The organism is Amycolatopsis sp. TNS106 (assembly GCF_019330265.1).
Lineage (GTDB): Bacteria > Actinomycetota > Actinomycetes > Mycobacteriales > Pseudonocardiaceae > Amycolatopsis > Amycolatopsis lurida.
This window is the reverse complement of record NZ_CP024972.1, coordinates 7,296,259-7,352,825: the sequence shown is the minus strand read 5'-3', so window position 1 is coordinate 7,352,825 and position 56,567 is coordinate 7,296,259. Positions and strand designations below refer to the sequence as shown.

Genomic DNA, 56,567 nt, shown 5'->3' with positions numbered 1-56,567 from the left:
AACCGGTGAGCTGCTGATCCGCGGGGTCGGCCTGATGCACGGCTACCACGACGATCCCGAAGCGACCAGGCGCGCGTTCGACGGCGGCTGGTTCCACACCGGCGACCTGGCCACAATGGACGCCGAGGGGCGCGTGTACTACGTGGGCCGCACCAAGGACATGATCCGCCGCAGCGGCGAGAACATCTCCGCGGACGAGGTCGAACGGGCGCTGCAGCTGCATCCGGCGGTCAAGCTCGCCGCCGTCGTCGCGGTGCCGGACGACATCCGCGGCGAGGAGGTCAAGGCGTACATCGTCCTCGACGAGAACGAGGGGCACCAGTGCGAACCGGCCGAACTGGCGGAGTTCTGCTCGGCGAAACTGGCCTACTTCAAGGTTCCCCGGTTCTGGTCCATCGCGGCGGAACTGCCGATGACACCGTCGGAACGGGTCGCGAAGGGCGAGCTGAAGAAGGCGGGCGACCTCCGCGCCGGTGCCTGGGACAGGACCACCGGAACATGGCTCTGAACATGGACCCTCGGCGGGAAAAAGAACCTCGGGTCGTGAGCACCCGGGAGAGAGTCCGCCAGGCGGCGGTGAAACTGTTCGCCGCCAAGGGGTTCCACGGCACCGGCATCCGGGATCTGGCGCAGGAGGCCGAGCTGTCGTCCGCCAGCCTGTACCACTACATGGGCACCAAAGAGGATCTGCTGGTCGCCATCATGAACGAGTCGCTGCGGCGCCTGCTCGACGCGGCAGAGCGGGCGACCGCCGGGCTCACCGATCCCGTGTCGCGGCTCGGCTCCCTGGTGGCGCTGCACGTGCTCGCGCACGCCATCCAGCCGGATGACACCCGCGTGGTGGACAACGAGGTCCACGCGCTCACCCCCGGCGCCAGGGCCGAAGTGGTGGGGTTGCGCGACGCCTACGAAAGGCTGTGGGCGGATGCCATCGAGGACGGTGTCGCGGCGGGTGTCTTCCACACCGACCAGCCGTCGGTCACCCGGCTCGCACTGGTGGAGATGTGCAGCGGGGTCGCGCGCTGGTATTCGCCGTCGGGACCGCTCACCCTGGATCAGCTGGCCGCCCATTACGCGGAACTGGCGCTGCGGGCGCTCGCCTGCGAAGGCCGGCTGGACGTCAGGGCATTGCAAAACTGCCGTGAAGTGGTCTCGGGAGTGTGGCGAGTGCCCGTTTAGCGGCGACTCATACCCCTTACGCCTTGCTCAGACGGCTTCTCTGGGGGACGCTCGAAGGGTGACTGAGCAAACGATCCAACTCGAACTGGACGACTCGGGTCTCTCGCCGGCGTTGCCGGTGCCTTCGAACCCCCGTGATCAGGTGCAGGACGTCCCCTACCGCCCGGTGGGCTTCCGCGACGACGACCTGCCCACGGCGCTCGAACGGTGCGCGACATGGCTACGCCAGGCTCAGGAGTGGCTCGGGGAACCGGTCGATGTGCTGGCCGTCCATCTCGACTACGACGACCGCAAGGGTTCGCCGTACTACGACGTGAAACTTCTCTGCAACGAGGAGGACCTCGCCGGGGTCCCGATCGCGATGCGGAACCAGAAGGACGAGGACGAGGACTAGAGAGACCGACGCGATGAAGGGGCCTTTCCTCGCGAATCTTGCGAGGAAAGGCCCCTTCATCGCAGATGCGGGCAGTGCCGGCGAGCGTCGGTCAGCGTCAGCCCAAGGTGCCGCCGACCTTGACGTGCCCCTTGAGCAGGTTGCGCGCGATGGTCCGGCGCTGGATCTCGTCGGTGCCCTCGTAGATCCGCAGCAGCCGCAGTTCGCGGTACCACCGCTCGACCGGCAGTTCCCGCGTGTAGCCCATCCCGCCGTGGATCTGCAGGACGCGGTCGACGATCTCGTTCGCCTTCACGCCGCCGTACAGCTTCGCCATCGACTGCGCGTGCCGCGAGTCCAGCTTCTGGTCGACCTGCCAGGCGGCGTGCAGCACCAGCCAGCGCAGCGCCTCCAGCTCGGTGCCGGAATCCGCGATCATCCACTGGATGGCCTGGCGCTCGGCGATCTTCTGCCCGAACGTCTCCCGCGTGTTCGCGTGCTCGATGGCCATGGAGATCAGCCGCTCGCAGGAGCCGATCGCGCGGGCGGGCAGCAGGTAGCGGCCGGCGCCGATCCACTGCATGGCCAGATCGAAACCGTGGCCGAGCTCGCCGAGGATCTGCGTCTCCGGCACGCGGACGTCCTCGAAGACCAGTGACGCCGGACCCCATTCGCCCATGGTGTCGATGTACTCGGACTTCCATCCGGCGTCGCGGTCGACGAGGAAGCACGTGACGCCGCCGTTCGCGCCCTTCTCGGGGTCGGTGATCGCGAAGACCATCACGAAGTCGGCCTCGTTACCGCCGGTGATGAAGGTCTTCTCGCCATTGATCACCCAGTCGGTGCCGTCCTTGCGGGCGGAGGTCCGGATGGCCTTGGCGTCCGAACCCGCGCCGGGTTCGGTGATCGCGAAACACGACTTGCGTTCGCCCGAGATCGTCGGGAGCAGGTAGCGCTCCTTCTGCTCGTCGTTGGCGTAGTACAGGATGTTGTCCGCGGCGCCGCCGAAGCGGAACGGCACGAAGGTGCGGCCGAGTTCGGCCTCCAGCAGCGCGGTCATCACCGCGGACAGGCCCATGCCGCCGTACTCCTCGGGCGTCTGCACCCCCCAGAAGCCGGATTCCTTGGCCTTCAGCTGCAGTTCGCGCAGCTCGTCGGCGGTCAGGCCGGGCTGACCGGCGCGTTCGCGGCGCAGCACCTCCTGCTCACGCGGCATGAGGTCGCGCTGGACGAACGTGCGGACCCAGTCGCGCACCTCGCGTTCCTCGACGCTCAGAGAGAAATCCATGGTCAGCCCGCTCCTGTTCGACAGTGCCCTAGCGCTGACTAAGCGCTCGCTTAGTCCAGGGTACCGCTTCGGTTGTCGTTCGCCGAGGAGTTGTCATAAGTTTTCGCAATCCGTCCCCACCTCGTCGAAGGGCACCCATGAGCACGGCAGCACCCGCGGCGAAGCGGGATCGCACCCATTACCTCTACCTCGCCGTCATCGCGGCGGTGGCGCTCGGCATCGCGGTCGGCATCCTGTTCCCCGAGGTCGGCAAGGAGTTGAAGCCGCTCGGGACCGGGTTCGTGAACCTGATCAAGATGATGATCTCGCCGATCATCTTCTGCACGATCGCGCTCGGCGTCGGCTCGGTCGCGAAGGCCGCGAAGGTCGGCCGGGTCGGCGGGCTCGCGCTCGGCTACTTCCTGATCATGTCGACGGTCGCGCTCGTCATCGGCCTGGTCGTCGGCAACATCCTCCAGCCCGGCACCGGGCTGCACCTGACGCCCGAGATCGCCGAAAAGGGACAGGACCAGATCGCCAAGAGCGAGGGCACCGTCGATTTCCTGCTCGGGATCATCCCGAAGACGCTGGTCTCGGCGTTCACCGAGGGCGAGGTGCTGCAGACGCTGCTGGTCGCGCTGCTCGCCGGGTTCGCGCTGCAGAAACTGGGCACGAAAGGCGAGCCGATCCGCCGCGGCATCGAGCACATCCAGCGGCTCGTGTTCCGCATCCTGGCGATGATCATGTGGGCGGCCCCGGTCGGCGCGTTCGGCGCGATCGCCGCCGTCGTCGGCGAGACCGGCTGGAAGGCGCTGCAGAGCCTCGCGGTGATCATGCTCGGCTTCTACATCACCTGCGCGTTGTTCGTGTTCGTGGTGCTCGGGCTGATCCTCGGCCTGCTCGCCAGGGTCAACATCTTCAAGCTGCTGAAGTACCTCGGCCGTGAGTTCCTGCTGATCCTGTCGACGTCGTCGTCGGAGTCGGCGCTGCCGCGGCTGATCGCGAAGATGGAGCACGCGGGCGTCTCCAAACCGGTCGTCGGCATCACCGTGCCGACCGGGTACTCGTTCAACCTCGACGGCACCGCCATCTACCTGACGATGGCGTCCATCTTCATCGCGGACGCGCTCGACAAACCGCTGACCATCGGCGAGCAGATCTCCTTGCTGGTGTTCATGATCATCGCGTCGAAGGGCGCGGCCGGGGTCACCGGCGCGGGGCTCGCGACGCTGGCGGGCGGGCTGTCCTCGCACCGGCCGGAACTGGTGGACGGCGTCGGGTTCATCGTCGGCATCGACCGGTTCATGTCCGAGGCCCGCGCGCTGACGAACTTCGCGGGCAACGCCGTCGCGACCGTGCTGATCGGCACTTGGACCAACGAGATCGACCGCGAGCAGCTGGACCGGACCCTGAACGGCCGATCACCGTTCGACGAGGCGACGCTGCTCGACGAAAACGCGAGTGATGCCAGTGCCGGATCGGGTATGAAGGACACGTGATCGAATGTGCGGTCCGCTGGTCCCCGCCCCTGCCCGCCGAACCCCGGTTCCTGGCTCTGCTCGACGAGCTGGAGCAGGGCCGATTCGGAAACTACCGCCAGGACATCGACAAACGCCGGTTCCTGACCGGCCGGGTCCTGGCGAAGACGGTCGCCGCCGAGCGGCTCGGCATGGCCGTCGAGGACGTGAGCTTCGACGCGACCTGTGACGACTGCGGCAAACCGCACGGACGGCCCAGGGTCCCCGGCGCGCCGCTGATGCTGTCGATCTCGCATTCCGGCGACCTCATCGGCGTCGCGGCCACCGCGGGGACGCCGGTCGGCCTCGATGTCGAGACGGCCACCAGGCGGGCCGAGGACTCGCTCATGGAGTACGCGCTGACCCCCGCGGAGCTGGCCGCGATCTCGGGGCTCCCCGACGACGAGCGCACGACGGCGTTCTTCACCTACTGGACGCGCAAGGAAGCCGTCATGAAAGCGACCGGGAAGGGCCTCAAGATCCCGCTGCAGAGCATCACGTTCTCCGGCCACGACGAGCAGGCACGGCTGGTGCGGTCGAGCCACCAGGCCCTCGACCCGGACCGGACCCGGCTCGCCGACCTGAAGGCGACCGAGGGTTACCGGGCCGCCGTCGCACTGCTGACCTCGGACGACATCGCGGTCACCGAAACCTTCGCGACCCTCTGACCCTCGCAATTCGTCACCTACTTGCGTGGGCGCTTACCGGCGCCGGGCACCGATCGGGCGCAAGTAGGTGACGAATTGCGGGGGTTCTAGATTTCCAGGCCCATGGCGGCCAGCAGGGTACGGAACTTCGCCGAGGTCTCGTCGAGTTCGGTCCGGGGGTCGGAGGCGGGCACGATGCCGCCGCCGGCGTACAGCCGCATGGAGGTGTCGGCGATCTCCGCGCACCGGATCCCGACGGCCCATTCGCCGTCCCCGGCCGCGTCGACCCAGCCGACGGCGCCCGCGTAGTACTCGCGGTCGAACGGCTCCAGCTCCTGGACCAGGGAGCGCGCGGCCTCGGTCGGCGTGCCGCACACGGCGGGGGTCGGATGCAGGGCGGCGGCGAGGTCCAGCGCGGTGACGTCCTGGTCGATCAGCTCCCCGGTGACGGTGGTCGAGAGATGCCAGATCGCCGGGGTCGAGACGAGTTCCGGTCCGCGGACGTCGAGCGTGCGGCAGAACGGCCGCAGGATCTCGACGACGGATTCCACCACGACGGCGTGTTCGACGTGGTCCTTTTCGGACGCCAGCAGGGCCTCACCGTTCGCCTTGTCGATCGCCGGGTCCGCGGACCGGGGCATCGACCCGGCATGCGGGCGGGACACGACGGCGCCGCCGGTGCGGGAGAGCAGGAGTTCGGGAGTGGCGCCGACCAGGGTGCGCCCGCCGGGCAGCTGCGCGGCGTAGGTGGTGTGCCGGGGGTTCCCGTTCGCCAGGTTCCGGACCACCTCGGCGACCGGGACGGCGTCGTCGAAGTCGAGATCGAGCGCGCGGGCCAGGACGACCTTGCGCAGGTCACGTTCGCTCAGTGCGGAGACGGCGGCGCGAACGGCGGCCAGATGCGCCTCCGGCTCGGGCACGGGAGTGACCTTGACCGGCCGCGGAAGCGCGGTGCGCGGCGGGACGGCCGCGTGTTCGGAAGACGCGCGATGGAGCGCACGGGGCAGGACCAGATGCCCCGGCATCGAGGTGGTGTCGAAGGGCAGCACACCGACCGCGATCGACGCACCCGAGTCGGTGAACAGCCCGGGAAGCGCCCCGGACAGCCGCGACGGCTCGGCCTCGGTCGCGGTGGCCACGACCCCGCTCGCGAGGAGCGCGTGCCGTGCCGTGGCCAGGAGGAAGTCGCCCCGCTCGTAGCGGGCGGCCAGGTCTGCCGGGGTCGCCGGTGCGGTACTGGTCGTCACCCCACCAGCGTCCCAGGCTCCGGCTGAGACCAGGGGAAAGTGTTGCCCGGGCAACAGCCTCTCAGGCAACACCTTCCCCCGGACAGCCCGTGACCTGGGCGGAAGCGTTACTTCAGCGCCTCGAGAAGGGCTTCACGCTGCCGCTCGCCCAGGCCGGCGGCACGCCGGTCCGGGTCGATCCCGGCCTGCTCCAGCAGGGCGGCGACCTTGACCGCGCCCAGGCCGGGCACGGCCTTCAGCAGCTGCGTGACCTTCGTCTTGCCGATGGTCTTGTTCTCCTTGGCCTGCTTGAGCACCTTGTCGATGCTCTCCTTGCCGGACTTGATCGACGCAAGCAGCTCGGAGCGCGCTTTGCGAGCCTCAGCCGCCTTGGCGAGGGCATCGGCGCGCTGCTCCGGAGTCAACGTGGGCAGAGCCAACGTAGTAGTCCTTTCATCTCAGGTCTCCGCTTTCGCGGCCGACGGCCTTTAAACCATGCTTGCAAGAGCAAGCGCTGGCCAGCCGTCTCTGTACCACGGCTCCAGTAAACGCCACCCGTTCCTCGGCCGTGAAACCGACACGCACTTATTACCCCTCGACCACGCCGCGGGCAACCCGCCCCAGCCTGCGGAAACACGCCGTTCGAGCGGCGATTCGTTCGCGTTCATCACCCTTATGAGCGATGCCATCACTTCGCACAGTCGGCCATTTTTCGTTTCATGGCAGGAAAAATACGAATTATTGATGATCTTGATCCGAACCGGCGAACACCCGTTAGCGCGACACTGTGACCGAACGGTTGCCTGCGATGTTACTGACCGGTTCACCCCTCCCGGATTAGAGTCGGCGCAACCCCAGTTCACCGGAGAACGAGCACCACGGGAGTACGCGATGTTGAGCACGATGCAGGACGGACAGCTGTCACTGGGCAGGCTGCTCCGCCACGGCACCACGGTGCACTCCGAAAGCGAAGTCATCACCTGGACCGGTTCAGAAGCCCGCCGGGAGACTTACGGCGAACTCGGCAAGCACGCCGCCCGCCTGGCCAACGCGCTCCGGAGCCTCGGCATCACCGGTGACCAGCGCGTCGGCACCTTCATGTGGAACAACGCGGAGCACATGGCCGCGTACCTCGCCATCCCGGCCATGGGCGCGGTGCTGCACACGCTGAACATCCGGCTGTTCCCGGAGCAGCTCGTCTTCGTCGCCAACCACGCCGAGGACCAGGTCGTCATCGTCGACGGCACCCTGATCCCGCTGCTGGCCAAGCAGCTGCCCGAGCTGAAGACCGTGCGTCACGTCATCGTGGCCAACGGCGACGCTTCCGCCCTGACGGCCCCGGACGGCGTCCAGGTGCACTCCTACGCCGAACTGCTGTCGGGCCAGCCGGACACCTTCGACTGGCCCGACGTGGACGAGCGCTCGGCCGCCGCGATGTGTTACACCTCGGGCACCACGGGTGACCCGAAGGGTGTCGCGTACTCCCACCGGTCGATCTGGCTGCACTCCATGCAGGTCACGATGTCCGACAGCATGCGGCTGGCCCAGCACGACAAGGCCCTCGCGATCGTCCCGATGTTCCACGCGATGGCGTGGGGGATGCCGTACGCGGCGATGATGGTCGGCGCCTCGCTGCTCATGCCGGACCGCTTCCTCCAGCCCGCGCCCATCGCCCAGATGCTCGAGGCCGAGAAGCCGACCTTCGCCGGCGCCGTCCCGACGATCTGGCAGGGCCTGCTCTCCCACCTCGACGCGAACCCGCAGGACATCTCGCATCTGCGCGAGGTCGTGGTCGGCGGATCGGCGGCGCCGCCGTCGCTGATGCACGCGTTCGAAGACCGCTACGGCGTGCCTATCCTGCACGCCTGGGGCATGACCGAGACGTCGCCGCTGGGCAGCGTCGCGCGGCCGCCCGCCTCCGCGACCGGCGAGAAGGCCTGGGAGTACCGCTACACCCAGGGCCGGTTCCCCGCGTCCGTCAGCGCCAGGCTGATCGGCGACAACGGCGAGGAACTGCCGTGGGACAACGAAAGCGTCGGCGAGCTCGAGGTGCAGGGCCCGTGGATCGCGGCGTCGTACTACAGCGGCACGACCGGTGACGAGCCCGACCCGGAGAAGTTCCACGACGGCTGGCTGCGCACCGGCGACGTCGGCAAGATCAGCCCGGACGGTTATCTCACGCTGACCGACCGCGCGAAGGACGTCATCAAGTCCGGTGGCGAATGGATCTCCTCGGTCGATCTGGAGAACCAGGTGATGGCGCATCCCGCGGTGGCCGAGGCGGCCGTGGTCGGCATCCCCGACGAGAAGTGGGACGAGCGCCCGCTGGTCGCCGTGGTGCTCAAGGAGGGCCAGAAGGTCACGGCCGAGGAGCTGCGCGAGTTCTTGTCCGACAAGGTCGCGAAGTGGCAGCTTCCGGAGAACTGGACCTTTGTGGACGAAGTCCCGAAGACCAGTGTCGGCAAGTTCGACAAGAAGCGGCTGCGGGCGTTCCACTCCGAAGGCAAACTCGACATCAGTCAGCTCTAACGGGTTAATCTCCCGCGCGCCTGCCCTTCCGTGAAGGCCATCTTGAGGGACGCTGTTCCCCGAAGATGGCCTTCACTGCGTTCGGCGAAGGGTTTTGTTGGTGCGTAAGACAAACAGGCGAACGTTCCTGGCGCTGGCGGGGACGACCCTGCTTTCCGCCTGCGGATCCAACACCGTCCAAACGGGAAACCCGCCGCCCTCGACGGCCTACTCCGCCGGGGTGACCAGGCCGAAACCGAAACCGGTGGACCTCGCGCAGTGGTACCACCCGTATCCCGAGGCCGGTGTCCAGGAAGCCGTCACGCGGTACGCGGCCGCGTACCAGAAATCCAAGGTCGCGGTGCAGTGGAATCCCGACGACTACGAGACGAAACTGAACGCCGCGCTGCAGGCGGGCCCGGTGCCCGACGTCTTCGAAGGCCAGGTCACCGTCGATCGCGTCCGGCAGAACCTCCTCGTCCCGCTGGACGACGTGATCGGGCCCGTGCGCGGGGATTTCAACCCTTCGGTACTCGCGGCGCAGACGGTCGACGGCAAGACCTACGGCATCCCACAGGCGCTGGACACCCAGGTCCTGTTCTACCGCAAGAGTTTCCTGCAGGAAGCGGGAGTCCAGCCGCCGCAGACACTGGACGAACTCGTGGACGCGGCGAAGAAACTGTCCAAGGACGGCGTCAAAGGACTGTTCGCCGGCAACGACGCGGGCGCGGCGGCGCTCGCCGGGCCGCTGCTGTGGTCGGCGGGGCTCGACTACGTCAAGGACGGCAAATCCGTCGGCTTCGACGATCCGCGTGCCGCCACGGTGTTCGCGAAACTCCACGAGCTCAACGGCTCGCTGCTGCTGGGCGCTTCGACGGACTGGGCGGATCCGCTCCCGTTCATCGACGGGCTCACCGCCATGCAGTGGACCTGGCTGTGGAATCTGCCGAAGATCCAGGACACGCTGAAGGACGACTTCGGTGTCCTGGCGTTCCCGAGGTTCGACGCGGCGGGCGCGCCGTCCGTCCCGGTCAGCGGGTTGAGCGCGATGGTGCATTCCAAGAGCCTGAACCCCAACGCCGCCAAGGACTTCGTCAAATGGCTGTGGCTGGAGCGGGTCGACTTCCAGCAGGAGTTCGCCACCAGATTCGGTTTCCACCTGCCCGCACGGCTGAGCGTGCTCGACAAGGTCACTGCGGCGGCCGACGCCGCGAAGCTGGTCAAGGAGAACGGCCGCGCCGCCGGTCCATTGTGGACACCGACGGCGAACACGGCGCTCGTCGACGCGCTGGGCCGGATCGTCCGCGACGGCGCCGACCCGGTCGCCGAGACCAAGGCCGCCGTCGAGGCCGTCAAAGCCGAACTGGGTCGCCTGGCCGCGTGACGCGCCGCGCGCGTACGTAAGCGACGATCAACACGATCGACAGGATCACCGCGCCGCCGTCGGTGACCAGGGACGGGAGCACACCCGGCCAGCCATGTTCGGTGATCGCCGCCCGGTGCACTTCGAACGGCACGACATACACGCCGAACGCCTGTCCGACGTTGACCGCGAGCACCGGCCAGAACAGCCATGGCCAGCGGAACCACACCAGCAGGCCGAGCGCGTTTCCGACGATGAAGACGTTGCCAACCAGCCTCAGCGCGCCGAGATACGCGGGTGCGTCGCCGGTGTCCACCCCCTTGAGCCGCATGCTCGACTCGATCAGATCCACATCGATGATCACGTAGTTCTGCAGCGTCGTCCCGGCGACGAAAATGATCGAGCACAGCACCGTGACCAGGCGGATCTTCGATGTCCAGAGCATCACCATCCCCATCCCTATCAGTGATAGAGACAAATCTATCACTGATAGAGTCCTCGGGTGGCTCGCAAAGGCTCGCTCGACCTCGTCCAGATCACCGAAGCCGCCGTCGAACTGCTCAATGAGGCCGGTCTCGCGGAACTGAGCACCCGACGGCTGGCGGCGAAGCTCGGCGTCAGCTCGCCGACGCTGTACTGGCACGTGCAGAACAAGGCCGAACTGCTGGACCTGGTCGCCGAGGCGATCTGCGCCGACGCTTTCGAGATCGACGCCGACCTGCCGTGGCGCGAACAGCTCGCGAGCGGGCTTCGCCAGTTCCGCGCCCTGCTGCTGCGTCACCGAGACGCGGCCGCGCTGCTGCGCCAGCGGCCACCGACCGGACCGCACCGGCTCGGCCACATCGAGACGACCGCGCGGATCCTGCTGGAGGCGGGTTTCTCCGAAGAGGACACCGCGGGGATTTCGCGTCTGCTCACGGCGCATGTCCTGGCGTCGGTCGAAACGCTCCCCGCGCGGAGGCCGGACGAAGGGTTCCTCGCCCGGCTCGAGGCGTATCCGCATGTCGGCAGACTGGGTCCGGCTTTCGCGGCGCAGAGCGGCGAGGAGCTGTTCGAGCTGGGCGTCGAGGTGATCCTCGACGGGCTCGCGGCCCGGCTGTAGTGGGTCGCGATTCGGGTTGACTCGCGTGATCAGGCACGTAACTCGCGTGATTGGATGCCGCACTTGATGTTCCGCCTCTGATCACGCGAGTTTCGTCCTTGATCACGTGAGTTCCGGCTTCGATCACGCGAGTGCGGTGCCACGTCACGAACGCGCCCGAAGCACCAGCGTCGAACTCGGCCCGCAAACCTCGTGAGTGGCGCTCGGGTTAGAGCGGACCGGCATTTACCTACCTAAGCCTGACCGGGCGAAAGTGGTGGTTCCGCGGCCGCCAGGGATGCCCGGTCTTGGACTTGATCAACGGAAGGTTCGGGACACTCAACGTCCCCGACCCTCCGTTGATCAAGGTCGCGCCAGGCGCGACCGGTGGCAGACGAGGCCCCCGTCGACCGCCGATCACACCAGTGGGTAGGTAAATACGAGTCCGTCAGAACACGAATCGCCACTCACGACCACCTGAACCGGCCCTAGTCCCCGGAGACGCCCCAGATCGCCAGCTCGACGGCGACGTCGTTCTCGTACAGCAGCGCGCAGTTCGCGCTCCAGCGCGGGCGGCGTTCGTACGGCAGCCGCCCCGCCTTGTCGAGTTCGTCGAAGTCGGCGACGGACGGCTCCTCGGAACCGAAGGCGGCGACGAGTTCGGCGTCGGTCAAGGGGCGGATCGTGCCGAAGTCGTCCTCGCCCATGGCGCTGATGAACTCGTGGACGTCCAGCACGGAGTGGGTCCCCGACTCCTGGACGCTCTCCACCTCGTACAGCTCGTCGATCGAGTCCGGGCGGCCGAGTTCGTCTTCCTCCCAGAGGTAGTCGCCCTCCTCGAAAACGCGCGCCTTCATCGCGTCCAGCGCCGCTTCCGGATCGCCGTCGAACCGGCCGCGGACGGACCATGCCGAAGCACCCACCTGGCCACCTCCCACGCTCGCCAAGCGGCCAGCGTAACCAGCCCGCTTGGCTTCCCGACGACTCCGCCGAACGTGACAAATTTTCGCATTACCCTTTTCTGGCGTTCACCTCCCGGCTAACGTCTTGCGGCATCGTCCTTCCGCGACATCCATCCGCGACGACTGGGGGCACCGCCATGTCCGTCATCTCGAGGCGCACCTTCACCGCGGCGGGCGCCGCCGGCGTCGGCCTGCTGCTGTGCACGCCGACCGCCAACGCGTTCGACCGGGCGCTGGCGCGCACCGCGAGCCGCGCGGTGCGGACCGCGGGCACCACGCTCGAAGCCGCGGCGGCCCCGTTGACCAGCGGACCGGGTTATACGCGGCTGACCGCGGGCCCCGGCTGGCCGCTCGTCGTCCGCGGCGACCTGGCCGCGCCGAAGTCCGGCCGCGACGACCGCCGCCGCGCGATGGCGTCCTTCGCGCAGTTCACCGACCTGCATTTCACCGACGCCGAAAGCCCGGCGCGGTTCGAGTACCTGCACCCGTTCGTCGGCTCGGCGCACCGGCCGCAGGAAACCCTCGGCCCCGTCGCGACGACGGCGCTGGTGGAGCGGGTGAACAGCCTGAAGGCGGGCCCGTTCACCGGACGGCCGATCGACTTCATGGTCACCACCGGCGACAACACCGACAACCACGAGCTGATCGAGCTCGAATGGTTCCTCAAGGTGCTCAACGGCGGCACGGTGAACCCGACCTCGGGCGACCCGGACGTGCACGAAGGCGTCCAGACGTCCGGGTCCTCGCACTACTGGAACCCCGGCAAGACGCTGGACGACGCGTACACGAAGAAGGGCTTCCCGCAGCTGCCCGGCCTGCTCGGCGCGGCCTCGAACACCTTCACCTCGCCCGGCCTCGACGTCCCGTGGTTCTGCACCTTCGGCAACCACGACGACAGCATCGTCGGCACCGTGCCGGACTTCCCGGGAATGGACGCCTGGTACACCGGCCGCTTCAAGGTGATCGGCAAGGACGAGACGACGTCGCGGAAGCTCGCCAAGGCGATCGGGTCCGGCTCCGGCGTCCCGGTCACGGAGCTGTTCGGCGGCTCGGGCACGATCCGCGAGATCACCCCGGACGAGCGAAGGCGGCCGTTCAGCACCGCGGAGTTCGTGCGGCACCACCTCGACTCCGCCAACACCGGCCCCGGCCCGGTCGGTCACGGGTTCAGCGAGAACAACGCCGACGGGCGGAACGTGTACTACACCTTCCGCATCGCGCCGGGCGTCGTCGGCATCAGCCTCGACACCACGACGATGGCCGGGCTGGCCGACGGGTCGATCGGGCTCGGGCAGTTCACCTGGGTGGAGAACACGCTCAAGCGCAACAGCTCGACGTACTACGACTTCTTCGGGCGCAAGGTCACGCAGAACGTGACGGACGAGCTGTTCATCCTGTTCAGCCACCACACGAGCGACACCATGGGCAACGTGCTGCCGGACGCGCGCCACCCACTGGAGCTCCGGCTCAACGGCGACACGTTCGTCTCGCTGCTGCACCGGTTCCCGAACGTCCTGGCGTGGGTCAACGGGCACACGCACCACAACAAGATCACGCCGCACGTCGGCAAGACCGCGAAGCAGAGCTTCTGGGAGATCAACACCGCTTCGCACATCGACTTCCCGCAGCACGCGCGGATCATCGAGGTCGCCGACAACGCCGACGGCACGTTGTCGCTGTTCACGACGCTGATCGAGGCGGAAGCCCCGTATGCGGCGTTCTACTCGGACACCTCCACGCAAGCGCTTGCGTCGCTGTACCGGGAGTTCTCTTACAACGACATCCACGCCTCGCTTTCCGCCGTCGGCACCGCCCAGGACCAGAACACGGAACTCCTCCTGCCGAACCCGCTCGCCTGAGTCACGTCTTCGACCACGCGAGTCACGTGCCCGGCGGCGGCACTCGTGCGATCGGGGGTAACTGTTTACATACCTCGCGCGACCGGCGAAAATCCCTTCCCTACTGGGTGGACACGAGGGATGGAGCGCCGGATGCGGATACGAGGGCTGGTCACGCTGCTGACGATCGCGACGATGACCGCGGTGACGGCACAGACGGCGGAGGCCGGTCCCGGCCACGCCGACGACGAGTCGATCGACTACCGGGAATGGTCCGGTCACCACGGATTCCGTGACGGCAGGCTCGAAGGGCTCGGCCTCGACCACGGCGCGCTGCGCATCGACCGCCCGATCGGCACGATCGAGCACACCGAACCCACGCTCGGCACCACGAAGACCTACGAGTACGGCCAGTGGACGTCGAGGAGCCACACCCAGGGCTTCGACGCCTCCCAGCTGGTCGCCTCGTGGAACGCGAAGACGCCGGCCAAGACGTGGATCAAGGTCGAAGCCAAGGGCCGCACCGCCACGGGCACGGAGACCTCCTGGTACGTCATGGGCCGGTGGGCGAGCGGGGACGCCGACATCAAACGCACCAGCGTCGACGGCCAGAGCGACGCCAACGCCGTGGTCGACGTCGACACGCTGGTCATGAAGGCCGGTGTCGCGCTCCGCTCGTACCGGCTGCGGGTCAGCCTGTACCGCGAGGCAGGCTCCCGTGCCACGCCGTCGGTGACGTCGGTCGGCGCGATGACGTCGCTCGTCCCGGACCGCTTCGAGGTCAAGGCGACGAAACCGGGCCGCGCCACCGGCATCGAGCTCAAGGTGCCCGCCTATGCGCAGAACCTCCACAAAGGACAGTTCCCCGAGTACGGCGGGGGCGGCGAGAACTGGTGCAGCCCCACGTCCACCGAGATGGTCGCCGAGTACTGGGGCAAACGGCCCAAGCCCGAGGACATGACGTGGATCCCGGAGGGTTACGTCGATCCAACCGTCGCGTACGCCGCCCGCTACACGTTCGACTACGCCTACGACGGAACAGGCAACTGGCCGTTCAACACCGCGTACGCCGCTTCACTCGGACTGCGTGGGCACATCACCCGTTTGCACTCCTTGAACGAACTCGAAAACTACATCGCGCGCGGCATCCCGGTGATCACTTCGCAGTCGTTCAAGGCCGAGGAACTCGACGGCGCGGGCTACGGCACCGCCGGGCACATCATGGTCGTCGTCGGCTTCACGAAGGACGGGGACGTGATCGCGAACGACCCGGCCGCCAACAGCAACGACCGGGTCCGAAACGTCTACAAACGACACCAATTCGAGACGATCTGGCAGCGTACCAAGCGGTACAACACGAATGGCGGCGTTTCCAGCGGCCCCGGCGGCGTCGCCTACATCATCACTCCTGGGCGCTGAATCGGTACCGCACCCGAGCGGATGTCGCGATCCCGGTCGTCTTCGTGGCAAGCTGCGAAGTCACAGACTCGGAGGTGGGCATGCCGTACGAGGTCCAAGGCGTCGTTTCCCGCGCCAAGGGTGAACCGGTCTCGCTGGAGTCCGTGACGGTGCCCGACCCCGGGCCCGGCGAGGCCGTCGTCTCGGTCAAGGCGTGCGGTGTCTGCCACACCGACCTGCACTACCGCGAGGGCGGGATCAACGACGAGTTCCCGTTCCTGCTCGGCCACGAGGCCGCGGGTTTCGTGGAGGCCGTCGGCGACGGCGTCACCGGCCTCGAACCGGGCGACTACGTGATCCTGAACTGGCGCGCGGTCTGCGGCACCTGCCGGGCCTGCCGCCGGGGCAAGCCCTGGTACTGCTTCTCGACGTTCAACGCCGCCCGGCCGATGACGCTGGCCGACGGCACCGCCCTGTCGCCGGCGCTCGGTGTCGGGGCCTTCCTCGAGAAGACACTGGTCCACAGTGGACAATGCACGAAGGTCGACCCCGCCGCCGAACCGGCCGTCGCCGGGCTGCTCGGTTGCGGGGTGATGGCCGGTCTCGGCGCGGCGCTGAACACCGGCGCGGTGAGCCGCGGTGATTCCGTCGCGGTCATCGGCTGCGGCGGCGTCGGTGACGCCGCGATCGCCGGGGCGGACCTGGCCGGCGCGAAGACCATCGTCGCCGTCGACACCGACGACCGGAAACTCGCCTGGGCCAAGGACTTCGGCGCCACGCACACGCTGAACAGCAAGGACTTGAGCGAAGACCAGGTCGTCGAGGCGATCCGGGAGTTCACCGATTCGTTCGGCGCGGACGTCGTGATCGACGCGGTCGGCAGGCCCGAAACGTGGCGGCAGGCGTTCTACGGCCGCGATCTGGCGGGCACGGTCGTGCTCGTCGGCGTCCCGACCCCGGACATGCGGCTGGATCTGCCGCTGATCGACTTCTTCTCGCGCGGCGGCTCGCTCAAGTCGTCGTGGTACGGCGATTGCCTGCCCTCACGCGATTTCCCGATGCTGATCGACCTCTATCTCCAGGGCAGGCTCCCGCTCGACAAGTTCGTCACCGAACGGATCGCCCTCGACGGCGTCGAGCAGGCCTTCGAGCGGATGCACCGCGGCGACGTACTCCGCAGCGTGGTGACGTGGTGAAACTCTTCACCGACGCCGATTTCCCGGCCGATCCGTACCCGGGCGCGCGGCCGGGGCATTCGTTCGTCCACTTCGACGGCGTCGGGCACAGCCTCGACACCGCGCCGGAGGGCTGGCGCGAACGCCAGGCCGTGCTCGCGTACGGCTCGAACGCGTGCCCGTCCAAGATCACCTGGCTGCGGGAGAACATGGGCCTGACCGGTCCGGTCGTCGTCTGTCACGCGCGCTGCACCGACCTCGCCGCGGTCTGGGCGTCCGGCCGGCGGTTCCGGGACGGGCAGCGGCCCGCGACGCTCGCCGCCGCGCCGGGTGTCGTCGAGGAGCACTCCGTCTGGTTCGCGACGCCGGAACAGCTCGCCGTCCTCGATCGCTGCGAGGGCAAAGGACAGCGCTACAACCTGGTGCGCTTGACCTCCCCTGCCATCACCCTCGACGACGGCACGGTGCTCGACGACGTCGTGGCGTACGTCGGCGCCGCGGACATCCGGCTGCCGATCCTGGTGGACGGCAGGCATATCCGCGTCGCCGACCTCGAACAGCGCCGGGCCGCGGCACTGGACGGGATCCCCGCCGAAACGCACGGTCTGGACTGCACGCTGGTCGAGGCCGGGACGCTGCTCAGGCAGTCTGCCGGTGAACCCGCGTCCGCGATCGACGTCGGCAGGGCGGGATCTGGGCTTCCAGCTCACGAAGGTGCCGAAGGCGCCCTGCCACCGCGATAGCGGGGCCTTCGGCCGGGCGGGTTCACGCGTCGAGTCACTTTCCTTGAGGGGTAAGGCAAACGTGGCGTGTCCGACGCCTCTACGACGAGCGTTCTCTCGAAGCCGGCGCTCGGTGCTGATGTCGCGAAAGCCACTTTCGGGACACCAGACGTCGCGAAAGTGGCTTTCGCGACACGCCACCTTGACCTTCCCCTCAACCGAAAGTCCTCGGCTCCGCCGACAGGCTCAGAGAAGCTTCCCGGGATTGAGGATCCCGGCCGGGTCGACGGCCTTCTTCGCCGCTCGCAACACGTCGATGCCGAGCGAACCGATCTCCGCCGCCAGGTAGCGAGCGTGGTCGACGCCGACGGCGTGGTGATGCGAGATCGTGCCGATCCCGGTGATCGCTTCCGACGCCGCCGCCTTGGCCCGTTGCCATTGGCCGACCGGGTCGGCCTCGTCGCGGGCGGTGAGCACGGTGAAGTACAGCGACGCGCCGGTTTCGTAGGCGTGCGAAACGTGGCACATGATGATGGCGTTGCCGAGCGTCGCGGTGAGCGCGGCACGGACGGCGTCGCGCAGGTCGCTCAGTTCCGCCCAGTACGCGGCGGTTTCGAGTGTTTCGACGCAGACACCGTTGTCCATCAGGGCATCCCGTTGCCGAGGGCCGGAGAACCGGCCGCGGCGCCAGGATTCGCCGAGCGCGGCCCCGATCCGGACGGCGCCGAACCGCCCCAGGACGCGGGTGGTCTCCTGACGGCGCCGACTGACCTCGTGCTTCGACGCGCCCTCCCAGCCGACGATCAGCAGGCAGGGTGCGTGCACTCCGCGTGCCTTGAGGTACCGGCGGAGCGCCTTGGTCTTCAGACTGTCGTTGAGCGCCAGGGAAACCTCGCTCTCGTCCACATCGGACAGCCGGGTGACGTCCGCCAGGACGTGCCGCTGGGCGAGTTCGCGGACCGCGTCGGCACCCTGCTCCCAGCCGTCCAGGACATAGCCCTCGTAACGGCGCACTTCCGGCACCGGGCGGACGCGGAGGGCGACCTCGGTGATCACGCCGAGCGCGCCTTCGCTGCCGACGGCCAGCTGCCGCAGGTCGGGTCCCGCGGCCGACGCCGGCGCGACACCCAGTTTCCATTCGCCGCGCGGAGTCGCGAGCCGGACACCCGTGACCATGTCCTCGAACCGGCCGTAACCCGACGAGGCCTGCCCGGCGGACCGAGTGGCGGCGAACCCGCCGATGGTGGCGCGTTCGTAGGACTGGGGCACGTGCCCGAGGGTGAAGCCGTGCGCGGCGAGCAACCGGTCCGCCTCCGGGCCGGTGACGCCCGCCTGGAGGACCGCGATCCGGGAGACCGGGTCGACGGAGACCAGTTCGCCGAGCCTGGTGAGGTCGAGCGCGATCACCGCGCTCTTGTCCCCGCGCAGCGCCGAAACCCCGCCGACCACCGACGTCCCGCCGCCGAACGGGACGACGCCGACGTCGTGCCGTGCACAGATTTCCAGTACCGACTGGACTTCGGCGGGATTCTCCGGCAGGACGACGGCGTCCGGCACCGGAAAATCACCGAACCCGCGCCGCCGCACCAGGTCCAGATAGGACAGACCGCTGGCCCGCGCGAGCCGTTCCCCCGGCGCCAGCAAAACTCGGCCGGCGCCGACGAGGTCCTCGAGGTCTCGTTTCGGCTGTTCTCGCAGCGCCGATTCGGGAACGGACAGCGCCGAATCGGGCGCGAGGGGCGCCGCGGAGCCCAGTGGACCGATACGCTGGACGAGCCACCGCAAGGCCTTCGCCGGAAGGTGGGCCGCGTCACCGCCTTCGGGCGTCCAGGATCGTCTTAACCGGTGGTCAATAAGCTCGGTCACGACTACAGTGTTACATATGGACGTAAAACGTCACTCACCTGCGGAAACAGGCGTTTCGGCGCTGGCGGACACCCGATCCCGTCAGGCCTCCACGCGTGTGTCCGACGACGTTCTGCTCGACGCCGCGAAGAAGTGCGTGCTCGCCGTCGGCGTGAGGCGGACCACCCTCGCCGAGATCGCCCGTACCGCGAAGGTCAGCCGGATGACGGTCTACCGGCGGTTCCCGGACGTGCGCAGCGTGCTCGCGACCCTCATGACCCGCGAGTTCGGCGGACTGCTTCAGGGCGCCGCCGAGCCGGAGGTCGAGCCCGCCAACTTCCGCGAGAAGCTCGTGCAGAGTTCGGCCGCCGCCGTCGCCGCGCTGTCGGGTGACCCGTTGTTCCGCACCCTGCTGGACCTCGACTCCGAACTGGTCCTGCCCTACATCGTCGAGCGGCTGGGCAAGACCCAGCGCTTCGCCGAAGGCGTGATCCTGCACCTGCTGAAGTCGGGCCAAGAAGACGGCTCGATCCGCAAGGGCGACCTGCCCTCGCAGGCGCGCACCCTGCTGCTGCTCATCCAGTCCTTCGCCTTCTCCTACCGCCCCGCCACCGCGGACGTGAACGAGAAGGAGCTGATGGCGGAGTTCGCCCACGTGCTCGACGCGGCGTTGCGGCCGTGACGCCGGGCTCGCTCAACGCTCTGCGGCGCGACCGGGAACTCACGGCGCTGGCCGGCGGCGAGCGGGTCGATCTGGTGGTGGTCGGCGGTGGTGTCACCGGCGCGGGGATCGCACTGGACGCGGCCGCGCGCGGGCTCTCGGTGGCCCTGATCGAGGCGTACGACCTGGCGTACGGGACGTCGCGCTGGTCCAGCAAGCTCGTTCACGGCGGCCTCCGGTACCTGGCCAAGGGCGATCTGGCGCTGGCGCACGAAAGCGCCGTCGAGCGCGGGATACTGATGACCCGCACCGCCCCGCATCTCACCAGGGCGATCCCGCAGCTGTTCCCGATGTACCGCGAGACGTCCCGCGGCCAGCAGGCGTTCATCATGACCGGCCTCGTCGCCGGTGACGGCCTCCGCCGGGCGGCCGGGACCCCGGCATCGGTGCTGCCGCGGCCGAGGTCGATCCCGGCCGCGGAGGCGCTGGCGCTCGCACCCGGCCTGTCCCCGAAAGGCCTGCGCGGCGCGCTGCTGGCCTACGACGGCGCGCTGACCGACGACGCGCGCCTCGTCGTGAACCTGGCCCGCACGGCGGCGTCACGCGGCGCGAAGATCCTGACGAAGGTCGAGGCGCTCCGGCTCGACGCGGAGTCGGTGCTGGCCAGGGACCGGCTCACCGGGCAGGAGATCGAGATCCGCGCCCGTCAGGTGATCAACGCGACCGGCGTCTGGGCGGGCGAACTGGCGGAATCGGTACGGCTGCGGCCTTCCCGCGGTTCGCATCTCATCCTGGCTTCGGGCGCGGCACCGATCGGCGCGACGTCGGTCAACGTGCCCGTCCCCGGTGAGAACAACCGCTTCGTCTTCCTGCTGCCGCAACCGGACGGCCGGGTGTTCGTCGGGGTCACCGACGAACCGACCGACGGGCCGGTCCCCCGGGTGCCGTCCGTGCCGGAGTCCGATGTGGATTTCCTGCTGGAAGTGGCGTCGACGGCGTTCACCCGCCCGCTGACGCGGGCCGACGTCGCGGGTTCGTTCGCCGGGCTGCGGCCTTTGGTCGAGGGCGGCGGGCGCAGCGCGGACCTCTCGCGCAAGCACGCGGTGGTGACCGGCGCCGACGGCGTGCTCACCGTCGTGGGCGGCAAGCTGACGACGTACCGGAAGATGGCCGAGGACGCCGTCGACGCGGCACTGAACCGGTCCGGGCTTCTCGCCGGGCCGTCGACCACGTCCCGGCTCCCGCTGCTCGGCGCGACACCGCGCGATCGTCTCTCCACTGTGGACGCTCCACCTCGGCTCGTCGCGAAGTACGGCACCGAAGCTCCCCGGGTCGCGGCGCTCGGCGAGGTCGATCCGGAACTGGGCCTGCCCCTGTTCGACGGGACCGAGATCAGCGCGGCGGAAGTCGTCTGGGCCGTGCGGCACGAGGGCGCTCTCGACGTCGAGGACGTCTTGGAACGCCGCACCCGGCTCGGCCTGGTCACCCCGGACGCCGAGGCCGCCCGCGGCCGCGTCCGGGAACTTGTCGACAAATCCCTCGCCGGCCTCGCCTGACCCTTCGCAATTAGTCACCTACTTGCGGTGAAGCGCGCCCTCAACTTGACGAGTCGTTGGGTTTTTGCAACAGTATGTTCCATGAGCCCGGTCAGACGCGGCAAAGAGCTGCCGATCTACAACCGGCTACCCGTGCTCCGGGCGGAGCGCGGACTGAGCAGGGCCGCCCTCGCGGCGGCCGTCGAGGTCAACCCGCAGACCATCGGCGCGCTCGAACGGGGGGACCACTACCCGAGCCTGGACCTGGCGTTCCGCATCTGCGCGGTGTTCGACCTCCCGGTCGAGGCCGTGTTCAGCCGTGAACCATTCACGCCGCTGTCCACTCAGGTCTACCGGGAGGGGGGAACATGAGCGAGGAGCGAGGACGTCTCGCGGCGTACTGGGAGCGCCAGCAGGAACGGCTGGAGAAAGTGGAACGCAAACGGGCGCTGAGGCTGCCGACCTGGCGCACGAGGAAGCGGCGGCGGACGTTGAGCGTGCTGGTGCTGGCAGGCGATCTGATCCTGATCGTCGGGGCCGCCATGTTCCATCGGCAACCGGAACCGGTCTTCGCCGTGTGCTGGTTCGGTGGTGCGGTGATCGCCGGCGGCGCCCATTACCTGCTGCGGATCCTCACCGGCAAGATGAGCGGCGGGTTCTCGCTCCGGCTCGACGAACGCGAGCGGGAATGGCGCCACCGTGTCACCTTCGTCAGCTACCAGGTCCTGGTCGGGCTGATGATGATCGCGGTGCTCTACGGCCTGGTCATCTCCAGCACGGAGGACGGCGGTGCACGTGGCGCGATGATGGCCTGCGCGCTGCTGGTCACCGGTACCACGCTCTCGGGCGTCATCCTCGGCTGGTCGCTGCCGGACGACGACCCTGAAGACTTCGAAGAGGTGAGCCCCACGTGACCGTCACCAGGACGCGATCGGACCGCCGCCGCCTCGCCATCGCGGCCGTGATCGGCCACCTGGTCGTGATCGCCGGCGCCGCGCTGCTCCGCGAGCCCACGCTGTGGTTCGCCGTCGGCATGATGGGCCCGGGGCTGTGTCTCTGCGTCGGCGCCGCGGCGGTGCTGCGCAAGGCCGTCGGCAGACCCGGCTCCGCGGCGAAGGACCTCGACGAGCGCGAACTGCTGCTGCGCGACCGCGCGCACTACGCCGCGTTCCAAGGGATGTGCGCGCTCATGCTGGTGGATCTCGTGTACGGGCTCTACGCGGCAGGGCAACCGGACTCCGGTTCCCTGCTTTCTTCGATGACAGCGGCGTTGTTCGTCTTCGGGACGTCGCTTCCGGCACTTTGGCTCGCGTGGCGGCTGCCGGACGACGACCCCGAAGACTTCGAGGGGGTGACTCCGGCATGACCGGGGACAAGAAGCGGTACAAGGTGTCCATCGGCGTGGTCGCCGTCGTGCTGGTGGCGGGTGGGGTCCTCGCCGGCGCGGGCCGGGCGGTCCTGGTCTACCGGGCCACCTCGGTGATGAGCAACGTCGAGCTGGACGGGCTGATCCAGCGGAACCGCACGGTTTCCGGCGTCCATCGGGGATTCACGGCGCTGGTGCGGTATTTCGAAGAGGGGAAGTGGAAATGAGCGAGGGGAAGCTGGAGATCGACCGGATCTCCAAGAGGTACGGCGCGAAGGTCGCGCTCGACGAGGTGAGCTTCGAGGTCCAGCCCGGTGAGCTGTTCGGGTTCGTCGGCAGCAACGGCGCCGGCAAGACCACCACGATGCGGATCGTGCTCGGGGTGCTCGCGGCCGACTCCGGCCAGGTGCGCTTCGACGGCGCCCCGATCACCCACGAGACCCGCACCCACATCGGGTACATGCCGGAAGAACGCGGGCTGTACCCGAAGATGAAGGTGCTGGAGCAGCTGGTCTATCTCGCCGAACTGCACGGGATGTCGACCAACGACGCCCACCGCAGCGCCGAGAACTGGATCGCCCGCCTCGGGCTGACCGAACGGCGCAAGGACGAGGTCCAGAAGCTGAGCCTCGGCAATCAGCAGCGCGTGCAGCTCGCCGCGGCGCTGGTGCACGATCCGAAGGTGCTGGTGCTGGACGAGCCGTTCTCCGGTCTCGACCCGCTGGCCGTGGACGTGATGAGCGGCGTGCTGCGCGAGAAGGCCGCGACCGGCGTGCCGGTGGTGTTCTCGAGTCACCAGCTGGACCTGGTCGAGCGGCTGTGCGACCGGGTCGGCATCATCCGAAGTGGACGGATGGTCGCATCCGGTACCGTCGCGGAGCTGACCGCCGGTGCGGGGAACGGTCTCGTCGTCACCGCGCCCGCCGCCGCGCCCGGCTGGGCTTCGTCCGTTCCCGGTGTCCGGACGGTCGAACAGAACGGCCCGACGACGATCCTCGAACTCGAGACGGGCGCCGACGATCAGGCCGTGCTCGCCGCGGCGCTGGCGACCGGCCCGGTCACCGAGTTCACCAAACGCAGGCGTTCGCTGACCGAGCTTTTCCGCGACGCGGTCGCCGAGAAGCCGGCGGCACAGGGAGTTTCCGCATGAACACCGTATCTTCGTGGCGCGCGGTCTGGCTCATCGCCAAACGCGAGCTGAACACCCGGCTGCGCACCAGGTCCTTCGTGGTCGGCACCGCCGTGCTGCTGGTCATGCTGATGGGGTACGTCCTGCTGCAGTCCACGTTGATCAGCAACGAGGACAAGAGCAAGGTCGGGCTCACCGGCCAGACCGCCGGGATCGCGCAGCAGCTCAAGACCGCGGGCGAGGCGATCGGCGAGAAGATCGAAACCGTCACCGTCGCCGATCCGGCGCAAGGCCGGACGCAGGTCGAGAACGGCGATCTCGACGCGTTGCTGTCCGGCAACGCCACCGAGCTGAAGGTGCTCGTCAAGTCCGAATTGGACACGAAGCTGCGTTCCCTGCTGAACGGCGTGTCCCAGCAGGAAGTGCTGAACGGCATCCTTTCCGAGGCCCAGAAGTCGCCGGACGAGGTGATGCGCACGGTCCACCAGACCCAGGTCGAGGTCGACTCGATCAAACCGCCGGACCCGGAGAAGTCGCAGCGGATGGTGATCGGGCTGATCGTGGCGGTGCTGCTGTACATGAGCATCGTGACCTACGGGACGCTGGTCGCGCAGGGCGTGGTCGAGGAGAAGTCCAGCCGCGTGGTGGAGATCCTGCTGTCCACGGTCCGGCCGTGGCATCTGTTGCTGGGCAAGGTGATCGGGCTCGGCCTGGTCGGGCTGACGCAGCTGGTGATCATCGGCGGCGCCGGGTTGATCGTCGCGTCGGCGACCAACGTGCTGACGCTGTCCGGGGTCGCGACGAGCGCGCTGCTGTGGGGTGTGGTCTGGTATCTGCTCGGGTTCCTGCTGTACGCCACCGTCTACGGCGCCATGGGTTCGCTGGTCTCCCGGCAGGAGGACACCCAGTCCGTGATCGGCCCGGTCAACATCGTGCTGATCCTCGGCTTCGTCGTCGGGTTCAATCTGTTGACGCAGGCGCCGGACGGCACGGGGACGAAGGTGCTCTCCCTGGTTCCGTTGCTTTCCCCGGTCCTGATGCCCGCGCGGATCGCGGCCGGAACCGTCGAGACGTGGGAGATCGCGCTGTCGCTGGGCCTGACCGTGGGCGCCATCGCCCTGTTCACCTGGCTGGGCGCGCGGATCTACCAGAACAGCGTCCTGCGGGTCGGCAGCCGGATCAAGCTCTCGGAAGCCCTTCGCCGCGGCTGACCGCTTCGCGCGTGAAGGCCCCCTTCCCTCGGCTGAGCCGAGGGAAGGGGGCCTTCACGCGCGTTCAGGAACCTTTGATGGCGCCGTAGCGCTCCAGGGCGACTTGGCGTTCGTGGGCATGGTCGACCATGGGCGCCGGGTAGTCCTTGACGTCCTTCGGTTTGTGCACGGCTTTGCCTTGCACGGAGCGGAGTTCGGGAACGTAGCGGCGGACGTAGTCGCCCGAGGGATCGAACTTCTCCCCCTGCGTGGTCGGGTTGAAGATCCGGAAGTACGGCGCGGCGTCGGTGCCGCTGCCCGCGACCCACTGCCAGTTCAGCTGGTTCGAGGCGAGGTCGCCGTCCACCAGATGTTTCATGAAATGCCGCGCGCCGAGCCACCACGGCAGATGCAGGTCCTTGACCAGGAAACTCGCGACGATCATCCGGACGCGGTTGTGCATCCAGCCCTCGGCGAGCAGCTGCCGCATCCCCGCGTCGACGATGGGGAATCCGGTGCGCCCCTCGCACCACCGCCGGAAAGCCTCGTCGTCGCTCTCGTGTTCCATGGCGTCGAAGCGGGAATCGTAGTTCTTCCGCGCGGTTTCGGGACGGTGCCAGAGGACGTCGGCGTGGAACTCGCGCCAGGCGAACTCGCCGCGCAACGCCTTGGCGCCGTTTCCCTCGTTCCCGGCGAGATCGGCCAGCAGGGTGCGCGGGTGGACGCAACCCCAGCGCAGGTACGGCGAAAGCCTTGTCGTACCGGGGCGATCCGGCCGGTCACGGTCCTCGTCGTAGGTCTCGAGGCCGTCGTCCAAAAACTCGTGCCAGCGTTCCAGCGCCGCTTTCTCACCGGGCTCAGGCAGTTCCATTCCCTTGAGCGACGGGGACTTCGGGAGCTTGACGGATCGCGGCGGCTCCACCCAGTCCACTATGGACTTACCGGTGTCCGCGGGCCGCGGCCAGCCGTGGCGCACCCACGCGCGGTAGAACGGGGTGAACACGCGATAAGGATCGCCGTCGGGTTTGGTGACACGGCCCGGCGTTATCGCGTACGACGAACCTGTCTCCACCCACGCGATGTCGTGCTCCGCCAACGCCTTCTCGACCTCGTCGTCGCGGCGGCGGCCGTACGGGCCGGTGTCCGCGCTGACGTGCACCGCCGCGGCGCCGATCTCGCGCGCGGCCTTGACGACCTGCTCGGCCGGGTCGCCCTTGACGAGCATCAGCCGTCCGCCGAGCTGATCGTCCAGCGCCTTCAGGCAGCCGTGCAGGAACGCGACGCGCGGGGCTCCGGAGGGCTTGAGGAGCGCGTCGTCGAGGACGTACAGCGCGAGGACGTGCTTGCTGTGCTTCGAGGCCTCCAGCAGGGCGGCGTGGTCTCCGAGCCGGAGGTCGCGACGGAACCACAGCACTACGGGGGCTTCTCTGGTCACTCTCGGAACCCTAAACGCCCTCGCCTCCCCCTGCATGCCCGGATGCGATGAAGGACGCTTTCATAGCAAATTTTGCTATGAAAGCGTCCTTCATCGCACTTGAGAGAGGGGGATCAGCGCTCCGAGATGGGCGCGTAGTCCCGCGACGCGTAGCCGGTGTAGATCTGCCGCGGGCGGCCGATCTTGGTGGCCGGGTCCTGGATCATCTCGCGCCAGTGCGCGATCCAGCCCGGCAGGCGGCCGAGCGCGAACAGCACGGTGAAGTACTTGGTCGGGAAGCCGAGCGCCCGGTAGATCAGACCGGTGTAGAAGTCGACGTTCGGGTACAGCTTCCGCTCGATGAAGTAGTCGTCCGAGAGCGCGGTCTCTTCGAGCTTCTTCGCGATGTCGAGCAGCTGGTCGCCGCCCTTGAGCTTGGAGAGGATCTCGTCCGCGGTGTTCTTGATGATCTTCGCGCGCGGGTCGTAGTTCTTGTAGACCCGGTGCCCGAAGCCCATCAGGCGGACACCCTTTTCCTTGTTCTTCACGCGGGTGACGAAGTTCGCGACGTCGCCGCCCTCGGCCTGGATGCCCTCGAGCATGTCCAGGACCGCGCTGTTGGCGCCACCGTGCAGCGGGCCGAAGAGCGCGTTGATACCGGCCGAGATCGAGGCGAACAGGTTCGCCTCGGAGGAACCGACGAGGCGCACGGTCGAGGTCGAGCAGTTCTGCTCGTGGTCGGCGTGCAGGATGAACAGCAGGTCGAGCGCCTTGGCGACGTCCGGGTCGACCTCGTAGGGCTCGGCCGGGAAGCCGAAGGTCATCCGCAGGAAGTTCTCGACGAGGCCGAGCGAGTTGTCCGGGTACAGCAGCGGCTGGCCGACGGACTTCTTGTACGCGTACGCGGCCAGGGTCGGGACCTTGGCCAGCAGGCGGATGGTGGACAGCTCCACGTTCGCTTCGTCGAACGGGTTGAGCGAGTCCTGGTAGAAGGTCGACAGCGCGGATACGGCGCTGGAGAGCACCGGCATCGGGTGCGCGTCGCGCGGGAAGCCGCTGAAGAAGGCCTTGAGGTCCTCGTGCAGCAGGGTGTGCCGCTGGATCTTCCCGGTGAACTCCTCCAGCTGAGCCTGAGTCGGCAGCTCGCCGTAGATGAGCAGGTACGAGACCTCGATGAAGGTCGACTTCTCGGCCAGCTGCTCGATCGGGTACCCGCGGTAGCGCAGGATGCCGGCGTCACCGTCGATGTAGGTGATGGCCGAGGACGCGGCGCCGGTGTTCACGAACCCCGGGTCGTGGGTGATGTACCCGGTCGTCGCCAGCAGCTTCCCCAGCTCGATGCCAGGCGCGCCCTCGACCGGGTGGATCACCTTGAACTCGTGCTCGCCGTTGGGCAGGCGCAGCGTCGCGGTCTCGCCGGACTGCCCCGCAGCCGTCGTCGCGTCGGACATGTAAGTCCCTCTCACGTTCAGCACGGGCCGGCGGCGCCTGTAGGTTCCACAGGTACGCCCTCTTTCACGCGCGTGACCCACGGCCTCGCTGCACACCGCCCCGCTGGGGTATGAATTCCCCTCTACGCTAGTCGAGAATGGGGTCAACGCGCAGCGGGTGAGTTGCTCACAACAGCCCCTTTGGGACCAGGTTCACACGGCGGATGCCATATCGCCCGCCGTCGGCGGTTCCGCCCCGCTCCGCGAGACGGTGATCGACGCCGCTTTCGCCGCGAATTCGAGCGCCGTACGCCAGCCGGCGGCGTCGAGAGTGGACAAGTCGCGCACCCCGTTCGAGTACAGCCACGCCAGCAGGGCACCCTGCACGGTGTCGCCGGCGCCGATGGTGTCGACGACCTCGACCCGGCGTGACGGGACCTGCGCGATTTCGCCCGCTCGTGTGATGACGGACAACCCCTGCGCGCCCCTGGTGAGCACGACCGCATCGACCCCGCAAGAGGTCCAGACCTTTGCCGCGTCGACCGGGTCGGCGCCCTCGGCGAGCCATTCCGTGTCGTCGTCGGAGATCTTGAGCAGGCGGACATGCGGCAGCCAGGACTCGAACCTCGCCCGGTAGGCCGCCGGATCGGTGATCAGCGCCGCACGGATGTTCGGATCGAGCACGGTCAGGACGCCGCGGGCGGATTCGCGGCGCAACACGGTTTCGTACGTGCTCGCGCCCGGTTCCAGGACCATGCCGAGGGTGCCGAGCGAGAGCGCCGTCACATTCTCCGGCAGCGGGCCGGGATCGGCGACCAGCCGGTCCGCGGTGCCCTCGGTGTAGAAGGTGTACCGCGCGGACCCCTTCTCATCGAGCGCGACCACCGCGAGTGTCGTCGGCTCGTTTCCCCGCTGCAGCAAGGTGGTGTCGACACCGGAGGCGTGCAGCCGGTCCACCAGCGCGACCCCGAAGCGGTCGTTCGAGACGCGGGAGAGGAAGCCCGCCGGGACGCCGAGCCGCCCGGCGGCGAGCGCGACGTTGTAGGGACCACCACCCATCCGGGGCAGCAGCGCGTGCAACCCACCGTCCACAGTGGAATCCAACGGGGCACCGGGAACGAGGTCGACCAGCGCCTCTCCACCTACGACGATCACGGGCGCGATGCTAGCCGAGACGGTGGTGAGACCACCAGAATTGTCATTTCAGGACATTTTGGGCTCAAGGCCGCCGAGTAGCACTTCCGACAAAGCGGTGAACGCTTCGGCGTCGGTCACCCCGGTGCGCTGACCGATGACACCGGTCTGGATTCCCTCGATGATCAGTCCCGCCATTTCCGCGATCAGCCGCGCGTGCACCTCACGGAAAACACCGTCGGTGACGCCGCGATCGATGAACGACCGGATCCGGGTGGCCGCGACACGGCTGTTGAGCTGATACGCGTCCCGCGCCGGCGCGAATTCGGCGATGTCGGTCATGAAAGCGGCCGAAGCGCGATTCAGGTACTCGGAGATCCCGGCGAGGTACTCCCCGAGGATCTTGCGGGCGTCGTCGATCCCGTCGATCCGCTCCTCCAGCAACTCGGCGGCACCCTTGAAAAAGTGGGTGACGACCTTGACCGCGAGCTGCTCCTTGCTGGGCGCCAGCGCGTAGAGGGTCGACTTCGAGCAGTGGAGCCTGGCGGCCAGGTCGTCCAGCGTGAACTGGGAGAACCCTTCGGCGAGGAAGACCGCTTCGAGTTCCGAGAGCAGCGCTCTCTGACGCGCGGTGGGCTGGCGGCGCGAGGTCATCGGATCACTATCCCCTACGCGAACGGTATCCCCCCAGCGCCGTCTACTGTACGCTGAATCAGCCCACAGTACTGTTTTTAGTACAGCTCAGCTCGGAGGAGCCATGCCGGCGGACCGTCTGCTGCCCAGCACCGAGGCCCAGGATCTGATCGACCTGGCCAAGGAGATCGCGCGCGAGGAGCTCGCCCCGATCGCGAGCAAGTACGAGGAGACCGCGCAGTTCCCGCGCGAGCAGTTCCGGTTGCTGGGCCAGGCGGGGTTGCTCGGCCTGCCGTACTCGGAACGCTGGGGCGGCGGCGAGCTGCCGTACGAGGTGTATCTGCAGGTTCTGGAGGAGATCGCGGCCGCGTGGATGTCGGTCGGCGTCGGGCTCTCCGTGCACACCATGTCCTGCTTCGCGCTGGCGCACCACGGCACCGACGAGCAGCGCGACCGCTGGCTGCCCTCGATGCTGGAAGGCGGCTTGCTGGGCGCGTACGCACTCTCGGAGACCCACGCCGGCTCGGACGCGGCCGCCCTCTCGACCCGCGCACGGCTCGACGGCGACCAGTACGTCGTGAACGGCACGAAGGCGTGGATCACCCATGCGGGTGAGGCCGACTTCTACACGACCATGGTGCGCACCAGCGACGACGGCGGTCAGGGCATCTCCTGCCTGCTCGTCGACGCGGCGACGCCGGGCCTGTCGGCCGCGCCGCCCGAGCGGAAGATGGGCCTCACCGGGTCGACCACGGCGCAGCTGATGTTCGAAGACGCCGCCGTCGACGCCGACCGGCGGATCGGCGAGGAGGGCCAGGGGCTAAAGATCGCGCTGTCGTCGCTCAGCTCCGGACGGCTGGGCATCGCCGCTTGCGCCGTCGGGCTCGCGCAGGCCGCGCTGGATGAGGCGCTCGAGTACGCGAAGGGCCGCACGCAGTTCGGGCGGCCGATCATCGAGTTCCAGGGGCTGGAGTTCCTGCTGGCCGACATGGCCGCGACCGTCGAGACGTCTCGCGCGATGTACCTCGACGCCGCCCGGCGCCGCGACCGCGGGCTGCCGTTCCAGCGGCAGGCGTCGATCGCGAAGCTCGTCGCGACCGACGGCGCGATGAAGGTGACCACCGACGCCGTACAGGTCCTCGGTGGCGCCGGGTACACGAAGGACTTCCCAGTGGAGCGGTACATGCGGGAGGCGAAGGTGCCGCAGATCTTCGAGGGCACGAACCAGATCCAGCGCATGGTGATCGCGCGAGAACTCCGGAAAGGCTGACACTCCGCGCTGATACACGTGAGCGGCCAACTGATCCCCAAGCTCGGTCCGTGAAGGCCTCCTTGAGGGACCCTGGGTCCCTCAAGGAGGCCTTCACGGACTTGATGATCGGTCAAGAGCGCCAGCGGTCACGAGTCTCCGTGCCCCGGCGGGCCGAACTGCTGTGGCGGCGGACCGGCCTGCGGCGGGTAAGGCTGCTGCCCCGGCACGGGCTGCCACTGGGGCTGAGGCGGGGGCTGGAATCGTGCGCCATGCGCCTGCTGAAAACCCTGCTGCGGGAAACCCGGCGGTTGCTGAAAACCCTGCTGCTGCGGGAAACCCGGCTGAGCCTGCCACTGGGGCTGCGCTTGCCATTGCGGCTGCGGCTGTCCACCTTGCGGCGCCGCCACACCGGCCCGCGACGCGCGACGCTTCCTGCGGATCAGCATCGTCGCGCCCAGCCCGGTCAGCCCGGCCCCGACCCCGCCCACCCACAGACCATGGTTTCGAAAGGCCCTCTCGCGGGTTTCGGCGCCCTTCTTCATCTGGTCGTAGGTCTCCGTACGGACGGTGCGGCCACCCTTGGTGGTCTCGCAGACGTCGCCGTACGACATGAGCCTGCCGTCGCATTTGATGGCACTCGAGTCTTCGGTCGCCCACAACAGGCAGACACCCAAGAAGCCGAAGCCGATTACCAGGACAAGAACCCAGCGCTTCATGTGTTACACACCCTCCCCAGTGTGTCACACATGAGAGCACAGGTAGGTCCGTCCTGGCAAGGCCGACGTCAGCCTTCGCGGTAACGCCGTTCCTCGGTGACGCCGACGCCGGTTTCCTCGTCGAAGTGGTAGACCTCGCGCCCGCGCACGAACACGCGCATGGCCCGGTTCATCACGTCCAGCGGGTCACCCGACCAGATGACCACATCGGCGTCGAGGCCGGGCTTCAGCGCGCCGACCTGGTCGTCGAGGTTTAGCATCGCGGCCGGGTTGACGGTCAGCGCCTTCAGCGCGGTCTCCGGGTCGAGGCCGTCCTTCACCGACAGCGCCGCTTGGTACACCAGGAAGTTGATCGGCACGACGGGGTGGTCCGTGGTGATCGCGATCCGCACACCCGCCCTGGCGAGGATCCCGGGCGCGCGCAGGGTGCGGTTGCGCAGCTCCACTTTGGACTTGGTGGTGAACAGCGGGCCGAGGATCACCGGCACGTCCCGCTCGGCGAGCAGGTCCGCGATCAGGTGCCCTTCGGTGCCGTGGTTGATCACCAGCTTGTAGCCGAACTCGTCGGCCAGCCGGATCGCGGTCACCATGTCGTCGGCGCGGTGGACGTGCTGGTCCCAGTACAGCTCGCCGTCGAGGACCTTGGCCAGCGTCTCCTTGGTCAGGTCGACGTCGAACGGCTTGCCCTCGCCGGCGGCGTGGTCGCGCTGGGCGGCGTAGTTGCGGGCGGCGGTGAACGCGTCGCGGATGGTCGACGCGACACCCAGCCTGGTCGACGGCGTCTGCTTCTTCTCGCCGTAAACCCGCTTCGGGTTTTCGCCGAGCGCGCTCTTCACGCTGACGCCCTCGGCGAAGATCATGTCGAGCACGGTCCGGCCCCAGGTCTTGACGCCGATCGTCTGCCCGCCGATGGGGTTCCCGGAGCCGGGCTTGATGACGACGCTGGTGACGCCGCCCGCGAGCGCGTCGTCGAAGCCGGGCTCGTACGGGTCGATGCCGTCGATCGCCCGGAATCGCGCGCCGTTCGGATCGGTCATCTCGTTCGTGTCGTTCCCCGACCAGCCTTCGCCGTCCTCGTGGACACCGAGGTGGGCGTGCGCGTCGATGAACCCGGGCAGCACCCAGCTGCCCGCGGCGTCGATCAGCTCGGCGTCGTCGGGGACGTCGACGTCGGCGTCCGTGCCGACCGCGGCGATCTTCCCGTTCTCGATGAGGACCGTGCCGCCGTCGATGGGATCACCGTCGACCGGGACGACGTAACCACCGACGATGGCCTTGACCTGTGCTTTGTCAGACATACTTTGACACGCTAACGAACTGGGCCACCGGGCCGCACGCGGGGCTTTTCGAAATGGACGAGTTCGTAGTGCTTCTCGGGCGTGCGATGCGTCTCGACGTAGCCGAGTTTTCGGTACATCCGCAGCGGACCGGCGCTCCGCTCCCCGGTGAACAGGCGGAACACGGTCACCGAGGGCGGCGCGGCGGCCTCGGCGGCGAGCAGCAACGAGCTGCCGAGGCCGTGGCCCTGCCGGTCCGGGGCCACGATGAGCCTGCCGACGAGACCGGCCTCGCCGTCCACGACGATCCGGACGCTCGCCACCAGCCGCCCGGATTCCCTGATGCCCCAGGCGAAACACGCGGGGTCGCCCAGGGCCTCCTTGGCCTGCTCGAAGGTCTCCAGCAGCGGCGGGAGGTCGAGGTTCTCGTGCTCCCTGGCCTCCGGGACGTACGCCGCACGTTGCAGCGTCAGCACTTCACCCGCGTCCACAGGGCCGAGCCGGAGCGGCGCCTCCATCAGCGCACCCGGATTCCCCAGCTCCCGGTCCACGACGACGCGGGCTCCAGGTCGATCAGGTCGGTGCCGGTGTTGAGCGCGTCGGCGGGACAGGTCATCGGCTCGATCGCCACCGCCCGGCCGCGGCCGACCAGGTCGTCCGGGGTGAACACCTGCGCCCAGCGGAAGTCGGGCCCGGCCCAGACCAGCAGCTCCCGCTCCCCGTGCGAGAGGACGTGGTGGTGGTTGCCGTCCTCGGCGACACTCAGCCCGCCGAATGCCGTGTCGAGGTCGACGCCTTCGAGCACCTTGCCGGACCGGAAGTCGTACTCGGTCCCTTCGACGTCCTGCTCGTCGGCATACGGCATCTGCTCGTCGCCGCGATACGGGCGGACCCGGCTCGCGGGCAGCGTCAGGGTCAGCTCGTCGGTGGGCACGTCGCCGATGCGGAAGTAGGGGTGCGTGCCGAGCCCGACGCCGATCGGGCTCTCGCCCTCGTTGCGGATCTCGTGCGTCACGACCAGTTCGCGCGGCGAGATCTCGTAGGTGATCGTCGCGCGCAGCGGCACCGGCCAGCCCTCCTGCGCCGGAACGTCGATGGCCAGCGTGATCGACGACTCCGCGTGCTCGAGAAGCTCCCACTCCTCGTGCCTGGTCAGGCCGTGGATCGCGTTGCCGCGCGCCTCCTCGGTGATCGGGAGCTGCTGTTTCTCACCCTGGTGCACCCACTGGCCGCCCTTGGTGCGGTTCGGCCAGGGCAGCAGCACCTGCCCGGCGCCCTTCGGCGGCTTCTCGTCCTCGGCGAACGCCTCGACGTAGGGCACGCCGCCGACCTCGAACGCGCGCAACCCGGCACCGATCTCGGTGACGACGGCGCGCGCGTTGCCGCGGGTGATCTCGAACTGCTCTCCGGTGGGATTGGCCATGCGACGAGGTTACTGTGGGAATGCCAGGCCCGGACGAAGGAGACCGCCGCGATGACCGTTCCCGGCTACCCCAGCACCGTCGGCCGAGTCCTGGAACGGAGCGCGCGACGCGTCCCGGGCAGGATCGCGCTCACCTTCGCCGATCGCGTGTGGACGTACGCGGAGCTCGACCGCGCGGCGGGCCGGGTCGCGGCGAAACTGCTCGGCCGCGGGCTCGTCCACGGTGACCGCGTCGCGGCCTTCGGCAAGAACTCCGACGCGTACCTGTTGCTGTACCTCGGTTGTGCACGGGCCGGGCTGGTGCACGTGCCGGTGAACTTCAACGCGCGCGGTGAAGAACTCGAGTACCTGCTCACGCAGTCCGAACCCGCCGTCGCCTTCGTCGACCCCGCGCTGGCCGAGCACGTCGGCGTCGAGCACGTGTCCACACTGGACGTCCTGGACTGGGCGCTGGACGAAACCGTCGCGCCGCACGAGGAGTCCGGGGTCGCGGACGAAGACCTCGTCCAGCTGCTCTACACGTCCGGGACGACCTCGCGGCCGAAGGGCGCGATGCTCACTCACCGCGCGCTGGTGCACGAGTATTCGTCCTGCATCGCGGCGCTCGACCTGAGCGACCGTGACGTGCCGCTGCACGCGCTGCCGCTGTACCACTCGGCCCAGCTGCACGTCTTCCTCATGCCCGGCCTGGCCGTCGGCGCGACGAACCATCTCGTCGAGTCGCCCGACCTCGGCGACATCTTCGCGCGGATTCCCCGCCAGGGCATCACTTCCCTGTTCTTCCCGCCGACCGTCTGGGTGGGACTCGCGAACCATCCCGGTCTCGCGGACGCGGATCTGAGTTGCCTCACCAAGGCCTACTACGGCGCGTCGATCATGCCGGTCCCGGTCCTGAAAGTACTGCGCTCACGGCTGCCGGAAGTCGGTTTCTACAACTGCTTCGGCCAGTCGGAGATCGGTCCACTCGCGACAGTGCTGCGGCCGGAAGAGCACGACGCGCGGCCGGATTCCGTCGGCCGCCCGGTCCTCTTCGTCGAGACACGGGTGGTGGACGCCGAGCTGAACGACCTCCCGCCGGGCGAGCTCGGCGAGGTCGTGTACCGCTCTCCCCAGCTGTGCACCGGTTACTGGGGCAAACCCGAGGAGTCGGTGGAGGCGTTCGCGGGCGGCTGGTTCCACTCCGGTGACCTGGTGCGCCAGGACGAGGAGGGTTACCTGTTCGTCGTCGACCGCATCAAGGACGTCGTCAACACCGGTGGCGTCCTGGTCGCGTCGCGCGAGGTGGAAGACGCGCTGTACGCGCATCCAGCCGTCGCGGAAGTCGCCGTCGTCGGCCTGCCGCACGAACGCTGGATCGAGGCGATCTCGGCGGTCGTCGTGGCGAAGGAACCCGTCGAGGAACCGGAACTGATCGAGTTCGCCAAGAAGTCGCTGGCGGCGCACAAGGTGCCGAAGTCGGTGCATTTCGTCGGCGAACTGCCGAAGAACGCGTCCGGGAAACTGCTCAAACGCGAGCTGCGGCAACAGTTCGGCGGGTCAGCGTCCGCGATCGGCGGCTAGCGTTTCGGCGTACGCGGCGAACTCACAGGCCGCTTCGAGGCTGCCCGGACGCGGCGGATCTTCCGGGTCCCAGCCGAGTTCGCGATCCTGAAGCACTTGCGTGAGCAACGGCCGCCATCGCGGATCGAGGTTCTCGCGCGCCCATTCGAGCGCGCCGCGCTTCGACTCGACCTCGGCCGTGCGCAGCGTGTAGAGCACGCGGCAACAGGTAGACACGAGGTAGCGCTGGGTCCACGCGACGTCGAAGGGCGCCCACGCCCGGACGCCGTCGACCAGGCCGTGCAGTTCGTCGCGCATCGCCGCGCGCATCGCGTCCGGTGGCGGTTCGTCGACCAGGCTCGCGATCGGCGGGCCGTCGAGCACGATGCCGCGATGACGCAGGATCCAGCGCGTGTGGAGGCTGTTGCAGTGGGTGTCCCAGATCAGGACACGATGACCGTGGTCGCAGTACAGCCACAGGATGCCGAGGCCCTGGCTGGTTTTCAGCGACGCTATGTCCGCGTAGGAGCCCTCGATCTCCTTGCACCAGAAGCCGTCCCTGGTGGGAAGTTCGTCGTGGAGCACGCGGAGGTCCGCTTCGGCCCTGCCGCTCGGCGGTTCGGTGGTCGCGATGATGAAGTCGCAGTCGCTGTGGAGGTCACCTGCGCCGAGCGCGAAGGAGCCTTGGACGTACGCACCGACGTAGGTGTCGCCGAGGATCTCGCGAGCTGAAGCGACCAGATCGGTGAGGACTTGGTCGAGTTCGGCATAGGGCGTGAACACGAGCCGGACGCTACCGGACTCGTGAGTGCAAGGACGGTTCTAACCGTCCTTGCCACTCACGAGTCCCGCGCAACTTACTAGACCGGTCGTCATAGTTTGGGCTACAGTCGGCCGCATGGTCCGCCGCACCGACACCCGGCAGCGCATGCTCGACTCCGCCGCCGAGCTCTTCCACCAGCAGGGTTACCACGCCACCGGGCTCAACCAGCTCGTCGCCGCCGTCGGCGCGCCCAAGGGATCGCTCTACTTCCACTTCCCCGGCGGCAAGGAACAGCTGGCCGCCGAGGCCATCCGCCAATCCGCCGGCCGGCTCTGCGATCAGTTGCGCACGATCGCCGCGAACGCGCCCGACATCGTCACCGGGATCGAGAACGTGGTCGAGGCGCTGGCGACCTCGCTGGAGGAGTCGGATTTCCAGCGCGGCTGCCCGCTCGCGACGGTCGCGCTCGACGCGTCGGGGGACAGCGAGGCGATCCGTCAGGCTTGCGCCGATGGCTACAGGTCCTGGCACACCGTCATCGCCGACGCGCTCGGCACCGACAAGGCGGACCACCTGGCCACCGTCGTCCTCGCCGCCATCGAGGGCGGTTTGCTGCTGGCCAAGACCTTGCACGACACCGCGCCGCTGCGCGCGATCGCCCCTCACCTCCGTGCCACCCTCGAACGGGAGCTGTCCTGATGCGCGTCCATCACCTGAACTGCGGAACCATGCGGCCGATCGGCGGCAAACTCATCGACGGCAGGCCCGGCCTGTTCCGTCGCGCCGAGCTGATCTGCCACTGTCTTCTGCTGGAGACCGACAGCGGGCTCGTGCTCGTCGAGACCGGCGTCGGAACGCCGACCGTCACCCGTCCGGTCGAATGGCTCGGCGCCGGTTTCGTCCGGCTGGTCCACCCCGACAGCGACGACGACCTCAGCGCCACCACCCAGATCCGCAAGCTCGGCTTCGACCCGGCCGACGTGCGCGACATCGTGCTCACCCACCTCGACCTCGACCACGCGGGCGGGCTCGTCGACTTCCCTCAGGCGCGGGTCCACGTCCACGATCGCGAACTCCAGGCACTGGAGAAGCCGATCGACCGCAAGGAGGCGAGCCGCTATCGGAAGGTCCAGTTCAGCCACGGTCCACTGTGGAGGTCGTACCGAGCCGACGGCGAGCCGTGGTTCGGTTTCGACGCCGTCCGCGAACTCGAAGGCGTCCCGGACGTCCTGATCATCCCTCTCGCCGGGCACACTCGCGGGCACGCCGGCGTCGCGGTCGACACGGGTGACGGCTGGCTCCTCAACGCCGGTGACGCCGTCTTCCACGGCGGCGAGCTGGAACGAAAGCCGCACATCCCTCCGGCCTTGGGCTTCTTCGAGTCGTACATGCAGACGGAGAAGACCGCACGACTGGACAACCAGCGCCGGCTGCGCGAACTTGTCAGTAACAACGGTGACGAGGTGACGGTCTTCGCCGCGCACGACGCCACCGCATTCGAACGGCTCAGCCAGAGGAGCAGGCTATGAAGGTGCACCACCTGAACTGCGGCACGATGCGCGCACCGGGCGGCAAGCTGCTCGACGGCCAGCCCGGCCTGCTGCGCCGCTCGGAGCTGGTGGCGCACTGCCTGCTCATCGAGACCGGCGACGGACTCGTACTGGTGGACACCGGTTTCGGCCGCAAGGGCGTCGAGAATCCCGGCGCGTGGCTCGGCACGCCGTTCACGATCATGGTCGGCGCGAAACCGGTCGAGACGGAGACCGCGGCGCACCACGTCGAAGCGCTCGGCCACAAGCTCGAAGACGTCCGGCACATCATCTGCACGCACCTCGACGTCGATCACGCGGGCGGGCTCGCGGATTTCCCGAACGCCGTCGTGCACGTCCGCACCGCGGAGCACGACGCGGCGACTTCACCGGCCAACCAGAGCGAGAAGCTGCGGTTCCGCGCCAACCAGTTCGCCCACCGTCCACTGTGGAGCATGTACGACGAGGCCGGGGACGACTGGTTCGGTTTCCAGGCCGTCCGCGAGCTGAAGGGCCTGCCGCCGGAGATCCTGCTGGTACCGCTCGCGGGGCACACCAAGGGCCACACCGGGGTGGCCGTCGACACCGGCGACGGCTGGCTGCTGCACGCGGGCGACGCGTATTTCTTCCACGGTCAGCTGGATCCGGTGAAGCCGCACTGCCCGCCGGGGATGACCGCGTTCCAGAACATGGTGCAGACCCTGCGCAAACCGCGGCTGGAGAACGTCGAGCGGCTGCGGGAGCTGAGCCGAGAACACGCCGACGAGGTCACCGTGTTCTCGGCCCACAGCCCGGTGGAGTACCAGTCGCTCAGCCGCGGTTGAGGGTCAGCCGACCGGCGGCTCGATGGGCTGCCGGTCCTCTTCCTTGTGCGTGGCCCGCATGACGAGCCAGTTGATCCCCCACAGCACGATACCGACGCCGAGCAGGATCGCGGCGACCTTGTAGTCGCGCGCGGGCCGTCCGGACAGCGGCGTCACCAGGTAGAGGCAGAAGATCGCGGCCAGGACCGGGATGATCGTCGGCGCGCGGAAATGCCGGTGCGCCGCCTTCTCCTTGCGCAGGACCAGGACGGCGACGTTGACGATGGCGAACACCGCCAGCAGGAGCAACGCCGTCGTACCGCCGAGCACACTGATGTCCACAAAGGACACGAGGCCGATGGCGATGACACTGGTGAACACGATCGCCACCCACGGGCTGCGGCGGAACGGGTGCACGGTGCCCAGCTGCTTCGGGATGATCCGCTGGTTCGCCATCCCGTAGAGCAGGCGGCTGGCCATCAGCATGTTGATCAGCGCCGAGTTGATGACCGCGAAGAGACCGATCGCGGAGAAGATCTCGCGCGGGAACCCGGGGGCCCCGACGTCGAGCACCTTCAGCAGCGCGCTGCTCTTGGCGGCCTCCAGTTCGTCGGCGGGCACCAGCAGCGAAGAGGTCACGGAGACCAGGATGTAGATGGTCGCGGCGATGACCATGCCCCACAGCATCGCCTTCGGGAAGATCCGGATCGGGTCCTTGCACTCCTCGGCCATGTTCACCGAGTCCTCGAAACCGACCATCGCGAAGAACGCCAGCGACGTCGCCGAGGTGATCGCCACCAGCATCGTCTGGTTCTCGGTGTCGAACTCGACCAGCCGCGACGCGTCCCCGCTGCCGTTCAGCACCGCCCACACGCCGACCCCGATGATGATCAGCAGACCGCCGATCTCGATGCAGGTCAGCACCACGTTGGTCTTCACCGATTCGGAGACCCCGCGGAAGTTGATCAGCGCGAGCCCGATCACGAACAGGATCGCCACCAGCGGCATCGGCGCGGTGATGAATTCCTTGAGGTAGGTGTCACCGAAGGCCTTCGCCGCCGACGAGGCCGACGTGATCCCCGAGCACATCACCGCGAACGCCACCATGAAGGTGAGAAAGCGGAGCTTGAACGCCTTGTGCGCGTAGAGCGCGGCCCCTGCCGCCTGCGGGTACTTGCCGACCAGTTCCAGGTAGCTGAACGCGGTCATGATCGCGACCACGAACGCGATCAGGAACGGCAGCCAAAGCGCGCCGCCCACCCGGCCGGCGACCTGTCCGGTGAGCGCGTAGACGCCCGTCCCGATGATGTCCCCCACCACGAAGAACAGCAGGAGTTTGGAACCCATCACCCGCTTGAGGCTCGGTTGGCCGGCCGGGCCGGCCTGTTCTGTTGTCGTCGTGTCCGCCATGCGGCAAGAGTGTGCCGTATCACCTCTGGGGCCGACAGTCCGGTTTGGTCAGTTCTTCGTCACGGGTTGACGAAGCACGCCTTTGGGTAATTCCCTCAGTTCGCGTCGACCGCGGTCTTCACCAGCGGAAGCATCATTTCCTGCGTCATCTTCAGCGGTCCGGTGTAGTTGACCAGCACCGGGACGTTGTCCACGAGTTCGGCCGACGCGAGCGTCGCGGTCTTGTTCTCGTCGGTGTAGTAGATGGCACCGTCGCCGACACCGGCGACGTCCTTCGCGTTCTGCTTGGCCTTCTTCAGCGCGGCGACCATCTCGGCGGGCTTGATCTTGTTGCCTTCGAAGCGGGTCACCGCGAGCGCGCCGATCTGCTTGCCGGCGGCCGAGTAGACGCAGCTCTTGGCCTTGCCTCCGTTGGCGGCGTTGTCCTGCACCGGACCCGGCGCCGACGTCACACCCTGGATCGAGACCGCCTTGCCCACGGCCTCGGCGGGCAGCAGTGCGCAGGGGTCCTTCGCGCCGGCGCCACCGGTGGGAGCGGCCGAGGAACTCGGCGCGGCGGAAGGAGCGGGAGCCTGGCTCGACGGCTTGGCCGCGTTGTCCGTCTTCTCGTCCCCGGACGAACAGGCGGAAAGGGTCGCGATGACAGCGGCGAACAGGATGATCGCCCGTGAAATACGCATGGGCCCGACGATAGACCGAACGGCTCAGTCCACCGGGGCCCGGTACCGCCAGAACGACGGGATGAGCAGCGCCGCGCCGATGACCAGCACGATGACCAGCACTCCGCCACCGGAGGCCGCGGCGGCCGTGCCGACACCGGCGGCGGCCCAGCCGTGGGTGAGGTCGGCGATCCGCGGGCCGCCCGCGACGACGACGGTGAACACGCCCTGCAGCCGTCCGCGCATCTCGTCGGTGGTGGCGAGCTGGAGGATCGACATGCGGTAGATCGCGCTGACCATGTCGGCGGCGCCGGCGAGCGCCATGAAGAACACCGCGAGCCACAGCGAGTTCGCGAGCCCGAACCCGGCGACGGCGGCGCCCCAGACACAGATCGAGACGATCACGCCGACGCCCTGTTTGCGGATCCTGGTCAACCAGCCGGAGAAGAGGCCGATCAGCATCGCGCCCGCGGGGAGCGCGGCGTACAGCCAGCCCAGCGCCGGGCCGCCGCCGGGCGGGTCGCCGAAGGTGCGCTCCGCCATCTCCGGGATCAGCGCGCGCGGCATGCCCGCGACCATCGCGATGATGTCGACGAGGAACGAGGCCAGCAGGATCTTCTGTGTCGCCAGGTATTTGAAGCCGTCGATGATGTCGCGGATCCCGGCCCGCCGCGCGATCTCGCCGAGCGGCGGGATCGGAGGGAGCTTGTAGACCGCGATGAGGGTCAAGGTCAGCGCGACGACGTCGATCAGGTAGAGGGTCGAGAGGCCGAGGATCGGGATCAGCGAACCGGCGAGCAGCGGGCCGAAGACCGCGCCGAAGGTGGACATCGTGCTGCTCAGCGCGGTCGCGGGCGCGATCAGGTTGTCCGGGACCAGCCGGGCGACGACCGCGCCGCGGGTCGGCATGTTGATCGCGAAGAACGCCTGGTTGACCGCGAGCAGGCCAAGGACCAGCCAGACGGAACCGAGGTTCAGGAACGCCTGGAGCCACAAGACCGCCGAAGTGAGCGTGACCCCGACATTGGTGACCAGCAGGAGCTTGCGGCGGTCGACGGCGTCCGCGATGGCGCCGCCCCAGAGACCGAAGACGAGCAGCGGGACCAGCGCGACCAGACCGGTCAGGCCGACGTAGGCCGACGAGCCGGTGAGGTCGAAGACCTGTTTGGGGACCGCGACGGCGGTGAGCTGGCTGCCGACGGCGGTGACCGCGGTGGACAGCCACAGACGGCGGAAGGCGGGGATCTTGAGTGGCCGGGTGTCGACGACGATCGAGCCGAACAGCTTGCGAACACCTTTGCGCTGGTCAACCCCCACGTCGTCACTCACAACCCGACAGCTTAGCCGCGCTAACTAACCATCCGCGCGCGATTTATGTCACCGGGCGACCGCTGGGACGACCCTCCCCACGGCTGAGCCGCGGCCTCGGTGACCCAGCGGTCTCCCGGGAGCGCGCCAGCGCGACGGGGAGACTTCACCGCCGCGCGCCCTCTTTGGGCCGAAGGCCCCCGGAAACGCGATGAAGGGGCGCCTCTCCGCTCAACGTGACGTTGAAGCGGAACGACGCCCCTTCGGCGCGTTTGCGGAAGCGCGCTGGCAAAAATTACGGCGCGACGCGCTCGATCTGCCAGCCGTCGTCGGTGCGGACGTAGCGGAGCCGGTCGTGCATGCGGTCCTCACGGCCCTGCCAGAACTCGACGACGTCGGGCCGGATGCGCCACCCGCCCCAGTGCGGCGGGAACGGGATGTTTTCGACGTCGGCGAACCGGCGCTCGATCCCGTGAAGCGCGTTCTCGAGGGCGCGGCGGCCGTCGACGACGCGGGACTGCGGCGACGCCCAGGCCCCGAGCTGCGAACCCCGCGGGCGGGAAGCCCAGTACTCGGCGGTCTCGGCGACGTTGACCTTCTCCACCTCGCCGCGCACGTGGACCTGACGCTGCAGGGCGTACCACGGGAAGGTGACCGACGCGTAGCGCGTCGCGGTGAGGTCATGGCTCTTGGTCGAGGTGTAGTTCGTGTAGAAGACGACACCGCGCTCGTCGAGGCCCTTGCACAGGACGGTCCGGGAGGACGGCCTGCCTTCCGGGTCGGCGGTGGCGAGCACCATCGCGTTCGGTTCGGGGATCCCGGCGGAGACGGCCTGGTTCAGCCAGTCCTGCAGCTGGGCGGTCCAGGTCTCCGCCAGCGCGGACTCGTCGAAGGCCGCCCCTTCGTAGGCCACCCTCATCCCGGGCAGGCGAACGACGGCGTCGTCGGCGCCCTCTTTGATCTCCGGCATCATCCGCCAAACCTCCGTACCCGATCGGGGCCATGACTTCGGCTTTGCCGCCGACGGTATTGCCTAGAAGGCGGCGGCGAAACCCACTGAACGGTGACACCCGCCACCCCTGCCAGATCATCTGTGTGTAGCCACTGGACCGCAAGCCGTCACCTCTCCGTTACCCGGCCGGACCTGATCGATCAAGGCCGGACGTCGGCCCACCCGGCGCCTTGCTTCGAATCCTTCCGGCCGCCCGCGAAATCGCGCCCGGCTTCACAAAGACGGAAAGCGCCTGGACAGACCGGGTAGGTAAGAATTGACGGCCATCCTTTCCGCTTTTGTTTCATCGAAGTTTCGGCGCTTCGCGAACAATTCTTCCGGCTTTCACGACGGCACCCGGCCCGGCCCGAGCCAATTCTGTCGGTTGACAGAAATTACCGGCCGGAACATCTCCGCGAGATGTGCCAGCGAAGGCGGGCTCCGGGACGGCAATTCGCGCCCCGAAACCGGCCTTCGCGCCTTCTGCCGTGCTGTCAGTTCGTGACAGTGAACTCCGCGCGGACGATCCAGCCCCAGCAGTCGTACGACGCCGTGTATCGCCCCGGCACCGTCCCGGCCGGACCGTCGCCGCGCAACGCGACGCCGCTGCCTCCGGTGCCGCCGTCTCCCGCCACCCGCAAGGGAATCGGCGCGGCGAGTCCGTCCGCGTCGAGCGTCGGCATTGGATCTCCGCGGTGACCGTCCCACCTGCGACGACGGTGCTCGGGCTGATGACCGGACTGGACGGTCTGGTCGCGTTCGCCTGCCCAGCGCCGGCCAAGGTGGACAAGTTCGCCGCCCCCGCGCCGCACGACCCGGCCGCACGAAATTTCCTCCTCCACTCCCTCCGGATTTTTCCCTCGCCACCCGATGGACGTACGGCGCGCGGCACCGGGTCGCCCACCGAAGGAGAGTCCGTCCTTTGGGGCGCACGGCCGGATTTAGCAGAATGTGACAGCGAATCGTGCAAGAGCCGATGATCACACTAGGTAGACCTTGCGCCACTCGATAGGATCGCCGCCGAGAGCAACGGGGTGATCACCTCTATCCAGAGTGTTCAGAGGTTTTGATGGGACGGCCGGGTGTGCGGTCGCGCCATCGTCATTACCGGCCGGGCTTCCGCGAGGGAGTTCGACACCGGTCGATCAGTCCTGCGCTCGAACAGCCGGAACTTTCCACGCCCGAGTTACTCCCCTTCCCCAGGAGTGCGTTGTGATTTCCCGTTCCCGCCGTCTCATGACGGCGTTGTTGTGCGCCCTTTCGCTGGCAGGCGTGACCGCCCTTTCGGCTTGTTCCGACAGCACGGCCGCCTCCGGCACGAAGGTCACCATCGGTTACAGCGCCTGGCCGGGCTGGTTCCCGTGGGCGGTGGCCCAGGAGAAGGGCCTCTTCGAGAAGAACGGCGTGAACGTCGACCTGAAGTGGTTCGACAGCTACACCGAGAGCATCAACGCCCTCTCCTCCGGCGCGATCGACGCGAACAGCCAGACCCTGAACGACACGCTCGCGTCGGTCAGCGGTGGCGCGAAGCTGTCGGTCGTGCTGGTCAACGACAACTCGACCGGCAACGACAAGGTCATCGCCCGCCAGGGGATCACCAGCGTCGCCGACCTCAAGGGCAAGAAGGTCGCCGTCGAGCAGGGCACCGTCGACCACTACCTGCTGCTGCTCGCGCTGCAGGAGGCGAAGCTGACCGAGAAGGACATCGAGCTGGTCCCGCTGCTGACCGACGCCGCCGCGGCCGCATTCGTCGGCGAGCAGGTCGACGCCGTCGCCGCCTTCGCGCCCTTCACCACGAAGGCGCTCGAGCGCCCGGGCAGCCGCGCGATCGCGACGTCCGCCGAGTTCCCCGGCGCCATCCCCGACCACCTGGTCGTCTCCGAGCAGATGTCGAAGGAGCGCAAGAAGGAGGTCCAGGCGCTGGTGAACACCTGGTTCGAGACCATCGAGTGGATCAAGCAGAACCGGGACGAGGCCGTGCGGATCATGGCCAAACGCGGCGCGGTGTCGATCGACGAGTACAAGACCTACGACGCGGGCACCACGATCTTCACCAAGCAGCAGAACCTCGACGCGTTCACCCCCGGCGTCACCCCCGCCCACCTGAACTTCCAGGCGGGCAAGATCGCCGACTTCATCGTCTCCAACGGCCTCGCCCAGAGCAGGCCGAACTTCGACGGGCTGTTCGACGACCAGTACGTGAAGGCGGTGAAGTGAGCGCCACGGACGCGTCGGGGCGGGCCGCTCAGCGGACGGACGCCGCCGACGAGGCCGAAGCGCGCCGCCTCGAAGACGAACAGCGGCTCGCCGAGGCGCAGGAGGAACGACGCGGCACGCGACCGGACTGGTCGCCGCTGCCCCGCCGGGCGGGCCTCAAGCCGAACGCCTCACCGCTGTTCTCGCTCCGGACGCCGATCCCCGCGCGCTGGCGGTGGACGCTGGCGGTGGCCTCGTTCGTGATCCCGCTGCTGATCTGGGTGACGCTGAACGCGCTGGGCACGATCAAGCCGATGTTCCTCCCGACGCCGGTCGCGGTGTTCGACGCGCTGCTGAAGATGATCGAGTCGGGCGAACTGTTCAGTGACCTCTGGGCCACCACGCAGCGCGTCCTGCTCGGCTTCGGGCTCGCGATCCTCGTCTCGGTGCCGCTCGGCATCGTGATGGGGACGTTCGACGCGGGGCTGGCGCTGTTCGAGCCGGTCATCGCGATGCTGCGCTATCTGCCGGCGAGCGCGTTCATCCCGCTGCTGATGATCTGGCTCGGCCTCGGCGAACCGTCGAAGGTCGCGGTCCTGTTCCTCGGCACGGTCTTCTTCAACACGCTGATGATCGCCGACGCCGTCCGCGGGGTGCCGCGTTCCCTGCTCGACGTGTCGTACACACTCGGCGCGCGACGCGGCGAAGTGCTGCGCAAGGTGATCGTCCCGCACGCGCTGCCCGGCATGATCGACGCGACCCGCGTCAACGCCGCGGCCGCGTGGAACTTCGTGGTGGTCGCCGAGCTGATCAACGCCACCGCCGGGCTCGGCCTGCGGATCATGCGGGCACAGCGGTTCACCCAGACCGACCGGATCTTCGCGCTGCTGATCGTGATCGGCCTGCTCGGGCTGGTCATCGACATCGCCTTGCGGCTCCTGCGGGCCCGGGTCGGGAAGTGGGCGGCATGACGCTTCAGCTCAAGGCCGTCGCCAAGGACTACACGGTCCGCGGCGAGACCACCCGGGCGCTCGACGGGATCGACCTCGACGTGGCGCGCGGCGACTTCGTCTGCGTCGTCGGCGCGAGCGGGTCCGGCAAATCGACCCTGCTGTCGCTGATCGCGGGGCTGACCGAGCCGACCGAAGGCCTGATCACCCTCGACGGCGACACCGTCACCGGACCGGGCCCGGAACGCGGGCTGGTGTTCCAGCACGGCGCGCTGTACCCGTGGCGCACGGTGGAGGCCAATGTCGCGTTCGGACTCGAACTGCTGAGTCTCGACAAGGCCGAGCGGGCGCGCCGCATCGACTGGTATCTCGACGAGACCGGCCTCGATCACCTGCGGAAATCGTTGCCCAAACAGCTTTCCGGCGGGCAGAAGCAGCGGGTCGCGATCGCGCGGGCGCTGGCGTGCGAGCCCGACGTGCTGCTGCTGGACGAACCCTTCGGCGCGCTGGACGTCCAGACCAAAGAGGACATGCAGGTCCTGATCCGCCGGATCTGGACCGACACGCACACCACCGTGCTGATGGTGACCCACGACGTCGAGGAGGCCGTGTTCCTCGGCCGTCGCGTCGTGGTGCTGGCCTCGGACCCGGGCCGGGTGGCCGCCGACATCGTGGTCGACCTGCCCGCCGAACGCGACCTCGCGGTCAAACGCGCGCCGGAGTTCGTCGCACTGCGCGCGTCCATCGAAGACCTCGTCCGGGAGCAGCACCGCGGACACCTCGGGCGGAGCCGGGGAGAAAGGTGACCATGAGGCACGGGAAGACCCGGCCCGAACGCGGGCCGCGGTCCGGATTGCTCGGCAGACTCGGCATCCGGGGCAAGCTCAACCTGCTCCTGATGCTGCCGCTGACCGCCGTGGTCCTGGTGTCGGTGCCTTACGTCGCCGGAGAGATCGACGACGCCCGGTCCGCGCGCACCACCGCCGACGTCGCGTCGCAGGCCCGCGCGCTCGGCACGCTGGCCTGGGAACTCCAGCGGGAACGGCTGCTGACGGCGCACTACATCGCGTCTTCGTCGGCGAGCAGTTCGGCGATGCTGAAGCAGCAGAGCGTCGTCGCGGACACGGTGAACCAGGTGCGTTCGCAGCTGAGCGCCGACGCGCCGGAAGAACTCGCGGCGGCCCTGGTGCGCATCGGATCGCTGAACGAGATCCGGGAGAACGCGCTCCGGCGCGGCGCCTCACTCGACAGCGTGGCCCGGACCTATCACGCGGTGATCGACGCGGTCATCAACTCGCTCCGCCTCGTCCCGCAGCAGACCAGTGACGCGGCGGGCACCCAGCAGCTGACCGCGCTCGACGCGCTGCTGCGCGCGAACGAGGAGAACTCGTTGCGCGGGATGGCGTTGATCATCGTGCTGGTCACCCCCGAATCGGGCGCGCCGGTGCTGGCCGACGCGAAGCAGCAGTCGTCGCTGTTCCTCGAACGGTTCGTGCAGCAGGCCGACGTCGCCCAGGCCACGCAGGTCGTCGCGGTCGAGCAGGGCGAGACGGGCCGCCGGGTCGACGCGCTGGAAGCCAGGCTCGCGGAAGCCCGTGGCCCGCAGGCCGTACAGAGCCTGCTGCCGGACATCCTCGGCGCCGTCGACGCCCAGTCGAACCAGCGACGGCTCGCCCAGGACGCGGTCACCACCGGCATCACCGACGCCGCGACCGCGCGAGCCGACGCCGCGCAGAACCTGGCGTGGACGATCGGTATCGGCGCCGGGGTGTTGTTCCTGCTGGTCGGTGGTCTCGCGATCGCGGTCAGCCGGTCGATCGCGGATCCGCTGCGGAAGCTGACCACGGCGGCGACGTCGGTCGCCGACCTCGCGAGTACCGAACTGGTCCGCGTCACCGACACCGAGCAGGCCGAAGAACTCGCGCCGCGGCTCGCCACCATCGATGTGTCCTCACAGGACGAACTCGGCAAGCTGGCCGAGGCGTTCAACCGGGTGCAGGCCACCGCGGCCGAACTGGTGGAACGGCAGGCCGTCACGCGGCGCAACGTCGGCCTCATGTTCGCCAACGTCGCGAAACGCACGCAGAACCTGGTGGGCAGGCAGCTCGCGCTGGTCGACGAACTGGAGCGCAACGAGCAGGACGTCGCCCTGCTGGCCAGCCTCTACCGGCTCGACCACCTCTCCACCCGCCTGCGCCGGAACGCCGACAACCTCCTCGTCGTGTCGGGGAATCGGGACGAGGCGAGGATTTCCGGTCCGATCGAGCTGTCGACGGCGCTGCGTTCGGCGCTCGCGGAGATCGAGGACTACCAGCGGGTCCGGCTCGGTTCGATGGGCGACGTCCTGCTGTCGTCGCCGTTCGGCTCCGATCTGGTGCTGATCTTCGCCGAGCTGCTGGAGAACGCGACGTCGTTCTCCCCGCCGGAGTCCTTTGTGGACGTCGGGACGAAGATCCTGCCGGACGGCTCCTGCCTGATCGTGATCGTGGACCAGGGCATCGGCATGACCGCCGAACGGCTCGCCGAGGAGAACCGGCGGCTGGTCGAACGCGAGCGGCTCGAACTGGCGCCGACCAGTGTGCTCGGGCTGTTCGTGGTCGGGCGGCTCGCGCGGCGGCACGGGCTCAAGGTCGAACTGGCCGAGACCGAGCCGGGAGCCGGGGTCACCGCGCGGATCACCATCCCGCCGAACCTGCTGACCTACCGGCCGCCCACGCCGAAATCCGTCCCCGCGCCGCCGGTGTGGCCGACGGCGGAACCGAGCGACGAGCCCGCGCCGCTGCCCCGGCCGGAGCCCCGGGAAGCCACGCACGAGCCGCCGACTCTGGCGATCGCCGGCATGATCCCGCGCGACGGCATGCGTCCCAAAGACTTCCGATGGTTCCGCAAGACCGACGGGGAGATCGCCGAACCCGCGCCGGCTCCGGTACCGCTGCCGGCGCCGGTGCCCGAACCGGCGCCCGTGTACCAGGCTCCCGCGCCGACACTCACCGCCGCCGATTCCGGCGAGACCCGCGGCGGGTTGCGGCGGCGGGTCAAGGGCGCGCAGCTTCCCGGGGCCCCCGAAGCGCCTTCGCGGCAGAAGTCCAGGCATGATCCAGAAGCGGCCAAGGCGGCCTTCGACGGCTTCGAGGCCGGGCTCGCGAAGGCCACCGCGCCGCCGCCGGCAGCCGCGGCGCCGGTGTCGATGCCGACCCCGACACCGGTGCCCGCCGCCTCGCGCGGCGGTCTCACCCGAAGGGTCCCCGGCGCGCAGCTGGCGCCGGGACTCGCGAAAGGTCCGGCCGCGCGGCACCAGACCGCGCGGGCGGCGCTGAACACCACCAAGCCCAAGGGCATGCGTGACCCCGAGGCCGAGCGTGCCGCGTTCGACGCCTTCAGTGACGGGTTGGAGAAAGCCGTCAACCCGGAGATGCAACAGAGAGAGAAGAGCAAGAGATGACGACCGGAGTCAGCGTCGAAGCCCGGAACTTCAACTGGTTGGTGACGCGCTTCGCACAGAACACGGCGAGCGCGATGGGCGCGATCGCCGTCTCGGCGGACGGCCTGCTGATCGCGATGTCGTCCGAGCTGGAGCGGGCCAACGCCGACCGGCTGGCCGCGATCTGCTCGGCGATGCTCGGCCTCGCGCACGGTGTCTCCGAGAGCCACCCGCTCGGTTCACCCGACAAGATCATCATCGAGCTGGAGCAGGGCTATCTGCTGGTCTGCACGATCAGCATCGGATGCTCGCTCGGCGTGCTCGCCACCAAACAGGCCAGCCTCGGCACCATCGCGTACGAGATGGCGATGTTCGCCAACCGCGCGACCGAGGTGCTCACCCCCGCGCTGATCGAGGAACTCAAGAAGAGCGTCGGCAGCTGAACTGACGAGGGGACAAGGGAATGAGCGACGACCAGGTACCTCAGCCGCGGGGCGCCGAACAGGGCATCTCGCCGCTACGCCCGTATCTGCTCACCGCCGGCCGCGCGCAGCCGGTGGACGGCACGCTCGAAATCGAGGCTCAAGTGCTCACGAGCAGGCTCGGCGCGGCGTCTCACGCGAGGCTGACCTTCGAACGACGAGAGATCGTTTCCCTTTGCCGGGAAACGAAATCCGTCGCCGAAGTGGCGGCGATGCTCGGCTTGCACATCGGCGTGGCCAGGGTGCTCGTGGCGGATCTCGCCGCGCTCGGCTACGTCGTGCTCCGTCGCCCGGCCGGCGCCTTCACCCAGGACCTCGGCATGATCGAAAGGGTCATTCGTGGACTCGAAGCAATTCGCTGAACCGGCGCCTGCCAAGCCGCCGACACCGGTCAAGATCGTCATCGCGGGCGGATTCGGGGTCGGCAAGACGACCACCGTCGGCGCGATCTCCGAGATCAAACCGCTGACCACCGAGGCCGCCATGACCTCGACCGGCGCGGCCGTCGACGGCACCGGCGGGAACGTGCCGTCGAAGACCACCACCACGGTGGCGCTGGACTTCGGCTGCATCACCATCGACGAAGAGGTGAAGCTGTACCTCTTCGGAACGCCGGGCCAGGACCGGTTCGGGTTCATGTGGCACGACCTGGTGCTGGGCGCGCTCGGCGCGCTCGTCATCGTCGACACCCGGCGGCTCGACGACTGCTACCCGGCCGTCGACTACTTCGAGAAGGCCGGGTTGCCGTTCGTGGTCGGGGTGAACGTCTTCGACGGCTCGCTCAAGCACGACCTCGAAGACGTGCGCTGGGCCCTCGCGGTGGGCGAGGACGTCCCGCTGATCACCTTCGACGCGCGGCAGCGCCTCTCGGTACGAGACGCGCTGCTCGCCGTGCTGCACAACACCTTCCGGCGGGCGTCGGCGGCGTCTTGACCCGATCGCGCACAAGAAGTGACAATTAGCCCCTGAACGTCACACCATCCTGTTATCCTCGATCGCATTCCCGCCCATCCGGCCGCGGGAATGCGAACCGGGGGTGGATGCGATGTCCGGCGACTACATGAGCGGAAGCGAGTATTCGGCGACGCTCACGGCGGCGCTCAACAGCTACTGGCAGACGCTGGAAAAGCGCTGGCTGCACGACGCCGGGCAGCTGTTGAGAGGCGGGGTGAGCCAGTTCCCGGGGTCACCGGAACCCACCCGCTGGCAGGCTCCGACCGACTCGTGGGGCCATCTGACGACCTGCCCGATCGTCGAGTGGGCGGTCAATGACGGCACCCCGGCGACCCGGCCGGCGGCGGAGGCCTGCGACGGCTGGAGCGTACGGGACGCGAAGTACGTCGAATGCCGGGCGTTCGACGTCTTTTCCCAGGTCGGGGACTGGGCGTGGCGGAAACGGGAACAGCTGGCGACCGGCATCCCGGATCTCGCGGGCGGGCCGGAACTGTCGTCGCTCGAAGAGGCTTACAGCGCCTTCTCGTCCGTCGAGAAGAAGATGCGGGTCGGCAACGCGATGGGCGACCACGACCTGGACAACATGATCGCGCTACTCGCGGGCAGCAACACCGAGTCGGGCACCCGGGCTTGGATGACCGGCTGGATGGGGCTCGCGGCGAACAGCCTCCAGGACGGTTTCCTCGCGACGGTCCTCCCCACCCTCACTCATCAGGACCTCCTCGTGCAGTGGCTCGGCAACAGCTACTCGTGCCGGGCCACGATCATCCACGCCGCCAGGAACAACATCCTGAACCTCATCGCCGAGGCCACCACCGCGCTCAACGAAGCCGCCCCCGCTCCGACGGAACCCCCCAAGGAGAAGCTGGTACTGAGCGCCGTCAGCGACAAGTGGGAGTACGCCAAAACCGTCATCGGCGCCTTGGGCCGCACGGCTCCGAACGGCGTCGGCAACGCGCTGGTCCTGCTCGAGTTCGCGATGAACCTCACCGCACGGCCGTTCAACTCGGACCTGCGGTTCCCTCAGCTGGACGCGTTCTTCACCCATGTGGACACCGGCGTCCGCGAACTCCACAGCGACCTGGACAAGGCCGAGAAGGACTACCACGACGCCATCAAGGCCATCGAGAACGAGATCGCCGGGGTCGACCGCATCGATCTCGAGCTCTACGACATGACGCAACCTCCGGCCAAAAGCGGAGCCAAACCAGGATCCGACGGCTCCCAGAAATACGCCGTGGACGTCACGGTCGTGCTGCAGCTCGCCGAGGCCTGCTACGGAGCGGCCGAGATCTACTCGGGCCTGCTCGGGGAACTCGCGAAAACGTCTTACGCCGACGGCCAGCTCGTCGGTCGAGGGGTCGTCCCCACCGAGGCTGACACCGCCTTGAAGCAGTTGCGGAACGACGTCGAGTCCTTCTTCCAGAAGACGACCGCGCGGTACCTGGCCGCGGGCGACCGCATCAAGGAAGCCGCCGAGAAGTACGCGCAGACCGACGCCGAGCAGAAGGAGCGGCTCCAGTCGTCGATCGGCACGCTCGGCGATTGGGCCAAGGAAGAGCCAGGCAGGAAGCCCGAGGGTGAAAAGCGGGACCGGATCGACCTCGACCCGGACAAGGAAGGCGCCCAGAACTGACGTTCAGGCGGGCCGGGTGATCGCGGCCAGCATCAGGGCCCGGAGTTCGGCGGCGACATCGGCGACCGGGAGCGGCGGGGTGTGCGCCTGCCACTCGCGCAGCAGACCGGTCGCCGCGCCGACGAGCGCGATCGCCGTCAGGCGGTAGTCGCGATCCGGCGCCACCCCGTGCGCGGCGGCGTGCCGGGCCTCGGTTTCGATGAACGCGGCCCACCGGTCGACCCATTCCTGGTGCTGTGCCTCCAAAGCGGCGCTGACGCCGACGGCCTCGACGTAATTCAGCCGCGGCATCCGGGGATCCGAGGTGACCGTGCCGACGAAGACGTCCAGCAGTGTCCCGATCCGGGTGACCGCGTCGGCGTCTTCCAGCGTCTCCAGGGTGCCGGTGACGTGCTCCAGCGCGAGCGCGTTGATGCGCTCGTGGAGCGTCAGCAGCACCTTCTCCTTGCTCTCGAACTCCTCGTAGAAGTTCCGCGTCGAGACGCCGGCGCGGGTGCACAACTCGGTGATCTTCGCCTGCCGGTAACCCGTCGAGGTGAACAGGTCCAAGGCAGCCGAGAGCAGGCGTTCACGCCGCTCGGCGCGCCGTTGCTCGGGCGCGACCCCGCCGTAGGTGCGGGCCACTCGACCTCCCCCGATTCGGTAACAGGGATTGCCAGATGCTAGCAACACCGCCTACATTGCGAAAATCTCGATTACCAAACTGGAGGCAACGGTGCTTCGGACAGTTCTGGTTTCAGCCCTCGCAGCCACCCTGATCGGTGCGCCGGCCGCGCAAGCCGCGCCGAGCGCCCCAGGGGATCTGGTCGACTACAAATCGGTCGTCGCCACCGCCCCGGCGAAGGCCTGGAAACTCCACTACCGCTCCACCTCGGCGACGGGACAGCCGAACACGGTGTCGGGCATCCTGCTGGTCCCGCACGCGCCATGGACGAAGGGCGCGCGCCCGCTGGTCAGCTACGCCGTGGGCACCCACGGCCTCGGCGACCGCTGCGCGCCGTCGACCCGGCTGACGAACGGGTCCGAGAACGAAGTCCTCCTGATGAGCCAAGCGCTTTCGCGCGGCTGGGCGGTCGTCGTGACCGACTACGAAGGCCTCGGCACCCCGGGCACGCACACCTACGCCGTCGGTCAGTCCGAAGGCCGGGCCGTCCTGGACGCCGCCCGCGCCGCTTCCCGAGTCCCCGAAGCGGGCCTCTCCAAGACCGGACCCGTCGGCGTTTTCGGTTACTCGCAAGGAGGTCAGGCCGCGGCATTCGCCGGTGAACTGCAGCCGTCCTACGCGCCGGACGTCAACCTGGTCGGCGTCGCGGAGGGCGGGGTCCCGGCGGATTTGAACGCGGTCCTGAAGTTCAACGACGGCGGGCCGGCGTTCGGCCTCGTGCTCGGTGCCGCCGTCGGCTACGCGACCGCTTATCCGGAACTGCCGTTCAACGAGGTGCTCAACGCGAAGGGCGAGCGGGCCGTCGCGAAGGTCAAGGAAGCGTGCACCGTCGAGCTCGGCGCGGCGGCGCCTTTCGCGCGGCTCAACGACTTCACGACCGTGCCGAACGTTTCGTCGGACCCGCGCTGGCAAGCCCGGCTCGGCGAAAACCTGGCGGGCAAGACCAAACCCGGCGCGCCGGTGTTCCTCTATCACGCGTCGCTGGACGAACTGATCCCGCTTTCGGTCGGCAAGGGACTGCGCGACCGCTACCGCGCCCTCGGCGCCGACGTCACCTGGCAGGAATTCCCGCTGCTGGAACACATCGGCGGCGTCTCGGCGGGCGGCCCGGTCGCGATGACCTGGCTGGGCACCAAGTTCTAGCCAACCGGGGGGGGGATGACGCGAAAGCCACTTTCGCAACCTTGAAGGTTGCGAAAGTGGCTTTCGCAACGTCTTCGGCCGCCACACGAGCCCCACCAGCCACTCCTGAGGGAAGCAAGGGACCTTTAGTACCGCTAGGTTTTCTAGCGACGCTAGCGACCGACGCCACCGACACGTGACCAGACGGACAACTCACGTGACCACACGGACGACACGACCGAGGCCGGATTTCGCCGCGTGTCGTCCGTCCAGTCACGCGTGTCGTCCGTCTGATCACGCGTGTCGTCCGAACACGACCGGCATCAGACGGTGCCGAACACCCGGAGCGCGGTCACGGCATCCGGAGCCAGCGATGTCGTGAGCGTTCCGCCCGCGGCCAAAGGCGTACGCGACCACCACTCACCCGAGGCGGCGGGCAGCACCGGCCCGCCCACGACGAGGTCGGTCGCCAGCACCCGCCGCCCCGCCAGATGCGCAAGACTGGAGTCCAAAGTGGAGTCTCCGATCTCCAGCGTCTGCCGCAGCACCGACACGTCCCCCCGCGTGACCTGCTGTGTGGTCACCAAAGACCCCGGCCGCTCACCCGCGCGCCCGAGAACCAGTACCTCCCGCGTATGCAGGTACGCATCATCCGCCAATGCGGCCCGGAACTCGGCGGTGTGCCGAGCACGAGCGGTCACCACGGTCGGCTCCGGCAGATACTCCAGTGACCCGCCCGAATCCACGACGATGTCCACAAGGGACGAACTGCCCTCACCACGCGGCCCCGGCAACGCGATGGTCGCCGCGACCCCGGAAAGCCGCAGCGAAGCACCTGCGCCGACACGGATGGTCAGCTTCAGCTCGTCACCACCCAAGGGCGAGGTCGCCGAATTGACCAGGTGCACCACCGCCGTCACACCGGTGCCCCGCTTGGGAAGCAGCGTGAGCGGCGCCATCGAGCGCAGCTCACGCAGTACGGTCCGGCCGCCCTCGAAGCGGGCGGCCAGCCGTGCGTGCGCCTTCACCCCGCGCGGACCGGGAGCAGCGAGCGGACCCAGTCCGCGACCGCCGGCGCGTTCGGGGTGTCCACAAGGGACTGGGTGATCACGGGCAGCTCACCCCGCATCCGATGCGCGTCCGAGGTCATCACGTCCATGTCCGCGCCGACCAGATGCGCGATGTCGATCTTGTTGATCACCAGCAGATCCGCCGTCGTGACGCCCGGCCCGCCCTTGCGCGGCACCTTGTCGCCGCCCGCGACGTCGACCACGAACACCTGGCTGTCGGCGAGCCCGCGGCTGAACACCGCGGTGAGGTTGTCCCCGCCGCTCTCGATGATCACCAGGTCCAGCCCCGGGAAGCGCTCCTCCAGCCGTTCGACGGCGTCGAGGTTGGCGGTGATGTCGTCGCGGATCGCGGTGTGCGGGCACGCGCCGGTCTGCACGGCCTCGATCCGCGCCGGATCGAGCACTCCCGCCTTGCGCAGGAAGTCGGCGTCCTCGGTGGTGTAGATGTCGTTGGTGACGACGGCGAGGTTCACCTCGTCGCCGAGCGCCCGGCACAGCGCCGCGGTGAGCGCGGTCTTCCCGCTCCCCACCGGCCCGCCGATCCCGATCCGGTACGCGCGCCCCGCGGTCGGCGCCTGCTCGTAGTGGTCGGGTTCCGCGGCGGTCGGGTCGAAGTTGACCGGGTGCACATGTCCGTGACCGTGACCATGTTCAGCTGGCAAAGAGACGCACCTCTTCCTGATGATGCCGGGCGTGTGCCTCGGCGAACAGATCGAGCGCCGGAGACCCCGGCGCCGGGAGATCGGCCGGATCGTCGCCCGCGACCTCGGCCGCGCGCAGGGAGACGTCCCGAACCTCTTTCGCGAGCC

Annotated in this window: 58 protein-coding genes (2 of these 58 only partly in view); 34 read left to right on the top strand and 24 right to left on the bottom strand. The window is 68.4% G+C overall.

Annotation, left to right across the window (positions count from 1 at the left end):
- The 3 genes in view from CVV72_RS33965 to CVV72_RS33955 are tightly spaced (at most 58 nt apart) and all read left to right on the top strand, a layout consistent with a single transcriptional unit that may run on beyond the window.
- Positions 1-508: the 3' end of an AMP-binding protein gene (locus tag CVV72_RS33965; protein ID WP_219148069.1), read on the top strand. Its footprint begins 1,037 nt before the window's first position; the window shows 508 of its 1,545 coding nt (coding positions 1,038-1,545); the start codon falls outside the window, past its left edge; it ends in the stop codon at positions 506-508.
- A gap of 35 nt (positions 509-543) precedes the next feature.
- Positions 544-1,179: a TetR/AcrR family transcriptional regulator gene (locus CVV72_RS33960; RefSeq protein WP_219148067.1), complete on the top strand. Its 636-nt coding sequence runs from the start codon at positions 544-546 to the stop codon at positions 1,177-1,179.
- Between the two features lie 58 nt (positions 1,180-1,237).
- Complete coding sequence (locus CVV72_RS33955; protein WP_034308634.1) at positions 1,238-1,573, top strand: hypothetical protein; 336 nt, start codon at positions 1,238-1,240, stop codon at positions 1,571-1,573.
- Between the two features lie 97 nt (positions 1,574-1,670).
- Here CVV72_RS33955 and CVV72_RS33950 read toward each other — a convergent pair whose 3' ends face one another.
- Positions 1,671-2,840 (bottom strand): acyl-CoA dehydrogenase family protein, encoded by a 1,170-nt coding sequence (locus tag CVV72_RS33950; protein WP_034308631.1) that lies wholly within the window; start codon positions 2,838-2,840, stop codon positions 1,671-1,673.
- A gap of 137 nt (positions 2,841-2,977) precedes the next feature.
- On the opposite strand from CVV72_RS33950, the gene CVV72_RS33945 reads away from it, so the two are divergent.
- Positions 2,978-4,318, top strand: a complete 1,341-nt coding sequence (locus CVV72_RS33945) for a cation:dicarboxylate symporter family transporter (protein WP_219148065.1) — start codon at positions 2,978-2,980, stop codon at positions 4,316-4,318.
- Positions 4,315-5,004: a 4'-phosphopantetheinyl transferase superfamily protein gene (locus CVV72_RS33940; RefSeq protein ID WP_219148063.1), complete on the top strand. Its 690-nt coding sequence runs from the start codon at positions 4,315-4,317 to the stop codon at positions 5,002-5,004. Before CVV72_RS33945 ends, CVV72_RS33940 begins: the two co-directional genes overlap by 4 nt.
- Positions 5,005-5,090: 86 nt before the next feature.
- Here CVV72_RS33940 and CVV72_RS33935 read toward each other — a convergent pair whose 3' ends face one another.
- Positions 5,091-6,230 (bottom strand): isochorismate synthase, encoded by a 1,140-nt coding sequence (locus CVV72_RS33935; protein WP_219148061.1) that lies wholly within the window; start codon positions 6,228-6,230, stop codon positions 5,091-5,093.
- 107 nt (positions 6,231-6,337) lie between these two features.
- Positions 6,338-6,649, bottom strand: a complete 312-nt coding sequence (gene mihF / locus CVV72_RS33930) for an integration host factor, actinobacterial type (protein WP_005155963.1) — start codon at positions 6,647-6,649, stop codon at positions 6,338-6,340.
- Between the two features lie 451 nt (positions 6,650-7,100).
- On the opposite strand from mihF, the gene CVV72_RS33925 reads away from it, so the two are divergent.
- Complete coding sequence (locus CVV72_RS33925; protein WP_219148058.1) at positions 7,101-8,738, top strand: long-chain fatty acid--CoA ligase; 1,638 nt, start codon at positions 7,101-7,103, stop codon at positions 8,736-8,738.
- A 100-nt stretch (positions 8,739-8,838) separates the two neighbouring features.
- Positions 8,839-10,101, top strand: a complete 1,263-nt coding sequence (locus tag CVV72_RS33920; RefSeq protein ID WP_219148056.1) for an ABC transporter substrate-binding protein — start codon at positions 8,839-8,841, stop codon at positions 10,099-10,101.
- On the opposite strand, the gene CVV72_RS33915 is transcribed toward CVV72_RS33920, so the two are convergent.
- Positions 10,070-10,525: a hypothetical protein gene (locus CVV72_RS33915; RefSeq protein WP_219148053.1), complete on the bottom strand. Its 456-nt coding sequence runs from the start codon at positions 10,523-10,525 to the stop codon at positions 10,070-10,072. The genes CVV72_RS33920 and CVV72_RS33915 overlap by 32 nt on opposite strands.
- Positions 10,526-10,582: 57 nt before the next feature.
- On the opposite strand from CVV72_RS33915, the gene CVV72_RS33910 reads away from it, so the two are divergent.
- Positions 10,583-11,182 (top strand): TetR/AcrR family transcriptional regulator C-terminal domain-containing protein, encoded by a 600-nt coding sequence (locus CVV72_RS33910; RefSeq protein WP_219148051.1) that lies wholly within the window; start codon positions 10,583-10,585, stop codon positions 11,180-11,182.
- A 467-nt stretch (positions 11,183-11,649) separates the two neighbouring features.
- Here the strand turns inward: CVV72_RS33910 and CVV72_RS33905 are convergent, their stop codons facing one another.
- Positions 11,650-12,084, bottom strand: a complete 435-nt coding sequence (locus CVV72_RS33905; RefSeq protein WP_219148049.1) for a hypothetical protein — start codon at positions 12,082-12,084, stop codon at positions 11,650-11,652.
- A 176-nt stretch (positions 12,085-12,260) separates the two neighbouring features.
- Between CVV72_RS33905 and CVV72_RS33900 the strand changes: the two genes are divergently transcribed.
- The 4 genes from CVV72_RS33900 (at position 12,261) to CVV72_RS33885 (ending at position 17,277) form a co-directional block, all read left to right on the top strand.
- Complete coding sequence (locus CVV72_RS33900; protein ID WP_219148047.1) at positions 12,261-13,982, top strand: TIGR03767 family metallophosphoesterase; 1,722 nt, start codon at positions 12,261-12,263, stop codon at positions 13,980-13,982.
- Between the two features lie 132 nt (positions 13,983-14,114).
- A complete protein-coding gene (locus tag CVV72_RS33895; RefSeq protein WP_219148045.1) occupies positions 14,115-15,380 on the top strand; it encodes a C39 family peptidase in 1,266 nt (421 codons plus the stop codon).
- A gap of 80 nt (positions 15,381-15,460) precedes the next feature.
- A complete protein-coding gene (locus CVV72_RS33890) occupies positions 15,461-16,555 on the top strand; it encodes an S-(hydroxymethyl)mycothiol dehydrogenase (RefSeq protein WP_219148043.1) in 1,095 nt (364 codons plus the stop codon).
- Positions 16,549-17,277, top strand: coding sequence for a gamma-glutamylcyclotransferase (locus tag CVV72_RS33885; RefSeq protein WP_370641837.1), 729 nt, complete (start codon positions 16,549-16,551; stop codon positions 17,275-17,277). Before CVV72_RS33890 ends, CVV72_RS33885 begins: the two co-directional genes overlap by 7 nt.
- Before the next feature lie 225 nt (positions 17,278-17,502).
- Here CVV72_RS33885 and CVV72_RS33880 read toward each other — a convergent pair whose 3' ends face one another.
- Positions 17,503-19,122, bottom strand: a complete 1,620-nt coding sequence (locus tag CVV72_RS33880; RefSeq protein ID WP_219148041.1) for an FAD-binding oxidoreductase — start codon at positions 19,120-19,122, stop codon at positions 17,503-17,505.
- 97 nt (positions 19,123-19,219) lie between these two features.
- Between CVV72_RS33880 and CVV72_RS33875 the strand changes: the two genes are divergently transcribed.
- The 8 genes from CVV72_RS33875 to CVV72_RS33840 all read left to right on the top strand — a co-directional run bounded on the left by CVV72_RS33875 (position 19,220) and on the right by CVV72_RS33840 (position 25,003).
- Positions 19,220-19,783, top strand: a complete 564-nt coding sequence (locus CVV72_RS33875) for a TetR/AcrR family transcriptional regulator (RefSeq protein ID WP_219154300.1) — start codon at positions 19,220-19,222, stop codon at positions 19,781-19,783.
- Positions 19,780-21,318 carry a glycerol-3-phosphate dehydrogenase/oxidase gene (locus CVV72_RS33870; protein ID WP_219148039.1) on the top strand — a complete coding sequence of 513 codons (1,539 nt, stop codon included), beginning with the start codon at positions 19,780-19,782 and terminating at the stop codon, positions 21,316-21,318. The genes CVV72_RS33875 and CVV72_RS33870 overlap by 4 nt, the downstream gene beginning before the upstream one ends.
- An 81-nt stretch (positions 21,319-21,399) precedes the next feature.
- Entirely contained in the window at positions 21,400-21,669 is a 270-nt protein-coding gene (locus CVV72_RS33865; protein ID WP_034308595.1) for a helix-turn-helix transcriptional regulator, read from the top strand.
- On the top strand, positions 21,666-22,211 hold the full coding sequence (locus CVV72_RS33860) for a hypothetical protein (RefSeq protein ID WP_219148037.1): 546 nt from the start codon (positions 21,666-21,668) through the stop codon (positions 22,209-22,211). The genes CVV72_RS33865 and CVV72_RS33860 overlap by 4 nt, the downstream gene beginning before the upstream one ends.
- Positions 22,208-22,663, top strand: a complete 456-nt coding sequence (locus tag CVV72_RS33855; RefSeq protein ID WP_219148035.1) for a hypothetical protein — start codon at positions 22,208-22,210, stop codon at positions 22,661-22,663. Before CVV72_RS33860 ends, CVV72_RS33855 begins: the two co-directional genes overlap by 4 nt.
- On the top strand, positions 22,660-22,890 hold the full coding sequence (locus CVV72_RS33850) for a hypothetical protein (protein WP_034308586.1): 231 nt from the start codon (positions 22,660-22,662) through the stop codon (positions 22,888-22,890). Before CVV72_RS33855 ends, CVV72_RS33850 begins: the two co-directional genes overlap by 4 nt.
- Complete coding sequence (locus CVV72_RS33845) at positions 22,887-23,813, top strand: ABC transporter ATP-binding protein (RefSeq protein ID WP_219148033.1); 927 nt, start codon at positions 22,887-22,889, stop codon at positions 23,811-23,813. The genes CVV72_RS33850 and CVV72_RS33845 overlap by 4 nt, the downstream gene beginning before the upstream one ends.
- Positions 23,810-25,003, top strand: a complete 1,194-nt coding sequence (locus tag CVV72_RS33840; RefSeq protein WP_219148031.1) for an ABC transporter permease — start codon at positions 23,810-23,812, stop codon at positions 25,001-25,003. Before CVV72_RS33845 ends, CVV72_RS33840 begins: the two co-directional genes overlap by 4 nt.
- Before the next feature lie 64 nt (positions 25,004-25,067).
- On the opposite strand, the gene CVV72_RS33835 is transcribed toward CVV72_RS33840, so the two are convergent.
- The 4 genes from CVV72_RS33835 to CVV72_RS33820 all read right to left on the bottom strand — a co-directional run bounded on the left by CVV72_RS33835 (position 25,068) and on the right by CVV72_RS33820 (position 29,614).
- Complete coding sequence (locus tag CVV72_RS33835; protein WP_219148029.1) at positions 25,068-26,417, bottom strand: deoxyribodipyrimidine photo-lyase; 1,350 nt, start codon at positions 26,415-26,417, stop codon at positions 25,068-25,070.
- Positions 26,418-26,530: 113 nt separating this feature from the next.
- Positions 26,531-27,847 carry a citrate synthase gene (locus tag CVV72_RS33830; RefSeq protein WP_091598543.1) on the bottom strand — a complete coding sequence of 439 codons (1,317 nt, stop codon included), beginning with the start codon at positions 27,845-27,847 and terminating at the stop codon, positions 26,531-26,533.
- A gap of 192 nt (positions 27,848-28,039) precedes the next feature.
- Positions 28,040-28,981, bottom strand: coding sequence for a carbohydrate kinase (locus CVV72_RS33825; protein ID WP_219148027.1), 942 nt, complete (start codon positions 28,979-28,981; stop codon positions 28,040-28,042).
- Positions 28,982-29,029: 48 nt separating this feature from the next.
- A complete protein-coding gene (locus CVV72_RS33820; protein ID WP_219148025.1) occupies positions 29,030-29,614 on the bottom strand; it encodes a TetR/AcrR family transcriptional regulator in 585 nt (194 codons plus the stop codon).
- 103 nt (positions 29,615-29,717) lie between these two features.
- Between CVV72_RS33820 and CVV72_RS33815 the strand changes: the two genes are divergently transcribed.
- On the top strand, positions 29,718-30,863 hold the full coding sequence (locus tag CVV72_RS33815) for an acyl-CoA dehydrogenase family protein (protein WP_219148023.1): 1,146 nt from the start codon (positions 29,718-29,720) through the stop codon (positions 30,861-30,863).
- A 128-nt stretch (positions 30,864-30,991) separates the two neighbouring features.
- On the opposite strand, the gene CVV72_RS33810 is transcribed toward CVV72_RS33815, so the two are convergent.
- The 4 genes from CVV72_RS33810 to CVV72_RS33795 all read right to left on the bottom strand — a co-directional run bounded on the left by CVV72_RS33810 (position 30,992) and on the right by CVV72_RS33795 (position 34,261).
- The gene (locus tag CVV72_RS33810; protein WP_219148021.1) at positions 30,992-31,561 is read right to left on the bottom strand and encodes a hypothetical protein; all 570 of its coding nucleotides are present in this window, start codon (positions 31,559-31,561) and stop codon (positions 30,992-30,994) included.
- A 68-nt stretch (positions 31,562-31,629) separates the two neighbouring features.
- Entirely contained in the window at positions 31,630-32,859 is a 1,230-nt protein-coding gene (locus CVV72_RS33805) for an amidohydrolase (protein WP_219148019.1), read from the bottom strand.
- Between the two features lie 11 nt (positions 32,860-32,870).
- Positions 32,871-33,356: a GNAT family N-acetyltransferase gene (locus CVV72_RS33800; RefSeq protein WP_370641980.1), complete on the bottom strand. Its 486-nt coding sequence runs from the start codon at positions 33,354-33,356 to the stop codon at positions 32,871-32,873.
- Complete coding sequence (locus CVV72_RS33795) at positions 33,356-34,261, bottom strand: aldose 1-epimerase family protein (RefSeq protein WP_219148015.1); 906 nt, start codon at positions 34,259-34,261, stop codon at positions 33,356-33,358. Before CVV72_RS33795 ends, CVV72_RS33800 begins: the two co-directional genes overlap by 1 nt.
- A 51-nt stretch (positions 34,262-34,312) precedes the next feature.
- Between CVV72_RS33795 and CVV72_RS33790 the strand changes: the two genes are divergently transcribed.
- Positions 34,313-35,821, top strand: a complete 1,509-nt coding sequence (locus CVV72_RS33790) for a fatty acyl-CoA synthetase (protein ID WP_219148014.1) — start codon at positions 34,313-34,315, stop codon at positions 35,819-35,821.
- Here the strand turns inward: CVV72_RS33790 and CVV72_RS33785 are convergent.
- Positions 35,798-36,583 (bottom strand): aminoglycoside adenylyltransferase domain-containing protein, encoded by a 786-nt coding sequence (locus tag CVV72_RS33785; protein WP_219148013.1) that lies wholly within the window; start codon positions 36,581-36,583, stop codon positions 35,798-35,800. The two genes, CVV72_RS33790 and CVV72_RS33785, sit on opposite strands and share 24 nt — an antisense overlap.
- 115 nt (positions 36,584-36,698) lie before the next feature.
- Between CVV72_RS33785 and CVV72_RS33780 the strand changes: the two genes are divergently transcribed.
- From CVV72_RS33780 to CVV72_RS33770, 3 genes are read left to right on the top strand one after another with little or no spacing between them, the layout of a single operon-like run.
- The gene (locus tag CVV72_RS33780) at positions 36,699-37,262 is read left to right on the top strand and encodes a TetR/AcrR family transcriptional regulator (RefSeq protein WP_219148012.1); all 564 of its coding nucleotides are present in this window, start codon (positions 36,699-36,701) and stop codon (positions 37,260-37,262) included.
- Positions 37,262-38,092 carry an MBL fold metallo-hydrolase gene (locus CVV72_RS33775; RefSeq protein WP_219148011.1) on the top strand — a complete coding sequence of 277 codons (831 nt, stop codon included), beginning with the start codon at positions 37,262-37,264 and terminating at the stop codon, positions 38,090-38,092. The genes CVV72_RS33780 and CVV72_RS33775 overlap by 1 nt, the downstream gene beginning before the upstream one ends.
- A complete protein-coding gene (locus tag CVV72_RS33770; RefSeq protein WP_125684020.1) occupies positions 38,089-38,916 on the top strand; it encodes an MBL fold metallo-hydrolase in 828 nt (275 codons plus the stop codon). The genes CVV72_RS33775 and CVV72_RS33770 overlap by 4 nt, the downstream gene beginning before the upstream one ends.
- A 3-nt stretch (positions 38,917-38,919) precedes the next feature.
- Here CVV72_RS33770 and CVV72_RS33765 read toward each other — a convergent pair whose 3' ends face one another.
- The 5 genes from CVV72_RS33765 to CVV72_RS41795 form a co-directional block, all read right to left on the bottom strand.
- Positions 38,920-40,305, bottom strand: coding sequence for an APC family permease (locus CVV72_RS33765; protein ID WP_219148010.1), 1,386 nt, complete (start codon positions 40,303-40,305; stop codon positions 38,920-38,922).
- Between the two features lie 95 nt (positions 40,306-40,400).
- A complete protein-coding gene (locus CVV72_RS33760; protein WP_219148009.1) occupies positions 40,401-40,985 on the bottom strand; it encodes a DUF3558 family protein in 585 nt (194 codons plus the stop codon).
- Positions 40,986-41,009: 24 nt separating this feature from the next.
- Positions 41,010-42,293 (bottom strand): MFS transporter, encoded by a 1,284-nt coding sequence (locus CVV72_RS33755; RefSeq protein WP_219148008.1) that lies wholly within the window; start codon positions 42,291-42,293, stop codon positions 41,010-41,012.
- Between the two features lie 274 nt (positions 42,294-42,567).
- On the bottom strand, positions 42,568-43,245 hold the full coding sequence (pdxH, locus tag CVV72_RS33750) for a pyridoxamine 5'-phosphate oxidase (RefSeq protein WP_219148006.1): 678 nt from the start codon (positions 43,243-43,245) through the stop codon (positions 42,568-42,570).
- Between the two features lie 512 nt (positions 43,246-43,757).
- On the bottom strand, positions 43,758-43,946 hold the full coding sequence (locus CVV72_RS41795) for a hypothetical protein (protein ID WP_255632349.1): 189 nt from the start codon (positions 43,944-43,946) through the stop codon (positions 43,758-43,760).
- A 529-nt stretch (positions 43,947-44,475) separates the two neighbouring features.
- On the opposite strand from CVV72_RS41795, the gene CVV72_RS33740 reads away from it, so the two are divergent.
- From CVV72_RS33740 to CVV72_RS33705, 8 genes are all read left to right on the top strand, one after another.
- Positions 44,476-45,480 carry an ABC transporter substrate-binding protein gene (locus CVV72_RS33740; RefSeq protein WP_219148004.1) on the top strand — a complete coding sequence of 335 codons (1,005 nt, stop codon included), beginning with the start codon at positions 44,476-44,478 and terminating at the stop codon, positions 45,478-45,480.
- Positions 45,477-46,430 (top strand): ABC transporter permease, encoded by a 954-nt coding sequence (locus tag CVV72_RS33735; RefSeq protein WP_219148002.1) that lies wholly within the window; start codon positions 45,477-45,479, stop codon positions 46,428-46,430. The genes CVV72_RS33740 and CVV72_RS33735 overlap by 4 nt, the downstream gene beginning before the upstream one ends.
- Positions 46,427-47,215, top strand: a complete 789-nt coding sequence (locus CVV72_RS33730; protein WP_219148000.1) for an ABC transporter ATP-binding protein — start codon at positions 46,427-46,429, stop codon at positions 47,213-47,215. Before CVV72_RS33735 ends, CVV72_RS33730 begins: the two co-directional genes overlap by 4 nt.
- Positions 47,216-47,217: 2 nt before the next feature.
- Complete coding sequence (locus tag CVV72_RS33725) at positions 47,218-49,851, top strand: nitrate- and nitrite sensing domain-containing protein (RefSeq protein WP_219154298.1); 2,634 nt, start codon at positions 47,218-47,220, stop codon at positions 49,849-49,851.
- A complete protein-coding gene (locus CVV72_RS33720; RefSeq protein ID WP_005156032.1) occupies positions 49,848-50,273 on the top strand; it encodes a roadblock/LC7 domain-containing protein in 426 nt (141 codons plus the stop codon). The genes CVV72_RS33725 and CVV72_RS33720 overlap by 4 nt, the downstream gene beginning before the upstream one ends.
- A gap of 20 nt (positions 50,274-50,293) precedes the next feature.
- Positions 50,294-50,674 carry a DUF742 domain-containing protein gene (locus tag CVV72_RS33715; RefSeq protein WP_034308529.1) on the top strand — a complete coding sequence of 127 codons (381 nt, stop codon included), beginning with the start codon at positions 50,294-50,296 and terminating at the stop codon, positions 50,672-50,674.
- A complete protein-coding gene (locus CVV72_RS33710; RefSeq protein ID WP_219147998.1) occupies positions 50,652-51,245 on the top strand; it encodes an ATP/GTP-binding protein in 594 nt (197 codons plus the stop codon). Before CVV72_RS33715 ends, CVV72_RS33710 begins: the two co-directional genes overlap by 23 nt.
- A 112-nt stretch (positions 51,246-51,357) precedes the next feature.
- Positions 51,358-52,902: a hypothetical protein gene (locus CVV72_RS33705; protein ID WP_219147996.1), complete on the top strand. Its 1,545-nt coding sequence runs from the start codon at positions 51,358-51,360 to the stop codon at positions 52,900-52,902.
- Between the two features lie 3 nt (positions 52,903-52,905).
- Here the strand turns inward: CVV72_RS33705 and CVV72_RS33700 are convergent, their stop codons facing one another.
- On the bottom strand, positions 52,906-53,526 hold the full coding sequence (locus CVV72_RS33700; protein WP_219147994.1) for a TetR/AcrR family transcriptional regulator: 621 nt from the start codon (positions 53,524-53,526) through the stop codon (positions 52,906-52,908).
- A gap of 91 nt (positions 53,527-53,617) precedes the next feature.
- On the opposite strand from CVV72_RS33700, the gene CVV72_RS33695 reads away from it, so the two are divergent.
- The gene (locus CVV72_RS33695; protein ID WP_219147992.1) at positions 53,618-54,709 is read left to right on the top strand and encodes a lipase family protein; all 1,092 of its coding nucleotides are present in this window, start codon (positions 53,618-53,620) and stop codon (positions 54,707-54,709) included.
- 302 nt (positions 54,710-55,011) lie between these two features.
- On the opposite strand, the gene CVV72_RS33690 is transcribed toward CVV72_RS33695, so the two are convergent.
- The 3 genes in view from CVV72_RS33690 to CVV72_RS33680 are tightly spaced (each overlapping or abutting the next) and all read right to left on the bottom strand, a layout consistent with a single transcriptional unit that may run on beyond the window.
- Positions 55,012-55,716: an urease accessory protein UreD gene (locus CVV72_RS33690; RefSeq protein WP_219147991.1), complete on the bottom strand. Its 705-nt coding sequence runs from the start codon at positions 55,714-55,716 to the stop codon at positions 55,012-55,014.
- Complete coding sequence (gene ureG, locus CVV72_RS33685) at positions 55,713-56,420, bottom strand: urease accessory protein UreG (protein WP_219147990.1); 708 nt, start codon at positions 56,418-56,420, stop codon at positions 55,713-55,715. The genes CVV72_RS33690 and ureG overlap by 4 nt, the downstream gene beginning before the upstream one ends.
- A protein-coding gene (locus CVV72_RS33680) for an urease accessory protein UreF (protein WP_219147989.1) crosses the window boundary here: on the bottom strand, positions 56,410-56,567 show its 3' portion. 517 nt of this gene lie beyond the right edge of the window; the window shows 158 of its 675 coding nt (coding positions 518-675); the start codon falls outside the window, past its right edge; it ends in the stop codon at positions 56,410-56,412. The genes ureG and CVV72_RS33680 overlap by 11 nt, the downstream gene beginning before the upstream one ends.

Coding starts and splice junctions, on each gene's coding strand:
- CVV72_RS33865 (WP_034308595.1), top strand. CDS start 21,400: ATGAGCCCGGTCAGACGCGGCAAAGAGCTGCCGATCTACAACCGGCTA.
- CVV72_RS33815 (WP_219148023.1), top strand. CDS start 29,718: ATGCCGGCGGACCGTCTGCTGCCCAGCACCGAGGCCCAGGATCTGATC.
- CVV72_RS33915 (WP_219148053.1), bottom strand. CDS start 10,525: ATGCTCTGGACATCGAAGATCCGCCTGGTCACGGTGCTGTGCTCGATC.
- CVV72_RS33950 (WP_034308631.1), bottom strand. CDS start 2,840: ATGGATTTCTCTCTGAGCGTCGAGGAACGCGAGGTGCGCGACTGGGTC.
- CVV72_RS33820 (WP_219148025.1), bottom strand. CDS start 29,614: ATGACCTCGCGCCGCCAGCCCACCGCGCGTCAGAGAGCGCTGCTCTCG.
- CVV72_RS33945 (WP_219148065.1), top strand. CDS start 2,978: ATGAGCACGGCAGCACCCGCGGCGAAGCGGGATCGCACCCATTACCTC.
- CVV72_RS33900 (WP_219148047.1), top strand. CDS start 12,261: ATGTCCGTCATCTCGAGGCGCACCTTCACCGCGGCGGGCGCCGCCGGC.
- CVV72_RS33850 (WP_034308586.1), top strand. CDS start 22,660: ATGACCGGGGACAAGAAGCGGTACAAGGTGTCCATCGGCGTGGTCGCC.
- CVV72_RS33795 (WP_219148015.1), bottom strand. CDS start 34,261: ATGGCCAATCCCACCGGAGAGCAGTTCGAGATCACCCGCGGCAACGCG.
- CVV72_RS33760 (WP_219148009.1), bottom strand. CDS start 40,985: ATGCGTATTTCACGGGCGATCATCCTGTTCGCCGCTGTCATCGCGACC.
- CVV72_RS33800 (WP_370641980.1), bottom strand. CDS start 33,356: ATGGAGGCGCCGCTCCGGCTCGGCCCTGTGGACGCGGGTGAAGTGCTG.
- CVV72_RS33725 (WP_219154298.1), top strand. CDS start 47,218: ATGAGGCACGGGAAGACCCGGCCCGAACGCGGGCCGCGGTCCGGATTG.
- CVV72_RS33715 (WP_034308529.1), top strand. CDS start 50,294: ATGAGCGACGACCAGGTACCTCAGCCGCGGGGCGCCGAACAGGGCATC.
- CVV72_RS33830 (WP_091598543.1), bottom strand. CDS start 27,847: ATGTCCGACGCGACGACGGCTGCGGGGCAGTCCGGCGAGACCGCGACG.
- CVV72_RS33845 (WP_219148033.1), top strand. CDS start 22,887: ATGAGCGAGGGGAAGCTGGAGATCGACCGGATCTCCAAGAGGTACGGC.
- CVV72_RS33810 (WP_219148021.1), bottom strand. CDS start 31,561: ATGAAGCGCTGGGTTCTTGTCCTGGTAATCGGCTTCGGCTTCTTGGGT.
- CVV72_RS33860 (WP_219148037.1), top strand. CDS start 21,666: ATGAGCGAGGAGCGAGGACGTCTCGCGGCGTACTGGGAGCGCCAGCAG.
- CVV72_RS33840 (WP_219148031.1), top strand. CDS start 23,810: ATGAACACCGTATCTTCGTGGCGCGCGGTCTGGCTCATCGCCAAACGC.
- CVV72_RS41795 (WP_255632349.1), bottom strand. CDS start 43,946: ATGCCGACGCTCGACGCGGACGGACTCGCCGCGCCGATTCCCTTGCGG.
- CVV72_RS33770 (WP_125684020.1), top strand. CDS start 38,089: ATGAAGGTGCACCACCTGAACTGCGGCACGATGCGCGCACCGGGCGGC.
- CVV72_RS33705 (WP_219147996.1), top strand. CDS start 51,358: ATGTCCGGCGACTACATGAGCGGAAGCGAGTATTCGGCGACGCTCACG.
- CVV72_RS33925 (WP_219148058.1), top strand. CDS start 7,101: ATGTTGAGCACGATGCAGGACGGACAGCTGTCACTGGGCAGGCTGCTC.
- CVV72_RS33790 (WP_219148014.1), top strand. CDS start 34,313: ATGACCGTTCCCGGCTACCCCAGCACCGTCGGCCGAGTCCTGGAACGG.
- CVV72_RS33780 (WP_219148012.1), top strand. CDS start 36,699: ATGGTCCGCCGCACCGACACCCGGCAGCGCATGCTCGACTCCGCCGCC.
- CVV72_RS33895 (WP_219148045.1), top strand. CDS start 14,115: ATGCGGATACGAGGGCTGGTCACGCTGCTGACGATCGCGACGATGACC.
- CVV72_RS33775 (WP_219148011.1), top strand. CDS start 37,262: ATGCGCGTCCATCACCTGAACTGCGGAACCATGCGGCCGATCGGCGGC.
- CVV72_RS33720 (WP_005156032.1), top strand. CDS start 49,848: ATGACGACCGGAGTCAGCGTCGAAGCCCGGAACTTCAACTGGTTGGTG.
- CVV72_RS33805 (WP_219148019.1), bottom strand. CDS start 32,859: ATGTCTGACAAAGCACAGGTCAAGGCCATCGTCGGTGGTTACGTCGTC.
- CVV72_RS33765 (WP_219148010.1), bottom strand. CDS start 40,305: ATGGCGGACACGACGACAACAGAACAGGCCGGCCCGGCCGGCCAACCG.
- CVV72_RS33890 (WP_219148043.1), top strand. CDS start 15,461: ATGCCGTACGAGGTCCAAGGCGTCGTTTCCCGCGCCAAGGGTGAACCG.
- CVV72_RS33730 (WP_219148000.1), top strand. CDS start 46,427: ATGACGCTTCAGCTCAAGGCCGTCGCCAAGGACTACACGGTCCGCGGC.
- pdxH (WP_219148006.1), bottom strand. CDS start 43,245: ATGATGCCGGAGATCAAAGAGGGCGCCGACGACGCCGTCGTTCGCCTG.